General features: G+C 42.3%; 40 protein-coding genes and 3 tRNA genes (1 of these 43 running past the window's edge). 15 read left to right on the top strand and 28 right to left on the bottom strand.

What is annotated here, in order from left to right; all coding sequences use genetic code 11:
- Positions 1–3,902: the 3' portion of an Rne/Rng family ribonuclease gene (locus AC2FA3_RS04315; RefSeq protein ID WP_490508481.1), read on the top strand. The gene continues 502 nt to the left of window position 1, outside the view; only the last 3,902 of its 4,404 coding nucleotides appear in the window; the start codon falls outside the window, past its left edge; its stop codon occupies positions 3,900–3,902.
- A 151-nt stretch (positions 3,903–4,053) separates the two neighbouring features.
- Here the strand turns inward: AC2FA3_RS04315 and AC2FA3_RS04310 are convergent, their stop codons facing one another.
- On the bottom strand, positions 4,054–4,977 hold the full coding sequence (locus AC2FA3_RS04310) for a DUF808 domain-containing protein (protein WP_490508480.1): 924 nt from the start codon (positions 4,975–4,977) through the stop codon (positions 4,054–4,056).
- A gap of 437 nt (positions 4,978–5,414) precedes the next feature.
- Between AC2FA3_RS04310 and AC2FA3_RS04305 the strand changes: the two genes are divergently transcribed.
- From AC2FA3_RS04305 to AC2FA3_RS04285, 5 genes are all read left to right on the top strand, one after another.
- Positions 5,415–6,275 carry a DsbC family protein gene (locus AC2FA3_RS04305; RefSeq protein ID WP_490508479.1) on the top strand — a complete coding sequence of 287 codons (861 nt, stop codon included), beginning with the start codon at positions 5,415–5,417 and terminating at the stop codon, positions 6,273–6,275.
- 225 nt (positions 6,276–6,500) lie between these two features.
- On the top strand, positions 6,501–7,865 hold the full coding sequence (locus AC2FA3_RS04300; protein WP_490508478.1) for a homoserine dehydrogenase: 1,365 nt from the start codon (positions 6,501–6,503) through the stop codon (positions 7,863–7,865).
- 139 nt (positions 7,866–8,004) lie between these two features.
- Positions 8,005–9,186 (top strand): thiolase family protein, encoded by a 1,182-nt coding sequence (locus tag AC2FA3_RS04295; RefSeq protein WP_490508477.1) that lies wholly within the window; start codon positions 8,005–8,007, stop codon positions 9,184–9,186.
- Positions 9,187–9,635: 449 nt separating this feature from the next.
- Positions 9,636–10,484: a DUF2382 domain-containing protein gene (locus tag AC2FA3_RS04290; RefSeq protein WP_201611771.1), complete on the top strand. Its 849-nt coding sequence runs from the start codon at positions 9,636–9,638 to the stop codon at positions 10,482–10,484.
- A 186-nt stretch (positions 10,485–10,670) separates the two neighbouring features.
- The gene (locus AC2FA3_RS04285; protein ID WP_490508476.1) at positions 10,671–11,435 is read left to right on the top strand and encodes a YsnF/AvaK domain-containing protein; all 765 of its coding nucleotides are present in this window, start codon (positions 10,671–10,673) and stop codon (positions 11,433–11,435) included.
- A gap of 131 nt (positions 11,436–11,566) precedes the next feature.
- Here AC2FA3_RS04285 and AC2FA3_RS04280 read toward each other — a convergent pair whose 3' ends face one another.
- Both AC2FA3_RS04280 and secA read right to left on the bottom strand, forming a co-directional pair.
- Positions 11,567–12,118, bottom strand: coding sequence for a hypothetical protein (locus tag AC2FA3_RS04280; protein ID WP_490508475.1), 552 nt, complete (start codon positions 12,116–12,118; stop codon positions 11,567–11,569).
- A 235-nt stretch (positions 12,119–12,353) separates the two neighbouring features.
- Positions 12,354–15,131, bottom strand: coding sequence for a preprotein translocase subunit SecA (gene secA, locus AC2FA3_RS04275; protein WP_490508474.1), 2,778 nt, complete (start codon positions 15,129–15,131; stop codon positions 12,354–12,356).
- A gap of 398 nt (positions 15,132–15,529) precedes the next feature.
- On the opposite strand from secA, the gene mutS reads away from it, so the two are divergent.
- Positions 15,530–18,610: a DNA mismatch repair protein MutS gene (gene mutS / locus AC2FA3_RS04270; RefSeq protein ID WP_490508473.1), complete on the top strand. Its 3,081-nt coding sequence runs from the start codon at positions 15,530–15,532 to the stop codon at positions 18,608–18,610.
- Between the two features lie 100 nt (positions 18,611–18,710).
- Entirely contained in the window at positions 18,711–19,034 is a 324-nt protein-coding gene (gene fdxA, locus AC2FA3_RS04265; protein ID WP_149492489.1) for a ferredoxin FdxA, read from the top strand.
- A gap of 152 nt (positions 19,035–19,186) precedes the next feature.
- Here fdxA and AC2FA3_RS04260 read toward each other — a convergent pair whose 3' ends face one another.
- The 22 genes from AC2FA3_RS04260 to AC2FA3_RS04155 form a co-directional block, all read right to left on the bottom strand.
- Entirely contained in the window at positions 19,187–20,599 is a 1,413-nt protein-coding gene (locus tag AC2FA3_RS04260; protein WP_490508472.1) for a sulfatase-like hydrolase/transferase, read from the bottom strand.
- Positions 20,600–20,735: 136 nt separating this feature from the next.
- The gene (locus tag AC2FA3_RS04255) at positions 20,736–21,263 is read right to left on the bottom strand and encodes a pilin (RefSeq protein ID WP_490508471.1); all 528 of its coding nucleotides are present in this window, start codon (positions 21,261–21,263) and stop codon (positions 20,736–20,738) included.
- 455 nt (positions 21,264–21,718) lie between these two features.
- On the bottom strand, positions 21,719–22,189 hold the full coding sequence (locus tag AC2FA3_RS04250) for a type IV pilin protein (RefSeq protein ID WP_490508632.1): 471 nt from the start codon (positions 22,187–22,189) through the stop codon (positions 21,719–21,721).
- Complete coding sequence (locus AC2FA3_RS04245) at positions 22,189–22,767, bottom strand: type IV pilin protein (RefSeq protein ID WP_490508470.1); 579 nt, start codon at positions 22,765–22,767, stop codon at positions 22,189–22,191. The genes AC2FA3_RS04250 and AC2FA3_RS04245 overlap by 1 nt, the downstream gene beginning before the upstream one ends.
- Before the next feature lie 14 nt (positions 22,768–22,781).
- Positions 22,782–26,942, bottom strand: coding sequence for a pilus assembly protein (locus AC2FA3_RS04240; protein WP_490508469.1), 4,161 nt, complete (start codon positions 26,940–26,942; stop codon positions 22,782–22,784).
- A gap of 85 nt (positions 26,943–27,027) precedes the next feature.
- Positions 27,028–27,966, bottom strand: a complete 939-nt coding sequence (locus AC2FA3_RS04235) for a hypothetical protein (RefSeq protein WP_490508468.1) — start codon at positions 27,964–27,966, stop codon at positions 27,028–27,030.
- A gap of 23 nt (positions 27,967–27,989) precedes the next feature.
- Complete coding sequence (locus AC2FA3_RS04230; protein ID WP_490508467.1) at positions 27,990–29,030, bottom strand: prepilin-type N-terminal cleavage/methylation domain-containing protein; 1,041 nt, start codon at positions 29,028–29,030, stop codon at positions 27,990–27,992.
- Positions 29,030–29,602, bottom strand: coding sequence for a type IV pilus modification protein PilV (gene pilV, locus AC2FA3_RS04225; RefSeq protein WP_490508466.1), 573 nt, complete (start codon positions 29,600–29,602; stop codon positions 29,030–29,032). Before pilV ends, AC2FA3_RS04230 begins: the two co-directional genes overlap by 1 nt.
- Positions 29,599–30,087, bottom strand: coding sequence for a pilus assembly FimT family protein (locus tag AC2FA3_RS04220; RefSeq protein WP_490508465.1), 489 nt, complete (start codon positions 30,085–30,087; stop codon positions 29,599–29,601). The genes pilV and AC2FA3_RS04220 overlap by 4 nt, the downstream gene beginning before the upstream one ends.
- Positions 30,088–30,441: 354 nt before the next feature.
- A complete protein-coding gene (locus tag AC2FA3_RS04215) occupies positions 30,442–31,245 on the bottom strand; it encodes a ComF family protein (RefSeq protein WP_490508464.1) in 804 nt (267 codons plus the stop codon).
- A 27-nt stretch (positions 31,246–31,272) separates the two neighbouring features.
- On the bottom strand, positions 31,273–32,724 hold the full coding sequence (locus tag AC2FA3_RS04210; RefSeq protein ID WP_490508463.1) for a phospholipase A: 1,452 nt from the start codon (positions 32,722–32,724) through the stop codon (positions 31,273–31,275).
- Between the two features lie 394 nt (positions 32,725–33,118).
- On the bottom strand, positions 33,119–35,281 hold the full coding sequence (locus AC2FA3_RS04205) for a cytochrome c biogenesis protein CcdA (RefSeq protein ID WP_490508462.1): 2,163 nt from the start codon (positions 35,279–35,281) through the stop codon (positions 33,119–33,121).
- A 63-nt stretch (positions 35,282–35,344) separates the two neighbouring features.
- The gene (locus tag AC2FA3_RS04200; RefSeq protein WP_490508461.1) at positions 35,345–35,905 is read right to left on the bottom strand and encodes a protein-disulfide reductase DsbD domain-containing protein; all 561 of its coding nucleotides are present in this window, start codon (positions 35,903–35,905) and stop codon (positions 35,345–35,347) included.
- Between the two features lie 263 nt (positions 35,906–36,168).
- Complete coding sequence (gene gspG, locus AC2FA3_RS04195; RefSeq protein WP_490508460.1) at positions 36,169–36,708, bottom strand: type II secretion system major pseudopilin GspG; 540 nt, start codon at positions 36,706–36,708, stop codon at positions 36,169–36,171.
- A gap of 411 nt (positions 36,709–37,119) precedes the next feature.
- Positions 37,120–38,322: a type II secretion system inner membrane protein GspF gene (gspF, locus tag AC2FA3_RS04190; RefSeq protein WP_490508459.1), complete on the bottom strand. Its 1,203-nt coding sequence runs from the start codon at positions 38,320–38,322 to the stop codon at positions 37,120–37,122.
- A gap of 81 nt (positions 38,323–38,403) precedes the next feature.
- Positions 38,404–39,522 (bottom strand): hypothetical protein, encoded by a 1,119-nt coding sequence (locus tag AC2FA3_RS04185; RefSeq protein ID WP_490508458.1) that lies wholly within the window; start codon positions 39,520–39,522, stop codon positions 38,404–38,406.
- Positions 39,523–39,811: 289 nt separating this feature from the next.
- On the bottom strand, positions 39,812–40,747 hold the full coding sequence (locus AC2FA3_RS04180) for an AraC family transcriptional regulator (RefSeq protein ID WP_490508457.1): 936 nt from the start codon (positions 40,745–40,747) through the stop codon (positions 39,812–39,814).
- A gap of 449 nt (positions 40,748–41,196) precedes the next feature.
- Positions 41,197–41,272: transfer RNA gene (locus tag AC2FA3_RS04175), tRNA-His, on the bottom strand.
- Between the two features lie 39 nt (positions 41,273–41,311).
- Positions 41,312–41,388: transfer RNA gene (locus tag AC2FA3_RS04170), tRNA-Arg, on the bottom strand.
- A gap of 93 nt (positions 41,389–41,481) precedes the next feature.
- A tRNA-Pro gene (locus AC2FA3_RS04165) sits at positions 41,482–41,558 on the bottom strand.
- A gap of 247 nt (positions 41,559–41,805) precedes the next feature.
- Positions 41,806–43,398 carry an McrC family protein gene (locus AC2FA3_RS04160; RefSeq protein WP_490508456.1) on the bottom strand — a complete coding sequence of 531 codons (1,593 nt, stop codon included), beginning with the start codon at positions 43,396–43,398 and terminating at the stop codon, positions 41,806–41,808.
- A 14-nt stretch (positions 43,399–43,412) separates the two neighbouring features.
- On the bottom strand, positions 43,413–44,873 hold the full coding sequence (locus AC2FA3_RS04155; protein WP_490508455.1) for an McrB family protein: 1,461 nt from the start codon (positions 44,871–44,873) through the stop codon (positions 43,413–43,415).
- A 447-nt stretch (positions 44,874–45,320) separates the two neighbouring features.
- Here AC2FA3_RS04155 and AC2FA3_RS04150 point away from each other — a divergent pair, with 447 nt between their 5' ends.
- A complete protein-coding gene (locus tag AC2FA3_RS04150; protein WP_490508454.1) occupies positions 45,321–46,061 on the top strand; it encodes a DUF4442 domain-containing protein in 741 nt (246 codons plus the stop codon).
- Between the two features lie 74 nt (positions 46,062–46,135).
- Positions 46,136–46,624 (top strand): RidA family protein, encoded by a 489-nt coding sequence (locus tag AC2FA3_RS04145; RefSeq protein WP_490508453.1) that lies wholly within the window; start codon positions 46,136–46,138, stop codon positions 46,622–46,624.
- A 90-nt stretch (positions 46,625–46,714) separates the two neighbouring features.
- On the opposite strand, the gene gspE is transcribed toward AC2FA3_RS04145, so the two are convergent.
- Positions 46,715–48,271 (bottom strand): type II secretion system ATPase GspE, encoded by a 1,557-nt coding sequence (gene gspE / locus AC2FA3_RS04140; RefSeq protein WP_490508452.1) that lies wholly within the window; start codon positions 48,269–48,271, stop codon positions 46,715–46,717.
- A 404-nt stretch (positions 48,272–48,675) separates the two neighbouring features.
- Here gspE and AC2FA3_RS04135 point away from each other — a divergent pair, with 404 nt between their 5' ends.
- Together AC2FA3_RS04135 and AC2FA3_RS04130 are read left to right on the top strand one after the other, a co-directional pair.
- Positions 48,676–49,515 carry a thiazole synthase gene (locus AC2FA3_RS04135; RefSeq protein ID WP_490508451.1) on the top strand — a complete coding sequence of 280 codons (840 nt, stop codon included), beginning with the start codon at positions 48,676–48,678 and terminating at the stop codon, positions 49,513–49,515.
- A gap of 304 nt (positions 49,516–49,819) precedes the next feature.
- A complete protein-coding gene (locus tag AC2FA3_RS04130) occupies positions 49,820–51,259 on the top strand; it encodes a WS/DGAT/MGAT family O-acyltransferase (protein ID WP_490508450.1) in 1,440 nt (479 codons plus the stop codon).
- Positions 51,260–51,328: 69 nt separating this feature from the next.
- Here the strand turns inward: AC2FA3_RS04130 and AC2FA3_RS04125 are convergent, their stop codons facing one another.
- Together AC2FA3_RS04125 and dxs are read right to left on the bottom strand one after the other, a co-directional pair.
- A complete protein-coding gene (locus AC2FA3_RS04125) occupies positions 51,329–52,156 on the bottom strand; it encodes an inositol monophosphatase family protein (RefSeq protein ID WP_201545586.1) in 828 nt (275 codons plus the stop codon).
- Positions 52,157–52,454: 298 nt separating this feature from the next.
- Positions 52,455–54,491: a 1-deoxy-D-xylulose-5-phosphate synthase gene (gene dxs, locus AC2FA3_RS04120; RefSeq protein WP_490508449.1), complete on the bottom strand. Its 2,037-nt coding sequence runs from the start codon at positions 54,489–54,491 to the stop codon at positions 52,455–52,457.
- A gap of 559 nt (positions 54,492–55,050) precedes the next feature.
- Between dxs and ribA the strand changes: the two genes are divergently transcribed.
- The 3 genes from ribA (at position 55,051) to AC2FA3_RS04105 (ending at position 57,558) form a co-directional block, all read left to right on the top strand.
- Positions 55,051–55,758: a GTP cyclohydrolase II gene (gene ribA / locus AC2FA3_RS04115; protein ID WP_490508448.1), complete on the top strand. Its 708-nt coding sequence runs from the start codon at positions 55,051–55,053 to the stop codon at positions 55,756–55,758.
- A gap of 18 nt (positions 55,759–55,776) precedes the next feature.
- A complete protein-coding gene (hemF, locus tag AC2FA3_RS04110) occupies positions 55,777–56,802 on the top strand; it encodes an oxygen-dependent coproporphyrinogen oxidase (protein WP_490508447.1) in 1,026 nt (341 codons plus the stop codon).
- Between the two features lie 285 nt (positions 56,803–57,087).
- Entirely contained in the window at positions 57,088–57,558 is a 471-nt protein-coding gene (locus AC2FA3_RS04105; RefSeq protein WP_490508446.1) for a c-type cytochrome, read from the top strand.
- Positions 57,559–57,671: the final 113 nt, after the last annotated feature.

The raw sequence follows: 57,671 nt of genomic DNA, 5'->3' as shown, positions 1-57,671 counted from the left end.
CTGGTATTGGTAAAACCCAAGAAGACTTACAACACGATTTAAATCACTTGCTTAATATCTGGCAAGCTATCCAAGAACAAAACCAAAAATACCCGTCACCGCGCTTGGTGCATCAAGAAGCAGGCGTCGTGACGCGTGCCGTGCGTGATTATCTACGTGATGATATTGCTGAGATTTGGATTGATAACGAAAACGCTTATATCGAAGCGGCCGGTTTTATCGATGCAGTCATGCCAAAACAAGCTGAAAAACTGCGCAAATATACCGATTACGAGCCGATGTTTTCTCGCTTCAATATTGAAAAACAAATCGAAACGGCTTATCAGCGTGAAGTACGTCTGCCATCAGGTGGCTCAATCGTTATTGACCAAACTGAAGCACTAGTTTCTATCGATATCAACTCAGCCAAGTCGACCAAAGGCTCAGACGTTGCTGAAACCGCTTATCATACCAACTTAGAAGCCGCCGATGAGATTGCTCGTCAGCTACGTTTGCGTGATATGGGCGGCTTGATAGTCATTGATTTCATTGATATGAATGACAACAAGCATCAAAAAGAAGTTGAAAAGCGCTTAGTCGATGCAACCAAATATGACCGTGCGCGCGTCCAATTCGGTGATATTTCTAAATTTGGTTTGATGGAAATGAGCCGTCAGCGTCTGCGTCCATCATTAGAAGAATCGACTGGCTATATCTGCCCGCGCTGTCACGGTAACGGCATGATCCGTGACTTACGTTCATTGTCGCTATCAATTATGCGTCAGATTGAACAGATCGCCCTAAAAGAACGTCAAGGTGAAGTACAGGCAGAAGTACCAACGGATATCGCTGCTTTCTTATTAAATGAAAAGCGTGATGCCTTGGTCTACCTTGAGCAAGACAGTGGTACGCGTATCACTATCTTGCCGCACGCGCATCTAGAATCGCCAAACTTTAAGCTTCACTTTAACCGTGACGGCTTTGCACCTTCAAGTTATGAGCGTATTACGGATACAGCCCAAGAACATAGCGATTTGGGTTATGAGGTTGACTGGCAAACCGCTGAAAAAGAGCGTCCTGAGCAGCAGCCGACGCGCCAGCCACGTCAAATAGCCGATAACAGCAGTCAAGCGACTACGAGCGCCAATGAGCAGCAAATTGCGCCAAGCCAGCAGCAGAATACGACCAGTCATAGCAATGACCATCGTAGCAATGCCAATGCTAGCAATGTTTCATCAGCACGGGTGCCGCAGACACAGCCACAAACACAAGCGCCAACGCAAAGTGCACCGGCTGTTGTGGCTACAGCTGCGCCAGTAGCGACCCAAAACATGCCAGTTGCTGCCCAACCGCAAGCCGTCGCTTGGTTATCCAATTTATTTGCCCAAGCACCGCAGGCACAAACCTCTCATAGCGTCAGTAGTCGTGATGCTGCTGAAGCCATTGAAGCTCTGGTCAATACGGGCGCGCAAAGCTTAGGCTCGTTTGGTCAAGTGGATAACAGTGCGCTTAGTGCTAATAATCAAGCCTCAGCAGCGCCACAAGAGAGTAATCAGCAAGCCAATAATCAGCCGTCAAACGTTAACGCCAATCGCCAACAGACGGCTAACAATACTTCTAACGACGACAATGATGCTGAAGAAAGAAGAAGACGTAAGCCACGTAAATCAAGACCTTCTAAGACGCGCCAAAGAAAAGAGCTGTCAGATGAAACCAATGATAACGTCACTAGCGATGCGGATGCTATAGAAAGCAGCACAAATAGCGCTGATAATAAAGAATCGAATAGCCAACAATCTAAGAACCAAGATAAACGTCAGCAGGATAACAGACGCCCTAATGACCGTAATCGCAATAATCGTCAAGACAGCGGTCGTAATGATAATGAGAGCAACGAAAATAGCACAGGTAATGAACGTCATGAGCGCACCGACGCTGATGAGAAAAACGCCAATGCTGCAGACGAGCAAACTCGTGCTAAGCGTAAATCAAATAGCCAACGTCAATCACGTGGAAAACTTGAGCGCGGCGAAACGTTAAACGCTGATAATGCACAGCAAAATGGGCAGCAAAGCACTAAAGATGCTAGCAATGGCAATGCTAGAAACCAATCTAGCTCGCGCCGCAACCAAGACCCGAATGAAGTTGTTTTGCAGGTCAATGAAGCCGCAATGGAAGTTAAATCGCCAGAAGTTGTGCATTTATCTTTAGATGACAGTAAGTCTGTAACAGCCGCTCGCCAAACGCCTGACAAGCAAAGCGTTGAAAAAGCTAGCAATGACGCTAATACAGAGAAAGCAAGTCAAGAAGACAGCACGCCGGAAAATGCGGATAAGCACGAAGCTGTTGAGCAAAAGACCGACAGTCAGGCTGCTAAAAGCAGTAATGGATCGGTTGATAACCGTGAAAAAAGTAGTCAGCAAGTCAATAGAGCTGAAACTGTTAACAATGATGCAGCTCAGTTAGAAGAAGCAAAAATAGCAGAGCCAACAACAGCAGACCAAGCACAACCAAGTGCTACTGAAGCTAAGGTGCAAATGTCTGATGCTAAGTCTGTAGATGATAGTAAAATCGCCGCTAAAAAAGTTGATGCTAAAGAAGCAGGGGTAGATGAGCAGGTAACTTCTAACAGCAGTGATGTTCAAACTGACCGTCCAGCTGATAGCAAAAAGCTAGCGGAAATTCAAAAGCCAGTAGACACCACCGCTGAAAATGACGCAGCTATAGAGAAAACTCAGGAAACTGCTTCTGAGACTGACTCTGATGTTAATTCTAAGGCTGACGATGCCAGCAATAGCAAGCAACCAGCGTTCGAGCTTAATCATGAAGCTTTATTTGCTAAGCGCTATGTGACGGCCAATAAGTTTGGTCAAGCCAGCAATGACCCACGTGTGGTACGTCGTCAGCAGGCTCAAATACCGACAACTAAAACAGCTGTAGCTGAAATACCTCAGGTAAATGAGAAAAGCGCTGTAAACGTACCAGCTATCCGCGGTACAGTTGGTGAATTTATCCGTGCAACGCTACCCGAAGCGCAAGCGCGCTTAGCAGCAGAAGGCGTTATTAATTGCTTCAACGCGGCTATTGCCTTGCATGTAAAGCAAGCTCAAGCCGCTATCACTAATGAGGACGAGGTCAAAGTCGATAGCAGCAACGAGTCTAAAGTCGAGAATGGCGAAACTGCCAATCAAAATTTTGACTTTAGCAACTATGGTTATCAGCCTTTAGCAGCAGATTATATCGCCCGCTTTGAGACGATGACGCAAGCGGTCAGTCAGTTTGCCGCAGCGCAAGGTAAAACAGCCGTTGAACCACGTGCTATCAACAAAAGAGCAAGCAACGACCCACGCGGTCAGCATCCTGACTATCAGGAAGTAGCTGCAGTGACAACTTCTGAAGCGCCGGCAAATGATGCTTTAGCAGCTGACAGCGACGGTAATGCTCATATAGATGCTCATAACGTAGAAGCGAACGCTCTTACAAGTCAGGGGCAGACAGATGATGTCAGCGCCGATAGTGGGCAGTTGTTGAAGGTTGAGCACGCGCTAGAAGAAGAAAACGCGGCGCAATCTGATACTGATGCTGTGGAGGCGAAAGACCTTAAAACAGCAGATGCTGAGGTCAAAGAGGCTGATACTGAAATCACCGTTTCTGATGTCGAGCAAGTCGAAACCGAGCAAGCATCCGCGTCAACTGAACCAGCGACAAAAGAAGAGATTCATGCGGCGAAGTCAAAAACAACTATCGCCAGTTATAAAAACATGATTGAAAATGTGGCTGAGCAGCTGTTGCCACAAAAAGGCATGTTTAATTTAACCACGCCAAAAGTGCCTAAGGCACGTACGCGTAAGCCTAAGACTGAGCATAAAAAGCCAACGCAAGCTGAAAAACCAGAATCTGACGATACTGATAGCGAAAGCTAATAGCCTGTTATCAATAGTCTTTTATAAAATGTAAAAGCCCCAAAGTTGTCATCAACTTTGGGGCTTTTTTATATCTTATCTAACAGTAATTATTATAAATATGAATCTTTAATACTCAAAATTCTTGGTAAATCAGATTTGAGAAACCATATTAATGCGCTGAAGGCTCGCCTTTATGGCGTATTTTATTGATAACCGTAAATAAAGCAACGATAGCAGCACCAATGATAAAGCCAATAACACCATTTAATAGCGCCGTCGTAAAGCTCTCAAACACGCCAGTCAAATGAGCAATGTCCTCAACTTCATGGTGTAAAAAATTAATGCCGTGCACTAAGATACCACCACCAACTAAGAACATTGCCAAAGTACCAGCGATCGATAAAAACTTCATCAATTTAGGCGCTGCCGCAAATAAAACCTTACCAACTTTTTGAGTAAACTTGCCGTCTTTCTCCATCATATGTAGGCCCACGTCGTCGATTTTAACGATACCGGCGACTAGACCATAAATACCAACGGTAATGCCAATAGCTAAAATAGACAGCACCAAGCTGCGCTGTAACAGAGTAGCCGTTGCCGTTGCTCCTAGCGCAATAACGATAATCTCTGCCGATAAAATAAAATCAGTACGTACCGCGCCTTTGATTTTTTCTTTTTCAAAAGCTACCAAATCAACCGTTTCATCAGCATTAGCCTGCCGACGAGCTTCTTGCTCCTCGTCATCTGGCAAAGCATGCGGCCAAAATCGATGAATCACTTTTTCAGCGCCTTCATAAACCAAAAACAAGCCACCGCACATCAGCAAAAAGGTAATCAAAGGCGGATAAATGGCACTGATAAGGATTGCCGCTGGTACCAAAATAAGCTTATTAATAAAAGAGCCTTTGGCGACCGCCCAAACCACTGGCAGCTCACGATTTGCTTTGACGCCGGTGACTTGCTCCGCGTTCAATGCCAAATCATCACCCAACACCCCCGCGGTTTTTTTGGCGGCGATTTTAGTCATGACCGAGACGTCATCGAGTATCACACTGATATCATCAAGTAGGGTTAATAAGCTGGCACCTGCCATATGGGCTCCTTAGAAAATTAGAAAGAAAATTAGAAAATTTTTTTAGTAAATAAATCGCGGTATAGCTTATAAAAAAACACACTTATAAGCAGTAGCCTACCTAGACATAAAGTGAGATGAAATAGTACAAATGTATTTTATATCTGCTTTTTAATAGCTGTCTGTAAATGACAAATTTAGCGTTAATAAATTTGGCAATACCAATAAAATGCTAATAAATAGCCTTTAGTGGTTATTTCTAAAAATATGTTAATATGAAAGCTATAACTACTTATCTTTTTTTATCAATAAATTATACTTCACTATTGAAATATATCGCTCTGATAACAAAATCTAGTGAATATACGATAAGCGTTCACACACTCTTTACTGCACGTTACTGTCCTCTTTTTTATATCTATATCTTGCTTAGGCATGACTGCCTAAAGGAAACACCTATGTTTTTACCTTCTTTTTCTAACACTACCCCTACTCGCGATACATTTTCTCGCAAGCCTTTATCGCGCATGATGATGGGTGCGTTGCTGGTGGTGGTTGCGGCGGGCTGCTCTAATAATGCGGCTGATGCAACCAGTAATACAGGCATTGTGAATAGCGCCGAAGCCAAAGTTAGCACCGCGCAAGCGTCAGCCGATAGTGATTCAGCGGTGGTCAAAGCCTTACAAGCAAATCTAAAAGCATCAGGAATTGAAGAAAACATCCTTTCAGCCGTGCCAACAGATATGGACGATATTTACTGGGTGACGGCGTCGGGCTTACCGTCTTTCTTTACCGATAAATCTGGTAAGCACATTATCCAAGGGCAAATCATCGCTGTTGGTGCAGAAGCGCCGGTTGATATCAGTGGTGCCTTGGTTGCCAAAACCGCGCAAGATGCTCTAAAAGAAGTCGACAAAAAAGACATGATTATTTATCCTGCTAAAGGCGTGACCAAGTCTGTCGTTTATTCCTTTACCGATGCCGATTGTCCTTATTGTACTAAGCTCCATGAGGAGATTGATGACATCAATGCGCGCGGTATTGAAGTGCGTTATTTAGCATGGCCGCGCAGCGAAGGCAGTATTCCAAAAATGGAAGCCATCTGGTGTAGCGAGGATCGCAATGCGGCGATGGATCAGGCGAAAAGAGGTGCCAATGTCCAAGCACCGAGCTGTAATAGCCCTGTAAAATCACAAATCGAGCTTGGTATGGCACTGGGTGTGCGCGGTACACCCGCTATCTTTACTGAGTCTGGACAGCAAATCGGCGGTTATTTACCAGCCGATCAATTGGCGCAAGCCGCGATTGATGCCAGCTAGTTATCTGCCCTGATATTATTGACTTTAGCGACAGTGAGTTCGGGTAGACGTCACAAGCGCTTGTCGGTATGATACGATAAAGCGCTAGGCAACATTAGCCGTATATTTTTAGACCGTTCTTCTTTATATGAGCTCTCTTTATATCAACGCTTTTATATAAGCGTTTTTATGTAAGAGCCTGCATAGAAGCATTTTTATCCAACTCTATAATCTCTTGAGGATACTGTGAGCAAATCCATCAAACTAGCGATACTTGGTCTCGGCACCGTCGGAACAGGTGTGATCAATCTAATCAATGATAATCTAGATGAGTTAAAACGCCGTAGCGGACGCGATATTGTGATTACCGAAGTCGGTACCCGTCGTCAGCGCGATGATATCGACCCGAACATTATTCAAAACAGTGACTTGATGGCGGCGGCTGCCAGTGACAATGTCGATATTGTCATCGAAGTGATTGGTGGTACGACGTTGGCTAAAGATGTGATTATGCATGCCATTAAAAACGGCAAACATGTGGTCACCGCCAATAAAGCCCTGCTCGCTGAACACGGCAATGAGATTTTCGCCTTCGCTGAAGCCCATAATGTCCATGTCGCTTATGAAGCGGCGGTGGCAGGCGGTATCCCGATTATTAAAGTCATGCGTGAAGGCCTTGCTGCCAATAAGATTGAGTGGTTAGCCGGTATCATTAACGGCACTGGCAACTTTATCATGACTGAAATGCGTGATAAAGGTCGTCCATTTGCCGATGTACTAAGTGAAGCACAGGAACTTGGTTATGCCGAAGCTGATCCGACTTTTGATGTTGAAGGCATTGATGCCGCTCATAAATTGGCCCTACTCGCCTCTATTGCCTTTGGTATTCCGCTACAGTTTGATAAAGTTTACTGTGAAGGTATTACGGCTATTACTTTGCAAGACGTCAACTATGCTGAAGAGCTTGGCTATCGCATCAAGCATTTAGGCTTTGCTGTACGCCGTGAGGTTGATAACTCAGGTGACGCTAGTACTGCTGGTATTGAGCTGCGCGTCCATCCAACACTTATCCCGCAAAATGCCTTACTTGCCAACGTTAATGGCGTAAAAAACGCGGTCTTGGTCAACTCTCATCCGCTTGGACAAACGCTTTATTGCGGCGATGGTGCCGGTGCCGGTGCAACCGCGTCTGCAGTGATGGCCGATGTGATGGATTTGGTTCGTGTACTTAGTAATAAAGACAGCAACGATCAAAGCAGCAGTAATCAAAATAACCACGGTCACCATGTGCCGCATCTCGCCTTTATTCCAGAGCAATTATCAGACACGCCTATCTTGCGCGCCGAGCAAATGATTACCGGTTATTATCTACGCGTGCATGCTCATGACAATCCTGGAGTATTGGCGGATATCACGCGCATTTTGAGTGATGCGGGTATCAATATCGATGCAATTTTACAAAAGCCTGCCCATAAACTTGGTCAAGTACCGGTGATTATCTTGACGCTGCCTGTGGTTGAGAGTCAGATGAATATTGCCATTGAAAAAATCGAAAAGCTCGATACCATTACGGATAAAGTTGTTCGTATCCGCTTAGATGAGCTGGCTTAACTTGTCCAGTAATTAAGATAGATGACTCATTAAGCCAGACCGCTATTAATCCATAGGCGAATGGCTTGAGCTTAAATGTTTTATTTTAATGATTAAAAATAGCACTTTCGTTTCAAATACCTAAAAAGGAAGAATAACAATGTCAAATGATGCAATTGTAATTTTAAACGGCGCACGTACACCAATGGGCGGTTTCCAAGGCGCACTTAAAGACATGAGCGCCACAGAATTGGGCGCTGCTGCTATTAAAGCCGCTGTTGAGCGTTCAGGCGTGAGCGTTGATAACATTGATGAAGTCATCATGGGATGTATTTTGACCGCCGGTCTTGGTCAAGGCCCTGCCCGTCAGGCGATGCGTAAAGCAGGTCTAAACGATGCTACTGGTGCCGTTACCATTAATAAGCTTTGTGGTTCAGGTCTAAAAGCAGTTATGCAAGCGCACGATGGCATTAAAGCGGGCAGCTTTAAAGTGGCAGTTGCAGGTGGTATGGAATCAATGACCAATGCTCCTTATATCATGCCAGGGTCGCGCGGCGGCTACCGCATGGGACATAAAGAAGTTAAAGACCATATGTTCTTAGACGGTCTAGAAGATGCCGAAACTGGCAAACTAATGGGCCAATTTGCACAAGAAATGGCCGATGAAAAAGGCTATACCCGTGAGCAAATGGATGATTTTGCTATTGAATCGCTTAACCGTGCGTTGACAGCCATTAAAGACGGCCATTTTAAAGATGAAGTCACGCCAGTAACTTTCAAGACCCGTAAAGGCGAGCAAACCGTTGATACCGATGAGCAGCCTGCCCTTGCCAATGCGGAGCGTATTCCTACCCTACGTCCAGCTTTCGCCAAAGACGGTACGATTACCGCGGCAAACGCCAGCTCAATCTCAGACGGCGCTGCAGCGGTTGTAATGATGAAAGAGTCACAGGCAAAAGCGGAAGGCTTAGATTACCAAGCACGTATCGTAGCCGCTGCTTCTAACTCGCGTCACCCAAGTGAGTTTACCATTGCTCCAATTGGCGCAATTGAAAAAGTATTGGACAAGGCAGGCTGGTCGGTTGCTGATGTTGACCTTTGGGAAATCAACGAAGCGTTTGCGATGGTGACGATGGCTGCGATGGACGAGCTAAATATCGACCATGCTAAAGTTAACGTTGAAGGCGGCGCTTGTGCCCTTGGTCATCCAGTCGGCTGCTCTGGTGCGCGTATTTTAGTGACGCTTATCAACTCGCTAAAACGTACTGGTGGCAAGAAAGGCGTTGCAACCCTATGTATCGGTGGCGGTGAAGCGGTTGCCGTGGCGATTGAACTGGCTTAATTGTAGACTATTAAGATAATTTAGCCTTTAGAATCGAGTATATAATTTAAAAGTTTGACTCTCCTTCTTAAAATTTTAAAAACCGCATTGCTAGTCGCTATGCGGTTTTTTTACGCTCAAAATCTACAAATACTGCGAAGTTGTTCATTACGGTAAGAAAGCCTTAACTTAAATTTATATAGCGGTGGTGACTTTTACAGCCTATTACACGTAATTACCTCAAGCGCACACTTTGCTACCTTGCTTATATATCTCATTGAAAATCGTGCTGTTACGATAATAACAAGTTGATGGAGAGGCTGAGTATTTAAGCAGGACCTCAGACATAGCCTTTTAAGAAGACAACTTATCAGTTTTTTAGTAATGCAAATTTTTATCGCGTTACCATTTAAAAAAATAATTATTAATTTACTCACTATAAAATTTACTCATATAAAAGGAAGATAACAATGAGCCAACTAATTCGTTTAAAAGACATCCAAGCTACTCACCATGACCTGATTGGTGATGACTATTATGATCCAACGGGCAAAACCGCTTACGGCGTTAATGAAGAAAAAATCGGTAAAATTGAAGGTGCCCTAGTAGAAGATACTACTGGTCGTATCCGTTATTTAATTGTTGATGCAGGCGGTTGGTTCAGCTCAAAAGAAGTATTGGTACCAGCAGGTTTGGCACGTATTGTTGGTGATGACGTATTCTTTGACAGCCTAACCCAAGCACAAGTAGAAGCGATGGAAGTATATGATCATGACTATCAATATAGTTATAAAGATCAGTATCAAAAAGACCGTCAGACGTTTGTTGCTGATAGCATTCCAGAAACAGAGCGTATGGAAATTGCAGACCATGCTTATAACGCGCCAAATACGTTAGAGCTACTAGAAGAGCGCTTAACGGTCAATAAAGATCGCATCGTCGCTGGTTTGGTTAAAGTTGGTAAGCACGTAGTTACCGAAGAGCGTAACGTAGATGTCGAGCTAGAAGAAGAGCATGCTAATATTCAACGTACCAATGTAGATCGTCCAACAGATCGCCGTATCGGTGATATAGATGGCAATCAAACGATTGAAGTTGAGCTAGAAGCAGAACGTGCACGGGTTAACAAGGAAACCTATGTAGCGGAAGAAGTAAACGTTGGTAAAACAACAGAGCGTCATACTGAAACGATTGCTGAAACCATTCAACGTGAAGAGCTAGATATTGATGGCGATGGTAATGTGGTTGACCGTGATGGTAATCTTTTTGACCGCGATAATATCACTGCCGAAGATGTACGCCGCGCTCGTGGTATGTAATAAGCGATTCTTTCATATAGTTCCATTATCTTTGATAAGTAATTTTTAATAAGCTTTTTATAAGATGAATGGATACCATGTGACAGTGATTAGCAGCTGGGTTATATACTCAGTGAATAAGACCAGAGCTCGTCTCTGGTCTTTTTTTATACCTATGTATTTATATATACCATAAGGAACATAACCATGAATGCCGATGACTATAATATTAACAGTCAGCAAACTAAACAACAGCAAATGGAACCGGAAACAGCGCAGAAAATAACGACTGCTGCCTCTATAAACAAAATAGCCAATCACAGTGGAGAGAATAAATTACCTGCACCTGATTTAGCAGCTTCTAATTTACCTACTTCTCAGGCTAGTCAGCAGCAAGTGCTAACGGGCAATCAACAAGATGACTTATCGAATAACTTCGCAAATAATTCAGCAAGTAATTTATCAGATAGTCAAATAAATACGGGCAATGGTGGCTATTTGGAGCTATTAGAAGAACGCCCTGTGATTAATAAAGAGCGCTTAGACGTTGGCAAGGTAACGGTGACCAAGCATGTTCGTACTAAAATCATTGATGTACCTATCGAATTGGTAGAAGAATATATTACTATACGCACTGATTATCAGGATGCCGAAAGTCAGGATTTGTTATCCGGTAATTATGATGATAAAGATATATTGCGTCATGTTGAACCATCTTTAGATAGTAGAGCCGTGGTTACCATCAATGGCAAACAGATTGAAATTGGTGATGCACCGATTGAGATTATATTATCACGTCAAGTGGCGACGATTACTAAAGACACTCATGTGATTCAAGAAGTTGAGATTAATAAAACTACTCATACTCATACCGATAGCATCCAAGTGCAACTTAAACACGAAGAGCTAGACGTTAACGAAGAAGGTTTTTTGGCACACGAACAGCAAAGTAATGCGGCTTATAAAAAATAGAACTTACGCAAATAAAGCCCTTTTTCCAAAATCTTAAAAATTAAAACAAAAAAAGCAACGCGAATGTTGCTTTTTTTAACTCTGATTTTATCTAAGTTTAATCAGAGAAAACCTAGCTTATAAATCTACTTTTATACGGCTTCTTCTACAGTTTCAGCTTCTTCAGCCTTCTTACATTCATACGTATTGACATTGGCTGCATCTGCACCAGCCGTACGCATCACGCCTGTCTCACGCTCTTTGTGAGCCACGCGCCATTGAACAAAACCTTCACCACCATCAATAGCCGTTTTTACTTCAAATACTTCAGGGTTAGTCGCATCGTTGGTTTTCGTTAAGGTCGCTGTTCCTTGAGCGGTCGTAATAATGACCTGGTTATCAGTATCTTTATAGGTCGCTTCAACAGCGAGCGCAGGTGAACATGAATAATTTATTTGGTTAACATCGGTATTCACAGAAGCAATCGTATCATCTTCTACGTCGCTAGCAGGCGCATCTACCACCACATCGCTTGGCTCAGCAGGCTCAGCAGACATTGGTACCGACTGCTCTTCACTGATACTGTCTTCTAAACTCGGCTCTGTTTCTTGCTTTTGTTGGCAGGCACTAATAGTCATAGCACCAGCTAACAAACCCGTTAGGACAACCGAGGTACGCAAATTTTTCAACAATTCTACCTTCATCACACTCTCCCAAAATAAATATGTTAAACACTATAACGCGCCCGTAAATTCACGCCTATGTTGAATTTGTAATGAATCGCTAAAAAGACATCCAAATTTTTATCATCGTAATTTTTATACTGATATCAATTATTCGATATGCGTGCTAATTCCGCATCAATATCTATAAAAAAAGTCCCTATCTATATAGATAGGGACTTTTTATCATAACTTAACAATGGTTGATTATCAATATTTAGATTTTACCATGACATTGTTTGTACTTGAGTGCTGAACCACAAGGACATGGCGCATTACGACTGATATTCATACCAGCGTATGGGTCTGGCTCATTTGTATTAATGCCATTACCCACCATAGCACCTGCTGCTACACTGCCAACGACATTACGACTTTGGGCAGCAGCTCTTTCAACACCGCCATCCATGTTATCGATATCGCTATGCTCAAACTGCATTTGCATATGCGCCGCATTTTCACGCTGCTGAGCCTCTAACGCTTCTAGCTCTTCTTTAGTTGGGATATGGACACGTGATAGATCTTGTACGGTCTCAGATTTAATAGCGCCTAGCATCATCTGAAACAGCTCAAATGATTCACGCTTATATTCTTGCTCAGGGTTTTTTTGCGCATAACCACGCAGATGAATGCCTTTACGCAGCTGATCCATTTGCGTTAAATGCTCTTTCCAGTGCTTATCTAAGCTTTGTAGCATAAAATGACGCTCAAGCTGAGCGGCGTCTTTTTCGCCCATTTGCTCACGGCGACTGTGATAACGTTCGATAGCCGTTTGGATGATTTTGGCACGTAAGCCTTCTTCATCTAGACGGCGATCTTCATCGAGCCAATCATTAATTGGCATTGCAATCTTAAATTCATTCTCAAGCTCATCCTCTAGACCATCGATATTCCACTGATCATCGATAGAGCCTGGCGGAATAAACTGATTAATCATAGCGTTATAGACTTCTTGATGCATCACTTCGATGGCTTCTAACAAATCCATCTCTGCTAATAAATCATCACGCTGACCATAGATAACTTTACGTTGATCATTAGCCACATCATCATATTTCAACAGGTTTTTACGCGCATCAAAATCGCGACTTTCGACTTTACCTTGGGCATTTTCAATCGATTTAGAGACCATTTTATGTTCAATGGCTTCATCTTCTTTGAGACCCATGGCACGCATCATATTCACAACGCGGTCACCGGCAAAGATACGCATCAAATCATCTTCAAGCGATAAGAAAAAACGCGACATACCAGGGTCACCTTGACGACCGGCACGACCACGTAACTGGTTATCAATACGGCGCGATTCATGACGCTCAGAACCAATGATATGCAGACCGCCCGCAGCGACGACTTGATCATGCTTAATTTGCCATTCTGCTTTTAGACGTGCCATCTCTTCAGGGCTGACCGAATCAATATCCTCAATAAATGATTGCCAGTTACCACCAAGGATAATGTCGGTACCACGACCTGCCATATTGGTAGCAATCGTAACCGCCTTTGGACTACCCGCCTGCGCGATAATTTCTGCTTCACGCTCATGTTGCTTGGCGTTTAGGACGTTATGCTTAACGCCTTCTTGATCCAGCAGATAAGACAATTCTTCACTGGCTTCAATCGTCGCCGTACCAACCAAGACTGGTGCGCCTTTGGCTTGAATCTCTTGAATCTCGCGGATGATACCTTTATATTTTCCTAACTTGGTTAAGAAAATTTGGTCATCCATATCGACACGCGCAATTGGCTCATGCGTTGGAATGACAATGACATCTAAGTCATAAGTTGATTTAAACTCTGCTGCTTCAGTATCAGCGGTACCTGTCATACCAGATAGTTTGTCGTACAGACGGAAGAAGTTCTGGAATGTCGTCGTTGCAAGCGTTTGGTTTTCTGCTTGAATCTCGACGTTTTCTTTGGCTTCAACGGCTTGATGTAAACCTTCTGACCAACGGCGACCCGGCATAGTACGACCGGTATTTTCATCAACGATAACTACTTCGCCATCATCAACAATATAATGAATGTTTTTCACAAACACATGGTGGGCACGAATCGCTGCTTGTACGTGAGCCAATAATGGCAAACGGCTTGGGCTATATAAACTTTCGTTTTCGCCAAGCTCACCAACTTCAATTAAGAAGCGCTCGATTTTCTCGTAGCCTTTTTCGCTAATCTCGATTTGACGGTTTTTCTCATCAATCCAAAAATCTTCTTCTTCGTTATTCTTATTGGCTTCTTCGTCTTTTGAACGAATAAGCACCGGAATAATGGTGTTAATCAGCGCATACATACGCGATGAATCTTCGGCTTGACCCGAAATAATCAGCGGCGTACGCGCTTCATCGATTAAAATAGAGTCAATTTCATCAATGATACAGAAATTTAGCGGACGCTGTTTTTTCTCAGCTAAGCTAAAGACCATGTTATCGCGCAGATAATCAAAGCCGTATTCGTTATTCGTACCGTAAGTGATATCGGCTTGATAAGCGTCAATTTTTTCTTGTGGCGGTTGCTGCGAGTAAATCACCCCAACTGTCATGCCCAAAAAGCCAAATAATGGACGGTTTAACTCAGCATCACGCGCCGCCAAATAATCGTTGACCGTCACCAAATGCACGCCTTTGCCACTGATGGCATTGAGGTACATCGCCAAGGTGCCCATCAAGGTTTTACCCTCACCGGTCTTCATCTCAGCGATTTTGCCTTCGTGCAAGGTGATACCACCGATGAGCTGCACATCATAGTGACGCATGCCATTGACGCGTAGTGACGCTTCGCGGCAGACGGCAAACGCTTCTGGTAATAAGGCGTCTAAGCTTTCACCGTTTTGGTGTCTTTCTTTAAATTCTGCAGTTTTTTGTTGTAATTGCTCATCAGACAGGGCTTGTATCGTAGCCTCGTGTGCGTTAATTTTGCTGACCACTTTGCGCATGCGCTTGAGTTCACGCTCATTTTTGGTGCCAACGACACTGCCTATAATCTTTGATAACATAATTTTTTGACCTATGGAGATATTCGATAATTAGTGCGTATGACAGCGCTTTGCTAGCTGCTTATTCATTATTTGGCTGATTACGATTTAATTTAAGGCAGTCCAATAAACGATTGCCTAATAAATTTCTAATAAAATATTGCCTAATGAAGTATTGCCCAATTAAGTGTGACGTCATTATATATGGTTATGACGGCGATGGATACAAGGGCAGTAAGTAGATATTTGCCGACGTAAAAAGATAGCTGAACGTGTTAAAATAGGGTCTATAGCCTTAATTTAATAGCTGTTTCGCGCCATCAATTAACGCGAATATACGACAGTTCTTATCTGTTAATTATTCTAATAAAAATCATTTTCCCCAAGCAATCCCATTTAAGCATCATAAGAGACCCTGCATGACCGTTAAGCCGTCCGCTCAAAACCTTCATTCAACTGAACCGTTAGTCATAGGCGATGCCGTTTATCACTTGGCAGATCATACGCCGATGATGGTGCAATATCTAACCATGAAAGCCAACTATCCACAAGCGCTACTGCTGTACCGGATGGGTGATTTTTATGAGCTATTTTTTGATGATGCCAAACGTGCGGCGCAGATACTCGATATCACGCTCACTCGCCGTGGTACGGATAAAGCCGGCAATACCATTGCGATGGCAGGTGTTCCTTTTCATGCGGCTGATAGTTATATGGCACGGCTGATTGCTGCTGGGCAGACAGTAGTCGTTTGTGAGCAAATAGACGAATCAACTACCGACGCTAGTAATACGTCCAATGCTCCTATTATGGGCGATAAACAAAAAAAAGATAAAAGTAAATCGGCAGCTGGCAGCATCATGCGCCGTGAAGTGGTTAAAACCCTGACCGCAGGGACAATTACCGATGACGCGCTGATTGCGCCCAATCATACCCCGACTGTGGTCGCCATTGATATCGAGATACCTAAACCGAACAGCAAACAACCTTTGCAAGCCGCCATTAGCCAAATGGATTTAGCTGCTGGAACGTTAACCACGCAAATGCTTAGCGCAAATCATGATGACATTGAAGGGCTACAAACCCAAATGCTCACGGTGTTGGCACGCTTTGCCCCAAGCGAATGTATCATTAGCGAGGCGCTTGGTGACAATATTGGCAGTTTAGACAATGCCAGCAATATTGGCGAATCGTGGCTGCTATGGCTGAGGCAAAATCTAGACTGTCCGATTATCGAAGTTTCGGCCAATGACTTTCACCGTGAGCATGCCAGCGCAACCCTTTGCCAACAGTTTGGCGTGCAACGTCTTGATGGACTAGGTATTAGTGATGCTCCTTTAAGTCAATCTAGCTGCGCGGCGCTGATACATTATGCGCGGCAAACCCAGCAGCGCCATGTACCACAAGTCAATCAGCTTATTGTTGAATATAATGCCGATTATTTAATCATTGATGCTAATAGTCAGCAGAATCTTGAGCTATTTACACCCGTTAGTAGCAATGGTACGTCATTAATGTCGGTGCTCAATCACTGTCAAACGCCGATGGGTCGACGCTTACTCGTGCAGCAGATGAAACGCCCGCTGCGTCAGCATGAGCGTATTAATTTGCGCTTAGATGCGATAACCAGTCTGTTGCAGACAGATAATCAACCTGGCGAAAACAAACAGCTTAAGCAAAATTTAGAAAGTAGCTCATTAGTCAGTAGCTTACGCGAGACTTTGAATACTATCGGTGATATCGAACGTATTAGTAGCCGTATCGGACTGATGAGCGCTAAGCCACGTGATTTGCGTAAACTTGCTGATGGCATTGCCAATAGTAGTCAATTAACTACTCTACTGGCCAATGCTGGTATTAAGCACGAGCAAGCAGGATTGCTACCAATGCTGATGCAGCAATTACCTGCGCAGTTACCTGCCGTAAAGTCCGTCGCCGAGTTAATTGAGCGCGCTATTATTGCTGAGCCGCCTGCTCATATTCGCGATGGTGGTATGCTTGCTAGTGGTTACGACGAAGAACTCGATCGCTTAACTCATTTGCATGACAATATCCAAGTAACCTTGGATGAGATGGTAGAGCGCGCGCGTTTAGAGAGCCAATTACCCAGCCTAAAGGTCGGCTTTAATAAAGTCAGCGGCTTTTATTTTGAATTACCTAAAATGCAGGCAAAAAACGCACCGGCGCATTTTATCCGGCGGCAAACACTTAAAAGCAGTGAGCGTTTTATTACTGACGAGCTAAAAGAAGTGGAAACCGAGTATCTAAGCGCGCAGTCATTAGCACTAACTCGTGAAAAGCAGCTGTATCATGAACTATTGACAATATTAAGCAGTCATTTAGCCGAACTTCAACAGCTAAGTGCTGCTATCGCGCAGATAGATGTACTTAGCTGTTGGGCTCAGCTTGCCTTGATTTATAACTGGCAACGTCCAGTGATGAGTAATGACTCAAAAAATGATAGTAGCTTAGAAAGTAGGAGCTCAAAGAATGACAGCATAACGAGTATTGATATTAGACAAGGTCGTCATGTAGTTGTCGAAGCGGCGTTAAATCCAAATAATACTAACACGCAAAGCAAAACAACCAAACATAGCAGCCATTTCGTTGCTAATGATTGTATATTAGGCAGTCCTGCAAACCCTGCACGCCTGTTAATGATTACCGGTCCTAATATGGGCGGTAAATCAACCTATATGCGCCAAACCGCACTAATTGTTTTACTTGCCCATTGTGGCAGCTTTGTGCCAGCAGCTAACGCTCATATCGGTGATATCGATCGCATTTTTACTCGTATCGGCTCAGCGGATGATTTGGCAGGTGGTAAATCAACCTTCATGGTAGAAATGATTGAAACCGCTAACATTCTTAATCAAGCAACCAATAAATCTCTCGTATTAATGGATGAAGTCGGACGCGGTACGGCTACCACTGATGGTTTAGCAATCGCCCATGCTTGTGTTAATCGATTGGTCGAGATTGGCTGCCTGACATTATTTGCCACCCATTACTTTGAGCTGACAAAATTGGCGCAAAACAGTATTACTAATCGCGAAAATAATCATAGCAGTATTCGCAACGTCCATGTCGCTGCCAGCGAAGTCGATGGTCAGTTGCTACTACTGCACCAAATCAAGGATGGTGCTGCAAGCTCTAGCTTTGGATTGCATGTGGCAAAGATGGCTGGTATTCCTACTCAGGTATTAAATGATGCTAAGCGTTATTTGATAGACAACCTAAAAGCGGAAAACGAAAAACTCATTGATGACAAAAATGAATTAGCTAAGTCGTTAAACGATAAACAGCAGCAAAATCATGGGAGTAAGGTAGAAAGACTAAGTATCAGTGAGAATGCACAAGCTCCATACATAAGCAATATTTCACAACAAAATCATTTGTTTAGCTTACAAGATGAACTAAATGCAATTAATCCTGATAACCTGACACCAAAGCAAGCGCATGACCTACTTTATCATCTAAAAGAAATCATTAGTCATTAAAGGGAATTGTCAATTAGTACTAAAAGCGCTAAAATGTGCCTTATTTTCCAACTATTCTAGTTAGCCCTTCAAGCTAGACCAATAACAGGTAGACAGTACTATGACCTTTGTCGTTACAGAGAACTGCATTCTTTGCAAATACACCGACTGTGTGGAAGTCTGTCCTGTGGACTGCTTTTATGAAGGACCGAATTTCCTCGTCATCGACCCTGATGAATGCATCGACTGCGCGCTATGTGAGCCTGAATGTCCTGCCAATGCGATCTTCTCAGAAGATGAAGTACCAAAAGGGCAAGAGGTATTTACTCAGCTAAACGAAGAGCTGGCGCAAAAATGGCCAAATATCACTGAGATGAAAGGTCAATTGCCCGAAGCTGAAAAGTGGGATGGTGTGGAAGGCAAGATTCAGTATTTAGAGAAGTAACTTCTAAAGTTGAGTGGCCGAAGTAGACTGGGCACATTGCCCAGTTTTTTATTGCCGTACGCTTATGTCAATATTAATGTCTTATATAACATTCTACGGAACATTCATTGAACTATTTATAAGTTACTAATGTATTAAGATCATTCTACATGCTATTTAATTTTATAATGCACCCAAGGTACAACTTTATATTCATACTCACCAAATCTGGTATTACCACTAATAATAGGCGGCTGATGATCGCCAATTAAAACCACTTCAACGCCGCGCATTTCAGGCTGATTATTCAATCTTGCCAGTCCTTCAAAGAACTGAGCTTGCAGCATCATATTTCTACAGGCTTCATTATTAGCAATATTATAATGCTCGCAATCTAAACGCTGGCTATAAATATCATTTTTTGCATAAGGTGTATGAGCAGTAAGCGTCATCCAATGGAAAAACAAATGTTTATCCTCTTTAAAGTAATCTTTAATGCGAGGAAAGACCTCATCATCACAAATCCCATTAAATGCCTTGCATTTTTTTGCAGTTAAGAAGTTTTCGGAGAATAAAAACTCTTTGAATCCTGCTTTTTTGTACCAACTAAACCTATCATATAATTTCCCGTTTGCACCATGAAAGGCTGTTGTCTGATAGCCTTTATCGGCTAAAACCTTTGGCAGACAAACCGGGAAACCCGCATCAGCAACCAATCTTAAGCCATAGCCTTTGATGTCTTGATTGCATAGCTCCTTTATCTCAGCTTGGATAGTCGCATCAGGAGCTTGGTATTTACCCGTTTCATAATATTCAAACAAAGTCTGTTGTTGTGCTATAGGCTCGAGGATTTTACTTTGCACCTCTGTTTTAGAGGACACACCTAGAGATTCTACTAGGATAAATAGTATTTTTTGATTATAGGGTTTCTGTATTTTTGAGAGTGCACGTTCGTACTGGGTGGGTGCAAAAGACGCTTCTACCTGATTAGCTTTTACAAAATCCATATTATTAAGAGATAAGAGCCACTTGGTTTGACTTGCTGCAACATAACTATAGCTGTTATCCGAGCTAGAATTTTCACTTAATACATTTTTGTAGCGAATATCATGATCAGAAACAAAAAAACTCATTACCAAAAGAGCGAGACCCACTAATAAAGCATGAAAGCTGTCACTGTATTTTGAACCGATATTAATTAAAAATGGTAATAAAAAAGTGTAAACAATCATAACTATGATAAACGATAAATAATGTGCCGGGCCATTGAGTAAAAAAGGTGCTAAATATAAGGCCCCTTCGATATCCATAAAAGGGAACATTTGAAAAACAAACATTGCAAGATCAGGAATGACGGTAAAGACTAGAGCAATAAAACCTATCGCCTTACACAGTTTATTATCCAATAAAATAAGTAGCACAGGAACTATATAGTCCACATTAAGAAATGGCCTTGATGTTTCAGTGATGACGCTAAGCACAAGAAATGTTATGTTCGGAATTAGCAAAATGAGGAATACCGATATCAGTTTACTTGTCATTATCGCAGGAATGCTATAGTGTTTATTCCATATAGACGCTGACATATATAAAATCCTTTATACTTAATCTTTACGTTTATATAGTGGCTCATAAATCAAATAGATCCGGCTACTGATAAGATAAAAAAAGCTAAACATAATGTTTAGCTTTTTATTTTAACTAGTATGATGGGTTTATTAATTAACCACGGCACGTCGCTGGTAAATATTTTGCAGGCATAGCATTGGTGGAAGCAGGACCACACTTCCAAGTATTAACAGTTTGCCCTAGGTTATTACCTGTACCAGTTCCTTTCATTGCTGCAGGTGTAGCACCACCAGTCATTGGTGTTAATGTAAAGCTTTTGCCCTCTGCCCCTCCTAACCCTGAGCCAGTAGTGGTTGTTACCGTAATAACACCGTTCGCATCTGTAGCTACAGTTTCAGTATATTTAGTCGATGGATTTGCGTCAGCTTTATTTGGTCCGCTTGCAATGGCAGCTTTGCCGACTTCACAACCAAATGCATTGACACCTGGTAAGGCCCCTCCAGATTGGTAGGCTTCTGATACTGCAGTACGACAGGTCGAGGCTGCCAACAATGGCTCAGCAATCTTAGCACGGATGCTATAGTCCTGATAAGCAGGAAGAGCAATCGCTGCCAATATACCGATAATGGCAATAACGATCATTAATTCGATTAAGGTAAAACCTTTTTGAGCAGTGTTCATATGAACTCCTTTTGGGGATAAGGTGATGACAGCTTGATTTTTACGCCATCTAGCGTCATCAAATAACTGTCTTCAATTATAAATATTATTAATGTCAGTTGAGATAAATAATTTTAACCTTCTGACTGTCTTACTATTATTGATGCAGATAATGTGCCAACTTTTTATGAATTTTTACTTAGATATATTTTTATAGCTCATCTTTAACTCTTTTCAAAAGCTATCGCTAGAGGAGCGCACTTGCTTGCGTTGTATTCTATAGTTTATAGAATGCTAATACCATTTGTAACGCCTACATACTCATATTCGTAGTGATGATTTTTTCTTGACAGATTGTGTTGCTGTTTCATTGCTAAAAATTGTCACTTTAGGTAACTTGCACGCTTATAATGTAAACTCAGCTGACACTTTTTGTCAGTTTTACCAAATAATGAAACCCATCCATACAGGAATTCTTAATTCCACTCATCACTTGTACCACATTTTTTATCTACACCAATGACTCGGCACTTCACACCTTGATAGTTAAGAGTAAGATTACCATCAGCAGCCATTTGTCCAGCTACTGGTGTGGCGGTAATTTGCCATTTGGACGTAAGAGGACCTAGCGGAGGTAGTGGATCTGGTGGTGGTGAAACTGGTGCAACTATTGTTTCGACAGTAACGTTGTAAAGCGCAGTACCTTGCTGAGGATAATTACCAGTAAGCCCTGTTCTTAGCGCGTTGCTATATCTACCTTGTGCCAGCTTACGACTTTCAATCTCTGAGGCGATATTTTGCATTTCAGTCATCATATCAGTACGTTTGGTTTTAATAACATAGCTCTGATAGCTGGGATAGGCGATAGCGGCAAGTATACCGATGATAGCGACCACGATCATCATCTCGATCAGTGTAAAGCCTCTATTATTATCTAATAGGTGCATCACCAGTCCTCCGAATAGGTACCACAATCATTAGAAGCCACTGTAATACTACTGTCATTATTCTTGGTCTTACACTGTAGACCAGAACTACCGAGTAGTACTTTATGGCCTGTGCTATAGTTACTACTAGGTTCAGCTATCATCTTCCATGAACGACCTGTTACATTATCGACATTTGCGTTACTTACTAGGCTTTTAGTAGTATCTGTCCCATCTACTAAACTTACTTTATAACGATAATTGGTAGCATCACTACCTTTTGGGATATAAATTATCATATTGTCTTTATCATACCCATAAACAACATCGCCGCTACTGTTTATACTTTTCTTTGGGACAAAGTTTTTATAAGTGAGCGCAGAAGCTCGCCAGCGACTAAGCTCTATTTCTAGCTGTTTCATCTGGGACTGAGCTTCTAACTCTGCATTACGTACCACGTATTGACGATAAGAGGGGATTGCGATTGCTGCTAATATCGCAATAATCACGATCACTATCATCAATTCAATCAAAGTGAAACCTTGATCATAAGTCGTCCGATTCAGATTATAGCTTTTGAAGCAATACTTACTATGCATAGTGGTATCCTGTCCTAATCGGGAGATTTTTGATACCAGCGCTGAGGGTTAAGCATATATCCGCTCATGTTGCCAAATATTCCCGCTGTTCCCATACCATCTGTATCTTTCGGTGTGCCGCTACCATTTATGGTATGAGGTAAAATGTTAGGCTTTGTATCATCAAAGGCTCTATTACCATATCCACTACGATTTTTGTCCACAGTTTGTTCAGAGAATGTTTGGTTACCTACCAGTACTTGGATATTGGTAGCATCTTTACTAGCAGCACCCAATGCTAACTCTTGTATACCTTTACCCGCTCTAACGAATCCACCTATACCATTTTTAGATGTTTCTGCCTCACATATACCCCATGGTAGACAGTAAAGTTGACGTTCTGATCCACCAACTACTTGAGCCGAACACGTATTAACGGTAGTGTCATACTGCATCTCGGGACTATATGCTGTCATATAGTAGATGCCGCCCAGTGCTAAGCCTGTTCCCACACTCTTGACATGCTTGATATTTGAATAGCCATCAAAATAGGTTAATGGGTAACTCCATCCCTGAAAAACACCACTTTTCATAGCTGCTATCACACCAGATTTAGTCTTAGCTACCGCTGGAGTAGTACCAGTAGGTGTGGTGACTTTATCAAAAGGCAATGAAGCTAATTTATCTAATGTCAACTCACTTGTTGACAAGGTAATGGTGTCACCATATAGATTTTGATCAGAGATATCTCTATCTATAATACCAAAAATCCGGTTGGCTTCTGTTAGATCGTTACGCTGACGTGATAATGGACTGCTACGATCACCTGAAGCAATATTCACTACCGCTATTCGCTTTCCATTGGTATCAGCAGACTTGAAGAAGCTCACCGAAGGCTGAGCATAAAATCGATACTGTAAACCCTTATTGAGTAATGTCTTCGATTTAGCATCGCTAGTAGTATCTCCGCTAGCATTGAGCACTCTAACAACTCGACGCACAAAGTTATTAAGCCCTGCAGTTGAGCCAAGAGTTTGACCATTCTGCAGATCTATGCGGTAGACTTGCCCGCCTAAATCGCCAAAGTATAGATGATCGATTAGTCCATCATTATCACGGTCTAAGGTCGTAATTTCACTCACGATACTATGTTTCATAGATGATACATTGACGTTTTTGGTACCCGCAGTTGATCCTGACACTGAGGCTATAAGAGCTCCTGTACTGGCATCTACGATATAGACGGCATTGCCTTTTGCTTGAGCGATGTTGCTACAGCCATTAATGTTATTAGGGGTTGAGTTCAGTTTAAAAGTAGGGTCTTCATAGCATGTATCGTAACCGCCGCCAAAGATAATCACATCTTTCGTGGCTTTAGAACCAGTACCAATTTTAATTTTTCCAACGACAGGTTTAACCATTACCATGCCCATACGACTATAACCATCCGTTTTATCATCAAGGGTAAATAATTTTTTTGGCGCACTTGTAGTACTTACGTCTAATCCGTATAAACCCAAGCCTCCTTTACCTAATCCACCATATATTTTCATATCTGTTGCAACGACTTTACCGCTATTATCAGTATTGAACGTATACTTATACTTGCCAGCTGACGTCCATGGTGCATCCACACCAAATACCGGTGCCTGTACATCTGTGTCTGTATTTACAGCATTATTTTTGAGGGCTTTTAGTTTATTTTTTATGAATGTTTTGGGAATAAATGCCAGTGCTTCTTCGCCTGTTTCAGACTTAGCTAGATGCAGTGCTCCTTCCATAGAGCCAAACATTACGTAGTCATTACGGTCACTGTCATTGGTAGAGATTTGACCAGCATCAGCATCTATGATGTCATCATTGTTAGAGTCTTTTTCAGGTGAGTTTATTTTACCGCCATAGCTCACAAGAGTAGGGGCTGAATGTAATACCCCGCCCAATACTTTGACCTCACCATTAGGAGAAGTTATAAGCTTTGCAAGCTCAGTTTCTTGATTAGCGGCTGCGGTTATTCTATCAATCAAACTCTGATTAATATTGATGTCATAACCCAAAAAGCTTAAGAGGTATAACTTCTCTTTAGCGCTATAATCAGCATCTAAATCAACGAACCCTACTAATGCACCAGCGGTCACAGCCACCTTCTTCAGGCCAGCGCCACTCTCGACATAGACGGCTCGAGTAGAGTTATTAGCTGCACTAGGGGATTTGAGACGCGCATAAAAACCACCAGCGATAATACGGTCATTAGCGTTGACCGTGTTACCGTCTTTGTCAACGATTTGAGAGTTTCTAGTGCTCCATAAATCGCGGGCATTCGGGTTTAAGTCTGTAGGAAATTTTTTTCCTGTAGTATCTTTACCGTCTGCATCTCTGCCATCTTTATTCTTCTTAGTTTGGTCGATATTGACATATAACCGTGTGTCCGTATTACTTCCTGTTGCTGACTTACCGTATAGCGTGCCTTGGTTGACTTCATATTTCTTTAGGTTGCCGGGCCATACCAGTAGATTGCTTCCTACTTTTGGTTCTAGCATTGGCAGATAGGCATAAGGCTGGATATTTTGTGCGCTAAGTGGATCCTGAGGAATAGTAATCGTACCAGAAGGAATACTGGCCAAGTCGTTATCGAGCTTAGTAACAAAAGACAATACGCTATTTACAATATCTTTTGAATCCTTTGCATAATAGAATCCACCTTCACCGAAACCACCGACACCAGTGAAGCCAGTAAATCCCGTCTTATCGTCTTTCGCTTCCATACCTAGGTTGCAAGAGTTACGTGCATCTTGACTGGTCAAAAGATCGCAACGGTAATATTTTTTTTCGTAAGCCGTACCATCAGACAAGGTTGACTGAATTGATTTGTAGTTATTGACATTATCAAAGACATTAAAATCGCTACCGAAACCTACCATAGCAGTTTTGATACCTTTGTTATTTAAGGCTTTGGCGTAGTCTCCAATACAATCCCAACCAGCAGAGCTATTGTTACTAGCATTCGTCATAGAGGAATTACAAGTAAAGCTAGTAGAATCGAGCGATTGCTTCATTGCTGTTTGCGTATTATTCGACGCATTATTAGGAGAGCCATCTGTTAGAAGATATACTCCTGTCCCTGCGCATTGTGAACTCTTTGGCTTAATATAACTGCTTGAATCACGAATAATACCATCATTAGTTATGTTTAAAAAACCGCTATAGTCATTGCCAACATTTGAAGTAGAATTACCTAGGACATAGGCTCCTGCTTCTGTATAAGCTTTAGCTGTAGGAGTACCACCGAGAGGGTCTAAGCCAGCAACATATTTTCGCAAATCTTTTTTATGAGCGTCAGTAAGAGGCTTAGCCGCTACCCCTACTTTTCCAAAATAAGAGCTCGTGCTAGATAAGTTTTTATTATATCCAAACGATCCTGTCCCAACACTGATACTATTATCCATTTTTGGGTTACGTAACAGCTTAAACACCGCTACTTTGAGCGCGCTTAATCTATCTAAACGCTTATTGTTTTCAATATCTTTTGCTGCTATCTCTGCGGCGGTACGAGTATCTTGAGCAGTTTTATCTATACAATAAGTAATTTCATAACTTTGACCATCATCCGGACGTGATTCTCTAATGAAATTCTCGTTAAACCCTGAAGGATAAGCCCCTCTATCTAATGCGTTTTGTACTGTTGTCTTATTATCATTACTATAATAACAAGGTTTATCGTCTTTACCTTTTAGATTAGGAGTTTGATAGTCATATTTGGTTACTACAGATTCAATGACTGTATAGTATCTCGTTTCAGTTTTGGTACAGAAACCAAAAAAATATCTTACACATATCTCTTCACTTTTTGGTACTTCTTTATCTTCCCTTATAATATATTCTTTTTTTATGTAGTCGATACTGCCATAATCATCCCACAAACTATCAATACGAGTACTTCCTTGTGTGAAATTACCCATACTGCCTGATTTGTCTAGCATCAGCATGACCGTTGGCTGAGTCTCACCGACAGGTGGCTGATAGATTGAGAGATCACCTATTGTGCTGTAGCTCGCGGTACCAGCTCCACTATAACTTACTGCTGCCTCTGTAGTCGTAGCTAACACACTGATTGCGGATAAGGCAAAAGTTAGCGCAGAGACTTTAAATAGCGCCCGAGGAGTATACTGCTGTACTGGTACTAATGGGAAAATTTTCATATCGTACTCCTTGGAATGCATATATTGATACGAGACAACATCGTACTTATTTGAGTTAATCTTTTGAAGCTAATTTACAAGTCGTTTATTCCGGTGCGCCCGCTGCAGTCACGTTTAGCATTTTTTGACAAGCTGCACTAAACTTATTACTAGCACTGCCCTTGCCATAGTCTAGGCACTTTTCGGATGTAAGTAAGTTCTCTAACTTGATATCTTCTACCAACGTTTTTGCGGGCACACCTAAGTTGGCCAAACATTGGGTTAATGTATCGTCATAGTACTTTATGATATCGTTATCATCTTCATCTTTGGCAGCATAGCCGTAGTCAGAAGCGTTCTGATTGGGTTTTTTCAAACATTTTAAGATTTCACTTTCTTTTGCTTGTGTCATACCAGGTAAAAACGAGGTGCTGAATATGCGAAAGTTCGGTGAGCTACTGGTGACCTTTGCAGTGGTTATAGAGCGCTCTGGTGGAACATATTCAAAAGGCTCTGCCGTCATCATATCACTACTTGGTCTAGTAATAGCTATTTGAGTCATGACGTTGTTACGCGCGCTACTAAAATCTTCAGCATTAGTTATTCGGCAAAACCCACCTGAACTTGAAGCACCTGTCGTTAGTTTACTCCCACCGCTAGGGTCGATAACCGTGGCTTCACTCATTCTAAAAAAATATTTAGCACGCGGACGATAGCAAAAAACAATTTGATCGCCACGATTTTCTTCTGCACCCACATTCATAAAATAACCAAGCATACCTGCCGAACTCAAAGCAATACTCTTTTGAGCCTTAGCCTTACTATCGGTCATATCGATGTTAATAACTTGCTCTATGCTTTTGTTGGTATTATCTGCTGTGTTAAGAAGTAAAGTCTCTGCTTGTTCACTCGTTGCAAGTTTCAAATCTGTAGTGCTGTTTCTTACGGCAATGGCGCCTGCTAATGTGATTAAGATCAAGAATAATAAAACTACAATCAAGGCTACACCTTGCTGACTAGTAGGCATAGATGAGAGTTTTTTCATAGTATTCCACCTTATCAAGAAGATTATTGTCTGGCATTTCGCAAAGCAATTTCATTTTGCACAACGAAGCGTAAGAACTTTTTTTCTACATCTGTTGCATCAGTTTTAAGTTTAATATCATTACCCAACACCGAAAACTCATTAGTTAGCTCCGATGTTTGAACTATACTGTCAGAACGTATTATTCCACCAATTCTGACTGATATAACATCTGGTTTATCTATGGATTCAGTATATTGCTTGACAGTATAGTAACGAATATCGTCAGCCTTTTTTGTTCCTAATAGAACATCAAAATAGTCCATATGTGGAATAATGACTTCGCCTTTATCCCCAAAGTCTTTTATAATATTCTTGGCTGTAAATACAGTAGAGGGCTTATCTACTTTTCCTTGCTTTGCATAACTATCCATATCTTCTGTAATATACTTTCCAGCATCGCAATACAAAGAGAGCTGATTAGGTTTTGAGGCATCTTGAGCATTTAGGTAATAACGCTCTATGACAATTTGACCGTCAATAATTTTGTTAACTTTATTAAGCTTAACTTCTCTTGGCCCTAATGCCAGTCTGCCTTCACAATCAAACATATCTTGAGGGGCTCTGAACTGAATAGTTAGTTGTCCGCTTGATGTGTCTGTCGCTGTCATTGCCGACCATTGATTACCTGTACCCGTAGCTGTCACATCACCTGTATTAGTTAATAATGCGAGAGGGACGTCTTCGTCTCCGCTTAATTTTATATCTTTTAAATTACCTACTTGCGTTAAAACTATTCCTGCTCCTTCATTGGTATCATTAATAGTTTCAGCTAGACCTAAGTTTGCAAGTCGAATATGATCTTCTAGCATAGGTATGCCAAAAATATTAGAATCAATAATACTTGACCCTGCTTCTTGTAAGGTTACAGATTTAACATTAGCAATATAAACTTGTATAACCGCTGCTGATATCAATAGCCCCAGAACTAATGAAATCATTAACTCTATCAAAGTAAAACCTTGCTGCTTTTTAGAAAGTGTTTTAGCAGATTTTTTAGTTAAATAGCGATACGAAGTGAACATCAATAAGCCTCCATAATAAAACACGATGAAGATGGCTTATAACTTCCATTAGCATCAGTGCATGAATACTTTTCATCACTCATAGTAGGTTTGGTTCGATTCCATCCAGCAATAATACACTGTCGTTCATTGACGCCACTTGTATCTGGACATACCTCTATATTTAATGCAATTTCTTTTGTACAAGCAGAGTCTAAAATTAATCCGACGTTATGGGTAACTATTTCTTCTGTGCTACAGTTATCAGTATTACAATCTGGTGCTGCGGCGCTATAAGCACTGACATCCCCACAATAGTCGCTGATAACGTATTCACTCTCAGCTTTTTTATTATCCTTATAGATATTATTTACTTGCGATCTATAAGCTGAACTGCTGTCAGGTAAAATACGCATACTCTCTGATAAGGTCTTTATTAGAGATATTGACTGAGTACGCATAAGACTTTCATCAGTCGCTTTTATCGCTGACATTTGCATCGCACTAAACCCGAGAACAGCGACCGCTAATAATAGTATCGCTACCATTACTTCAATCAAACCTACACCGCGCTGATAAATTAAGCCTTTCATGGACAAGTACCTCCTAGCTTACTACTGATGTTACCCAGCTTACTGACGCCAATCTGACTAGGCGCGGCAGCGAGATTGCTATCACAAATAGTATACGTCACTGCATTGGCACGTTTGCTTGGTTCAAAGGTGATGGCAGTAGGTAAAACAGGCTTAATAGTGCTATTAGCGCTATAATTATAGCTTGCGATAATGTCCGCACCTTGTGCAATATTGATCACCCCTTCATTAGTGCTATTATTATTGTAAGTGAGGGTCAAAGATTGCCGACGAATGATACTTTCGATTTTTGCTTCTCTTAAAGCATTTTTAAGGCTAGCCGTCGTCGACTTGACGCGCTGATTAGCAAGTTGGGTACTTATACTAGGTGCAGCAATACTGACAACAATAGCAAGCACAGCGATCGTCACCATAAGCTCAATCAGCGTAAAACCCGCGCTAGTCAGGCGTAATTTCTGTGGTAGATTGTTCGCAGATGCGTTCACATCAAATCCCTATTTATAACTGCCAGCGTTTCTAACTAAAGCTAGATTCACATTAGCAATGAGCATCTAATATTTAAATGAGCTGTTACTGAATATTTTTGATATATTCATCAATGAACATGCAATTTTTGTTCCAATAGATACTATAGTCAGGTGGTAGGAATGCTTGTGAGGAATAATTTTTTAAATTCATAAGCTTTAAGGCATTGCTTTAGATTTTTTGCACTTATATCAAATGATATTACCTAAAATAGGCAGATAAAATGTGTCAATAATATAACGTTAAGGCAACACATTAGCAACATAATAGTTATTATAAATTGATAGAAAAAGTTTTTCTAATAAAAATGGATTTTATGACTGACTACCATGCGCTAACGCATAAGCTGAGAGATAATAATGATGAGAGTTTTGAGAGTTAGGTATTGCTAGGCTTGTATGTTGCATAATTAGAGCACGACCTAACGCTTGTAAGCTAGCGCCTGTAGTCGCGACATCATCAAACAATATTAAGCGTTTAACCGGAGGCTTTTCGATTAAAGCAAAGGCATTTTCTAAATTACTTAAACGTTCGGCACGCGTCAGTCCTTGCTGGCTAACAGTATTATCAATACGTTCTACGCCTTGCCAAAGTGGAATGTGCCAATGCTTAGACAGTTGCGCGGCTAAAATACTGACGGGGTCAAAGCCACGCTTAATAAGCCGTTGATTGGTCGTCGGCATAGCAATAATGACGCTGTTATCGTGATGGCAGCCTTGAGGACGTGGTAATTGACGTAATACATGCAGTAATAACGGCAGCTTCGTCATATCTTCGTGATGCTTAAAAGCACGGATTGCTTGCCGTATTGGATAGTCGTAATAAGTCGCTGCTTGAATAGACAGACTAGTGCCCGCAGCAATATCAACTTCGAAAAGTTTGGGTAGCCACGCGATACTGTTATGACAATCGGAGCAAAGCAAGCCGCTATTAAAACGGTTATTAACTTGCTGGCGCAGTTTCGTAAAAAATGAATGATTATTTGGCGGACTTGCTGAGGGATGATTTTTTAAGAATTGTGATTGCGGCGTACTGCGATAAATACGGCATAACTGGCAGCGTATGTCTCCATACTCTGCCAGCCATAGTCCACTTTGATAAGGCGCTAAATGGCGCATCGAACGATGCCTATCAGCGCACTTATATTAGAAACCTTTCCAATCATTAAGAATGATACCAAAACCGATAGAGGTATTTTCATGGTTATAATCAACAATAGACTCGCCATAACCCTGAAATAGCTGTATATAGCCATTAATATTTTTAGCCAATGGATACGTGTAGTCAATTTGCGCCGCACCCTTATTGGTGCTTGGATTATAACGCAAAGTGCCACTCAGACTCTGTTGCGCTGGTAGGTCATATAAGAATTTAATATCACCATAACCCATGTAGTCTTCGATATCTGGATTATCTTCACTATCAGAGCTTTCGTTATTAATGCGAGCCCATAGGCGTGGTATGACAGAAAGCTTGCCCCATTCAGCACCTGCCATTAGATAAGCACGGTTCCACGAGCGCGATAATGGATCATCTTGTCCGTTAGAGTGGTGAATAGCACCCGCCCCTAACATGCGCAGACGACCGCCAAAAGGCAAATCAGCCGCCACTGGCTGGGTCAAAAATATCTCTGGCTGATAGTCGGTCGCTCGAAATGGACGCGAGTTATCTTCGTTATAGACTTGCCAATGCGACTCTTGAGTATAACCGAACCACAAATCTGCACTGGTATCGAACAAATCTTCCATTACTTTGGTCTTTAAAGACAACTGGAACTTTAGCTCAGTATTACGCGTATCGTTAGAGGTGCGAGGATACACTTCTTGAGAGGGCGTGCTTGGACCTAAATTGGGATCAAAGGTATAAAAGATCGGCAATACATAAGTCGGTCGGTACGGTCTAACCGTCCACGTGCCCCGCTCGCTATTTTTATCCAAATCATAAGCCAAGCTTAGCGGGGTAAACTTTTCGATATCGGCTTGTGTGACGCCGATGTTTTCTAATACTTCCGCTTCCCTCTGCGTCAATCCAACCGTATCCAAAGTTTCTGTATCTGTTGGTTCACTATTCGCGGTGCCATTCATCGTTTCATTAGCATTGGTAGCTATAGTGTTATTTTCGTCTACAAGCACCACTTGCGGATTACCTGAAAAGGTACTTTGCAGGGTTTTTGCCAAATCAACCGGTTGCTTAGTGGCAATGTAGCTCGGCGTCTGACCTTGCTCAGCCACTTTATCAAAACAGGCTAACCGCGCACCACTGGTTTGCACTTGAGTACATTCATAAAACAGTCTTGCTTGTTCGGCGACAAATTCCTTACTAATAACTTTTTCGCTTTGAGCCGCTGCATTTGGGTTGACGACGCGCTTATTCACCTTTTTTGAGGATTTATCGGTCTCATATTCAAATGCGATGTCTTCTACTGGCAGTTCCTCATAAACTTCATTACCATTGGCCGCATGTCCTTGTAGCGTAAAACAAGTAAGCGCCGTACCAACGGCTATGGTTAAATAGCGCTTAGGTAGCTGAATATGGCTAGGTTTGCATACTTTAATAAGCGCTAAAGAGCGACGCTGTGAGGTAATATGAGAAAACATAAGTGTCCTTTATCTAACTGACATCATCGTCAGCAGAGTATATGAGATAAGTAATATAACCATTAGCGTGATTGCTAAAATAGAATAAGAACTGAGACAAGAGCCATAAATTTAGTCGTAAAAGGTAGCGATTACACGCAGTAATGCTCCTTTAGCAATGTTGCTTTATTGTAATGAAAATATAGGCACTATACTAGCGTTATCGCTGTCTAATACCAATGTAAATAACAATATAAATCGCAAAGTAAATAGAAACAAATAACGCTAAACCAAGGATTTAGCGCCTACATTAAAGAATCTATTTAATAAAATTGGAAAAGCCAACATCCTATTATCAAAGGACGTTGGCTTTTTAGTGTGTAGGAATGACGTGAAATTTATCTAAATTTAATGATTAATTCAATGCTATTAAGGTTTGCTCAAACTCTGCGCGCCCAATTTCACCCACTTGTTGATTGACCAATTGACCGTCTTGATAATATAGCAATGCTGGCGGCCCAAATAATTTATAGCGCGCTAAGATTGCTTTAGAATCGGCGGTCGTTTCTGTGATATCAAGTCTGACCAGTTGCCAATCTTGCATCTGCGCTGGACGATTATGAAATAAGTTTTTATCCATAATCCGGCACTCAATACACCATTCGGCAGTGACGTCGACCAGCACTTTAGGGTTGGCGGCGATAACGGCATCTAACTCAGTCAGCGTAGTAACAGTCTTATCTGTGCTATTGCTTATCGCTGGTTGACCAGTAGCGGTCTGCATCATTGGAGCAGCGCTTAATGACGCTAGCGGATGTAAGCTATCATCGTTACCCAATGCAGCACCGACGATTAAACACGTCGCCCAAATACCAGCAATCAATCCTAGCGCTTGGGTCAGCATACGACCTTTACCCAACCAGCTCCACGCCCACATCGCCACAACCATAAACCATAATGCCCACACCATCAGCATCACAGGTGAGATAAAGACGCGCTCAATTAATAACAAGGCCACGGCAAAAAGCAGCAAAGCAAAACCTTGCTTAACCCAGTTCATCCACTCGCCAGCTTTGGGCATGATTTTACCTTGGGTAGCACCGATTAAGATAAGCGGCGCTGATAAACCAAAACCCAGCATAAATAATGCGGCAAACCCAAGTAGCGGGCTACCAATCGTCGATACTGCAAGCAGCGCACCAAATAATGGTGCAGAAACGCAAGGTGATACCACGAGCGCGGATAAAAACCCAGCGATTAAACTGCCGCCCGTACTACCAAGCTTGCTATCGCCTGCTTGGCTTAAGCCTTGCATCTTACTACTAATAAATCTTGGCAGACGAATGCTAAACAAACCTAGCATGTATAAAGCCAATAGCACAAAGACAATAGCAAAACTAATCAAGATAATCGGATTTTGCAGCCAACCGATAATGCCTAACGATTCACCAAATACCGCAATGACTGCACCTAAAATACCATAAGCTGTCGCGACACCGATGGCATAACTGCTGGTGAGAATAACGCCGCGTTTCACGGTTGGGTTTTCCTCACGCGCAACGATATTGGCGACAATCGGTAGCATCGGTAACACGCATGGCGTCAATGCCAAGCCTAACCCTGCCAAAAATAATAACACCAATGCTAACCACGGATGAGAAGCCAAGCCAAAAGGATCACTATTAATCGCATTATTGCCAATCACTGTATTACTATCTGTTGCAGCAGCATTATTTATGATAGCGTCATTGTTTGCTGCTTCACTTGTGACATTACCACCTATAACTTCTTCGTCTGCGCCAGAGATGGTATTGCTAGCACCAAGCTCTGCATCTAAAGCCGCATCATCTAACAAGGCATAATCAATCACCTCATCGTCTGGCAAGGTTTGCACTGCGGCAACATTATTAGAATCATCGGCATTTGCAGATAGAGGTTTGTCATTCGCAGGATTATTTTGCGCAGCGGAAATACTGGCGCTATTACCTGTAGACTGTTGCGGCATGGCCGCGATATTTACCGTGGTTTTTATTTTCTCCGGTGGATAGCACAAACCCGCTTTGGCGCAGCCTTGCCAACCAATCGTGACAGCAGCATTATCTATAGCTTTGCCGTTACTACTGCTCAAAACGGTGCTGGCAACCATACTGGCTTGGTCAAAAACCAATACTTGTCCAAAGGTTGGATCGTCGATTGAGACAGGCTTTTGGCTAAAGGTAAAAGGCGCGGCTGTCACGCCAGCAGGCAGCGTCAGCTTAATTTGGTCTTTATAAACATAATGCTCAGGGGTAATATCAAAGTTAATCGCTAAGCGTGTACCATTGTTGGAAGCCTTGGTACTGCTGCTGACCTGAAAGGCTTGGTGAACTGGCAAAAATTTCGGCTGGGCAGTACTTTTATTACCAAATAAATCACCCAATCCTGCCGCTTGCGATGCCACTGGCGCAACCACTAGTCCAGTAGCGGTTAATCCCGTCAACAGTGAACTAGCGCTTAAAGCAAATGCCAATAGATAAGATTTTTTTGAAGATTTATTTTCCGTTAATGACGGAGATTTTTCTGCGGTCTTAATGGACATGAAACGCTACCTATTATTACCAAAATTCAAATTGACCCATGCACTGTCTGTCTACGTGATTACTTATTTACGTAGCGTAGCAATATTTACCGTGATTTTTATTTTCTCTGGTGGATAACACAGACCCGCTTTGGCACAGCCTTGCCAGCCAATGACAACCGGTACATTTTTGGCGCCTTTGCCATTATTGCTGGTCAGCGTGGTGGTAGCGATTATATTTTTTTGGGTAAAGACTGGAACTTTACCAAAGGTTGGGTCATTAATAGCAACTGGCGACTGGCTGAAACTAAATGGCGTGGCACTGATGCCCTTAGGAAAGCTTACCGTAAGCTTATCTTTATAAACGTAATGACCGGGCGTGATATCAAACGTAATCGATAGCTGCGTGCCTTTAGAGGTCGCTTTGGAAATACTATCCACTTGAAAGGCTTTATCGACTGGCAAAAACTTTGATTGCGCTGCATTATTGTTACTAAACAACTCACCTAGTCCTGCTGCTTGCGCGCTCATTGACATCATTGATAATCCTGTCATCAACGAAGTGCTCATAAGCGCCATTGCCAATACATGAGGTTTTTTAGCAAGGCGTTTATTGATAATTGACGTGGCTGTTTTTATGAACATAAATACCTACCTTTGATGACTGGTTTTAAAGACTGTTTTTAAAGTACGGGTAAAGACTGCTTTCAACGAATAATTACTAAAAATTTGAACTTATATGGTGAGCGTTTATATATGGCACTACTTATTTTATGTTTTAATAAAAAATATCAACCAATAAAGCCTTATTGGTTGATATTTAGAAATTATAAACGGTACTTTAGTCAATAAAGTGTCATTATTAGAAAATAACAGACTACTCATCCCTAACCACTTTAAGGCCAAACTTATAGCTGGGCATAAAGGTCAGCGTCTTGCCCTTCACCGCCCTGCTGTCCATCTGCACCCAACGAAAACAAATCATAAGGTCGACCTTCGCTACCTGGCGCGACATATTGCAATTCGTTTTCCCAACCATCGGTCGGATAACCACCTTTGATATAACCGCCATCAGGATAGTTTTTGGCTTCTGCTGGCGGTGTGGTTAGCGCTTCTAAACCTTGCGCCGTAGTTGGATAACGCGAATTATCCACTTTATACATATCAAGAGCATTAGATACGGTCGCAAGGGCGGTTTCAGTGGTTTTGACGCGAGCTTTATCACTTTGTCCAACCACTTTCGGCACCACCAAACCTGCAAGAATGGCCAAAATCACAATCACAACCATAATTTCAATAAGGGTAAATCCAGACTGGCTTTTACGCAATGGCTGACTGGCTCTGGTAGAAGCTGGCTTATTGTAGCTAATACTTTCTGACTGAAATTGGTCGTCAGTCTTAGCGTTTTTTGGCATGGTATTTACTTGAATGGTGTCAATTATAGTCATCGCTTTGTCATCGCTTTTGGTATCAGGTGATATAAATAGTGAATGTGGTGTTCAGAGCGCTTTCATCGGTTGGCGATAGATTAATGAACACTAAACCGTTTATCACTATAAACCATGCTTTTATTTTTATCCAGCACTGCAATGGATTGTTATCGAGGGCTATTTTTATTGAACTAGGCAGCGGATAATTTGATAAGCACGAAGTATATTTATAAATACAGATTATTTAGACGTGGCTTTTGACTAATGCTTACTATAGCGTGCCCATTGGTTTAGCTCTAGTAAAAACATGCCGCTGTCAACAATCTACAACAGTAAGCAAAGCTTAAGAAAGTTAATGGAAGTTTTAGCAAGATAGAGGTAATGAGGTTTGATTTAGATGGAGAAAATTCAAGAAGGTTTAGATATTTACTAACCTGCCAAATCATTCATATTCACAATTGGTAGCATCACCGCCATCACAATAATCATCACTACCACACCCATGAGTACTAGCATCAATGGCTCAAGTAAGGATAGTAAAGTACTGATAAAGTTGGTCGCTTCCGCTTCTTGCATATTAGCCGCGCGGCTGAGCATATTTTCAAGCTCGCCTGAATTTTCACCACTTTTAATCATCTGTACCATCATTGGCGGAAAGTAGGCGGACTTTTCTAATTGACTTGATAAGCTTGAGCCTTCTGTCACCCTATCGGCTGCGGTGATAATGCTTTTTTGAATATGTAAGTTGGTCGTGACCGCAGCGCCTATATGTAAGGCCTCAATTAATGGCACACCTGAACGTACCAATATCGCCAATGTACTGGCAAAGCGTGCCGCATTAAGCCCTTTTGATAAGCGCGCCAATATTGGTAATCTGAGAACAATACTATCTATGGCTAATTTACCCGCTTGGGTTTGCCCAAAGCGATAAAACAAAAACGCTGCCCCTGCCAATACCAATAGTATCAGCCACCACCATTGGGTAATGATGTTTGATAAGCTCAGGACAATTTGGGTAATCAGAGGTAGCGCTTGCTCAGATTGCTCAAAGACTTTGACAATTTTGGGTACCACAAAGCTCATCAGCCCCATGATGACTCCAATTGCCATGACCATCAGTACAATCGGATAGACCATCGCTCCTTGGATTTTCTTTTGTAGGGCAAAACGGTTTTCGGTGTAATCAGCCAACTGATTGAGGATTAAATCTAAGTGACCTGACTTCTCGCCTGCCGCAATGGTGGCAATATATAGCGGTGGAAAACTGGCCGCTTGTTGCAGAGCGCGCGCCAAGCTCAAACCTTCTAGCACATGCGAGCGTACGGCAAGCATAAGTGATTTAATGTGAGTTTTTGGCGATTGTTTGGCGACGGCGGCAAGCGTTTCCTCTAAAGGAATACCGGCGGCAAGCAATACTGATAATTGACGGGTCAGCAATGCCAATTCATAAGCAGAGGGTTTTTTATAGCGGTTTTTACTTTGGCTTTGTCGGTCATTGACGGCGGTGACTTCAACGGGTGTCCATTGTTTATCACGCAGCTGCTGGCGTACTTGCCGCGCAGAATCGCCTTCAAGTAAGCCTTTTTGGACACTGCCATGGTCGTCTAACGCTTTATAATGATAAGCGGGCATAGCAGCGAATATCCTAAGGTGGTCAATTAAAAATGAGTATAAATCAGGTTTTATAGAAAAAGTGTATTTAGAATTAACATCTTAGAAAAGCGGCGTAGAATCACTGCTATCCGGCATTAAGCCTTGTAATAGTAAAACATCTAAATGCTGTTGTTGTAGCTTTTTATCGAAATCATTGACCTCAGCAATCAGCATTCTCTCGATACGCTTGTCACTAGCAAATACGCTCAATCTTGCACAAATAACCGCCAATTGATAAATACGTTTTTTGCAATAACCATCCAAGCCTTGCAACAATCTCACCATATGTGGCGTCTCAAGACTGGCGTATTCATAATCGCTCACGACCTGCTGACCCAACGCGGTAACACCATAACTGATAGACAGATGGGCGCAAAAATAGCAGCTAAATAAATAGCCCACGACATGACCAATATAATAAGCACGGTCATAAGTAAAACTACTGACCCCAAAATGCCCCAATACATAACTGTTCAAACTGCCTTGATCTAAAATAGGCTTGTCATGCTTGAGCTTACCAACGGTAGCAAAGCGCAATGGATTGTGTCCATCTTGCGTCGTTAGTTGCCAACCGGCCGGCTGCTGAGCGGGCATATGACGCACAATATCTTCGATAATATCATCGACCACGTGCAGCTGCTGCCATAGCCGCTCTATTCCATCGGTATCCATAAGACCACGTTTATCAAGCTGCTGTGCCAGTAAATATTGCTGATATTCTGCAAACTGTGTTTTCAGTGTTTGCACGAGATAAGTAGGACGGGTCGCAGCAGACGCCAGATAGAGTTGGCGCGTGCGCTCATGCTGGGCGCGATAAAGTGCCACACGTTGGACGGCGACATTGGTATCGCTAGTAGCAGTATTCTGGGTTTGGTTGACGGGTATTTGATTAGCAGATATTTGATGCGTAGTATTTAGATGTGATTGCTCGCCACTTAATTCAGAATTTGACTCAACATTTGGCAAGGTAAATAATGCCAACAATGCTGCTTTATCAAGCGCAGCCGTTACTTGACTTTTTTGCTTATTTTTTACCGCCCGTTGGTTATTCTGAGCCTTAACTTTAACGTCTTTTTGATTAACGCCTTTTTCATTAACGCTGTTTTTATGGATAACAGACGTAGTAGCGCCTTTAGTGTCATTTAAGGTTCTGGTTGGTTTAGCGGTCGGTTCAGTCATAAAATACCATCAGCTGCAAAAAATCAATATCGCCCAAGACATATCAGCTATAACTATCGCATTGCTCTCATACCATGAGATTGAGATACAACACGCTAAGGATTATCGCATCAACATATTTATCTTGGGCAACTCATTATTCTATAGTACCTGAACCTTAGTACGTTGTCAGCTGTCCATCATCGAAATACTAAGCACCAAAATCAGTGATAAAGGGTGTGTTAAACAGCGTAAATATTTAATAAATAACCTGAGCGCTTTTTCAAGATGTACAGGAGTTAAGAGCTAACTAAGCGAGCGTTTGTTGCTGATATTGTTGGCGATAGGCTTTTGGCGACACACCATAGACACGCTTAAAGGCTTGGCTAAAGGTTGAGTCTGAAGCATATCCGACCAATTCACTGATACGGCTAATGCTATTTTGCTGCAATCGCAGATAACGGGCGGCTAAGCGTAAGCGGTAATCCAGTAAATAGGTCAATGGCGGTATGCCAACCACTTCTTTAAAACGCTGCGCAAAGCTTGAACGTGACATTCCTGCCACCTCAGCGAGCTTATGAATCGTCCAGCTTTGGTTTGGCGATTCGTGCATCGCTACTAGCGCTTTGGTTAAAAACGGATCTTTCATGGCTTTTAGCCAATTATCGGTGGCTTCAGGCAGACTTTCAATATACACCCGCAGACATTCAATCATCATAATACTTGCCCAATGATTGATGACCGCAGCCTTACCCATACGCTCGCGCTCAGCCTCTAGCGTCAGTAGCCTAATCTCAACATCAATGACTTCAAACCGACCATCAGAGTCATCGTTAATTTCAGGCAATATTGCTGGCAGCATCGATAATAGTGGCCGAATCATGGCCTTATCGTACTTACACTCGATCAGTATCAATGACGCTTCAGAATCACCGTCACCCTTCACATCCAGTGTATGCTCTTTACAGTTTATCAGTAACTCATCCAACGCCTGAGCCTCATCACCATGATAGTTTAGCGCATAACTCACATGCTGATGCGAGCTTGGAATCATAATCATGTCACCGGCTCGCGTTTCTCGTGGGCCATTGCCGACATCGATACAAAAACCACCAGACATGACTAAATAAAACAAAATCGTATCTTGTCTAGTGATTGAGTAAGACCAATTACCCACACCATTTAAACGATAATATTTCGTTTCGAATAAATGCACATTTTCTAGCAACACGCTCAGTGCGTCCATCCATTACTTCCTCAATAATCGGTAATCAATATAGTAAATTTTAAAAAATAGAAATAAAGCGCTTATCACTGCAAAATCTTTTAAAGTAATTCGGTAACAATTTTAATTTTTATTTGATAGGCTTTTAATTCTTGATAAAGTCGAAGCAAAGAAATAACTAAAAATATCGAGTAAATAATTTAATGTGACAGCTGAATTTAACAAGGGTTAACAAATAATAAAAAATTGGCGCGCACATCTATCATAAGAAAAAAAGCAAAAAAAGGCTAGCAGATGCTTAAGTCATTAAATGTCTCATAAGCTGATAACTTATAACAAGTAAAGCAGCATGATAATTTAATAGTTTTGATTTATATTAAACAGACAGGCACAAAAAAATGCCAATAAAGGCAATCAGAGTTATTTTAATATTTTTGAATTTAATGAGGAAGGTAATGCAGTATAAAATATGGGGCGACTGATGGGACTCGAACCCACGACAACCGAGATCACAACCCGGGGCTCTACCAACTGAGCTACAACCGCCATAACTATTGCCAAGAAAGGCAAGATTGACAGGCTAAATGGTGCGCCTGGCAGGATTCGAACCTGCGGCCACCTCCTTAGAAGGGAGATGCTCTATCCAACTGAGCTACAGGCGCTCTTAGAGGACTTTTATATATCTTGGCAAGTTTAGCATAGTAGAAACTAAACCATTATACATAAAAAAAAGCCTGTAAGGCTCTTTAAATAGATGGTCGGAGTGATAGGATTCGAACCTACGACCCTCTGGTCCCAAACCAGATGCGCTACCAAACTGCGCCACACTCCGAAATTCTCTATTATCACGATAGTTTGTTACTTAACTCGTTATCGGTAACACCGCTAACTTGTTAATGTTCCTTGCTATCGAGGTGCACATATTAATGTGTAAAGCCGGTTGTGTCAACACCTATTTTTGATTATTTTCAAAGAATCGTTAAATTCTTTTAAAAACCTTAAATCTTACTGCAAATAGTGCTGGTACAACGTTGATTTTTACTAACCATAATACATACTGTCGTTTTCGACAGCGCTCATTATACTACATTCAAATCTGGAAGCAAGCCGCCGTTTATATTTCCGCTCATAACATTAAAGGGAATGAGCCATAATCGAGCGGGATTTGACTGTATATTAGAGGTTTTACGACAGTCTGTACTATCACCTTTATCATAAGCTCGTTGTCTAAGCTCGATGGGTTGCCTGCTATTATCTTGTACCGGATAAACCAACCATACTTGCTCTGCGCGATAAGCCTGCGCATAACTGGTCAACTGATAGGCATCATTAGCGCTAATCGACCCTGCATGTGCTAGGTGCTTCCATTTCATATCAATCACATGGCTGTAATGACCTGAGTTATAATTACTTGCGCTATCACTCTCACTAACTGCTACATCTTCCGGATTTTGAACTTGACTTGGAATTAGCTGAGTATCATTGTCAGCAGCTACTTTATATATCAATAAATCAGGACGAATAGACAGACAAGCCTGCCCTTCTGCATCGTTTAGCCAGACACTTTGCGTTTGAAACATGGGTTTATAAGCCGAATTGGTCTGCTGAAACATTATCGCTATGCGTAGGCTTGCCCATTGCTCAAACGCTTGATTCATATCAATCAATAAACATAAATGTGGTTGAGAGACGTTTTGATTGGCTAATGTATGCGGATTAATTCCATTTCCAGTATGGGCAGCAGATTGCTGCAATAGCCAATAAGCCAAATCTAATAACTGCTGAGCCGCTTGTAATTGCTGCCGTGATAAAGGCTGCAGCGCTAACTGCCGCTTTGCTTGCTGATAAAAAGGCTCTAGTCGCTGCCGCTCATAACGACTCAGTGCCGGCACTTGTTGCCACTGTTGTAATGATGGCAGTAATGTCGATGCCGGAAATAGCGGAGTAAGTAAGACAAGCGCGCTTTTAATCAAGCGATTACCAAGCATGTCTTGGCTCAGCACACTGCTCTCACAGACGAACTTATGCGGCTGTATAATGTTACGGCGCAGCTGTTCTTTAATCAATAAGCGACCTTGTAGTGTTGCTTGGTTATGGATTTGCACCTGATAGTGCTTGGTCGGTTGATAATGCGCCAAGCGCTGTAAAAACTGCGCAACTAACCAGTCTGATAATGGCAGTACTTTAATTGGTAGCGCTGCTAATTGCGTACTAAACTGACCTAAGTTTTTTGTATTGGGAAGCTTATTTTTAGAATGATTGCTACTGGTTAAATCTGCCAGCATACCCTGCACCCATTGGCGCGTCTGATTGATGTCATTGGATTTAGATAACTCGGATGGCTGCTGATAATCAGTCGGCTTATTTGGTATCAGTTTGGGTAATATCTCAAGCGTCATCCCGCTAGGCAGCAAAATAACACCGATATAATGGCCAACCTTGAGCTGCCACTGTCCTTGCTGGCGTTTAATGCTAAAAACAGCATACTCTTGCGCCATTAACCAATGAAAATCCGTTACGTGCGCAAAATCACGCGCCGTCAAACGCTGGTGTTCAAACACCGTAATAATATTAGCATCAAGTGCAGTCGCATTGACGTTATTAGTGATATTAGCACTATTAATAGTGCTGCCTATCGCTTTGCCATCAGGCTGTAATACTCTACTTATCACAAGATAATACCTTGTTAATATAAACGTTGATAAACTAACGGCTTGGCAAATTCAGCAGTATTATTGATTAAATCTGCATTAATTTTATAACTGCCCGTACTCATAGACTGACTGAGAAATGAATGCTGGTCTGCAAATATTGGATTTGAACTATTGGGGCTAGCCGAGTTATTTGAATCATTATTGATGAGCGCTTGGCTATCTTGTATAAATTGAGCGCTTATCGGCTGCTGCTCATCTTGGAAGATATATTGCAAAATAGTGAGTTGTCCACTAGCCGCTTGTGCCAATTGCGGAATGATTTGTTCAGCGAGCACCGTTTGCAATTGCTTAAGATTGGCTACTGACCATAAAAATGCATGACCTAATTGCGCCTCTGCCCCTAGCGTTTGCATAATACGATTATTTAAACCAGTTAGTAATTTAGCCAAATTTATCGTTTCTGCTGAATTAATTATTTCTGAGTTAAGTGTTGCTGAATCAGCCGTCTCGGACTCTTGATTGAGACTAATAACAGGCAACAACTCAGGCTGCGGCGGACAGTCAACAAAGCGAAAACGTCGACGCAATGCCATATCAAGCGGCGTTAATGAGTGGTCTTGGGTGTTCATCGTGGCATAAATATCAACGTTGGCAGGGACGCTAAATGTCCGCCCTGAATACGCCAAATTAACCGTCATCGCGTTTGCCATACCGGCACGCTTGTCTGTCTCAATCAAACTTAATAGCTCGCCAAAGACGCGTGAAACGTTAGCCCGATTGATCTCATCAATTAGCATCGCATAACGCTGCTCAGGATCGTTGGCAGCGCGCTGGCATAATTTTAAGAATGCACCATCTTGAATGGCATAACTCATTTGAGATGAACTATTTGTTGTATGGCTGGACGCCGCCATCACAGGGCGAATACCTTCAACAAACTCCTCATAACCATAGGCTTGATGAAAGCTGACCATACTAAAACGCTGTTGGCGAAACTCTTGATTTTGGCTATTATTCTCACACTGTGCTTGTTGAAACTCGGCTAATTGCTGCGCTAAGTTACTTAACAAATCTATGCTTTCTGGAAGCAAATACCACGCGCCGCTATTATCTTTATCAAAATAGGCTTGGCTAGCTCGATTTTTATAACTCACCGTTTGTGAGCTAGCAGGCGTATGTATTTGTAGCACAGACCAAGCGGTATTGCTTAAGTTTTTATCACGCGAATTTTGCGCCGCTTTGCTAACAAAAAACTCATGACTAACGATTTCCGGCACCTTAACCAAGTCTTGTTTCTTTGATTTAAAATCTAAAAATATTAAACAAACTACCTCACGCCAGCTTAATTTATGCAGCAACTGCCCCAATAATTCCTTATCATTTACCCTTGGCAAGTAGTCAGTATACTGCTTAGCAATTTGTAGTAATCGATAGGTTTTACCCGTACCAGCAACGCCGGTATAAATGATATTGGTCGGTTTTTGAGGAGACATATCCGGCACAGCCTTATCCATTATAAAAAAATCATGGCAACGATACTTCAGCACTTCAGTCACGTAAAAGTCTTTCTATTATTGTAACGTAGCTCTTTTGCATTAAACGACCTAACATTCAGTGATGGTGTTTTTATTAAAACCACTTTCAGCGACATTACTGCTAATATTTATTGCGAGCATTTAAAGTCTCGTTACGTTAATCATATTTTATAAGCGCAGCAGTTCATGTTAATAATAGTAGCGATACGGCGCTTAATGTACCATAGTTAGAAATTTACTAAGTTAGAAATGCGCCAGCGTTAAAATAGCTGCTAGGATAAAGCTTATTATCTTACTCATTCAACGCTCATTTCTAACCATCGGTTAATTAATCCAGTTGGCTAGCCTAATGGAGCAGCTTCATTAATTAATATGATTAAACCACTTCGAATTGAGGAATGTTGTATGTCAGGATTATTAAAAAAACTCCCTACCAAGCTGACCAATAAAAGAGCAGTCAAAGTAGCTGACAACACAAGATTGCCAGTCGAAAAACCAAATACTACCTTAAAACCCATCAGTAACCAATTTACCAAGCTGCTATCAGTCACTAAGTATTTACCTGCGGGGGCGCGCGCCAGCATCTTATCGAAAGCCTTTGGTAAAGTGGTGCCGTACGTGGGCACAACGGGCATCTATTATGAGAACGTCGACGCCAATCAAGTGGTGGTCAGCTTAAATAACACCAAAGCGGTGCAAAATCATATTGGCTCCGTCCATGCCGTGGCCATCACTTTACTTGCCGAAACGGCAACAGGGTTTATTTTGGGTTTAAACCTACCGTCTGACCGCGTATTATTGATTAAGTCTTACTCAGTGAATTTTTATCGTCCGATTAAAAAAGGTCAAATTGCCGCTGTGGCGTCATTATCGGATGAGCAACGCTTGGATATTTTAAATACGCCAAAAGGTGAGATGGTGATTCCTTGCGTGATTCATGACCGCGAGTCTGATAGTGAGCGTGACCCTATCGTCGTTGAAATGCTATGGGCTTGGGTGCCAAAATCAGAGTTAGAAGCACGCCGTCAAGGTAAAGCCGCTAAAGAACTAGAAAATAAGCAAAATGACAATGAAAAAACTGAAGATGAGCAACCTGAAAATGAAGAAAGCGGCCTAGCATCTACGCAAGAGCTAGAAAGTAATTAATTTTAATTTGTTAAAGAAGCAAATAGCTACCAAAAAATGGATTTAAAAAACACTACTATAATAAGGAGACAAGCATGTCTAGATATACCAATAAATTGCCTACTCAATTATCTAAAGCCTTGCTGATTAGCGCCTGCTCATTAGGCTTTGCGGTTACTGCCAATGCAGCACCAACGACCAATAACGCAACCATTACTAAATCTAGCCCAGTATTTCTCGGTGATGGCGGCAATTATCCATTTTCAGAAGCGGTACGTGTCGGCGATACGTTATATATGTCTGGTCAGATTGGCTTTAAAGATGGCAAACTGGTCAAAGGCGGCGTAAAAGCGGAAGCCAAACAAGCGCTCGATAACATCAATGAAACCTTATTAAAGTACGGCTACCAAAAGTCAGACATCGTCAAATGTATGGCGATGCTGACCGATATGGATGACTTTGATGACTTTAATAAAGTCTATAAAGCAGAATTGGCTAAGCCTTATCCTGTACGCTCAGCCTTTGGTGTCTCAGAGCTAGCAGCAGGCGCAAGCGTTGAAGTTGAATGTATCGCCGCGAAATAGCAGCGCTATTACAAATGAACCAAACTGACTTTTTTATTATGCGGTTATTGAGCCAATTGTCCTGACTTTTGACTCAATAACCGTTTTGCTTTATACAATAATAGCATCATCGGTTAGGGCGCTTTCTTTGGTTACCCGCAGCACCTCTTCTAACGTTGTCCGACCCTCTATCACTTTTCGTAAACCATCAGCCCGTATCGATGGGGTCTGCTGACGGGCGTATTCTTCTAGCTCGTACTCGGCAGTATTGCTATGAATCATACGGCGCAAGGTATCGTCAATCGGAACTACTTCATAAATTGCCGTTCGCCCTTTAAAGCCTGAATTATTACATTTATCACAGCCAACGGGTTTGGGTAAGTTAATCGTCTGTGCTGTTAAATTTTCAGTAGCCGTATTTATAGCAATTGACGCTATACCAATTTCAGTAAATAATTTAGCCTGTTCATTATCAGCAGCCTGCCAGCCATGACAGTGTGTACATAACGTCCGTACCAAGCGCTGAGCGACGACACCAATCAGCGATGATGATAATAAGAAAGGCTCTACGCCCATATCTTGCAAACGCGTCACTGCACCAATGGCAGTATTGGTATGCAGTGTCGATAATACCAAATGTCCTGTCAATGACGCTTGTACGGCAATTTCAGCGGTTTCTAAATCGCGAATCTCACCTACCATCACCACGTCTGGATCTTGTCGCAACATGGCGCGTAAACTTTTAGCAAAGGTCATATCGACTTTATTATTAACCTGCGTTTGCCCAATACCATCAAGCTGAAACTCAATAGGATCTTCCGCAGTTAAGATATTACGAGTTTGGTCATTTAAATCGGTCAATGCTGAATATAGTGTGGTAGTTTTACCCGAACCCGTCGGTCCAGTTACCAAAATAATGCCATGCGGGCGATGGATTAAGCGCTTAAGCTCGCTATAGTCATTATCAGAAAGTCCAAGATACGTCATATTAAGACGACCAGCTTGTTTATCTAGCAATCGCATCACTACCCGCTCGCCAAAGCTTGATGGCAACGTCGATACGCGCACATCAACCTCACGCCCTGCCAGTCTTAGGCTAATACGACCGTCTTGTGGCACGCGCTTTTCAGCGATATCTAGCTTAGCCATTACCTTGATACGGGAAATCAGTAACGGCGCTAATTGGCGTTTTGGTGTTATGATTTCTTTGAGCTCACCATCAACCCGAAAGCGTACCACTAAGCGCTTCTCAAAAGTCTCAATATGAATATCCGAGGCATTTAGACGTATGGCTTCGGACAACAGCGCATTGATCAGACGAATAATAGGCGCGTCATCCTGTTGGTCCATCAAATCTTCCGTTTCAGGAACGCTATCTGCCAAGCTATCAAGGTCAGGATGGTCTTCAAGCCCAGCAGCGATATGCTGCGACTCACCCGTATTGCCAGCATAAGCAGCATTCATGCGCTTTTCGAAATCGTCGGCGCTGATACTTTCGTAATTTGGTACGCCGCGCACGCCTTGCTGCTGTAAAAACCGCACCGCTTCATTAATTGCGGACAATGGCGTGGCTTTGGTCAACACCAGTGTAGGCGGCAACTCGGGATCAATAGCAAGAATGGCCAAAATTTGATGACGTTTTGCAAAACTGTACGGCAGCTGCAGCATAAAGATGACCTAGTGAGTGACAGATTTAAAAAAGAACTTATAAAATAACTTTGAAAGTGGCTTTGAAAACAGCCTTGAAAACACAATCTAATACATGCTAAAAAGTACTGCTGACTTTACTCTTTCAAGCTACCTGCTCAAATCGTTAAACTGGGTAAAGATTGTCAGTAAGCGCGCATGAGTTTGTTATAATAACATTTTGTTTTACGCAAGTAGCAAGGCTTTGATGTGATTTATGACTTTGCTGTTTAGGCAGTTATAATATTAGCATTTAGCATCGCAGGCATTTAGCCCCATAACGCCTATTTATGTTTTGCCTCTGCTACTATTTGATAAAAATTCTTATTGCCCACAGTAATAACCTTGTTAGTCACCTTTGTTCGCCCGCTATTAGGATTATCCTTATGTCACAAGCTGCAAACTCTACTACCAACACTCAGTTATTTTCACAAGACACTTTAGCACAAGATACTTTTACGGTTGGCAGTCGTACATTTTCTTCTCGATTGTTGGTCGGTACTGGGAAATATAAAGATATGGCTGAAACGGGTGCTGCTATTGGCGCGTCCGAAGCTGAGATTGTCACCGTTGCTATTCGCCGTACTAACATTGGTCAAAATAGTAATGAGCCGAATTTATTAGATGTCATTTCACCGGATAAATATACCATCTTACCCAATACCGCAGGCTGTTTTGATGCCGAAACCGCGATTCGCACGTGTAAGCTTGCTCGCGAGCTATTAGGCGGGCATAATCTGGTTAAGCTAGAAGTGTTAGGCGATGAAAAGACTCTTTATCCAAATGTGATGGAAACTTTAAAAGCGGCAAAGGTGCTAATCGATGATGGCTTCGAAGTTATGGTTTATACTTCAGATGACCCTATTGTCGCTCAAGAGCTTGAAAGCATGGGCTGCGTGGCGATTATGCCATTAGGTAGCTTGATTGGCTCTGGCCTTGGTTTGCTCAATCGCCATACGCTTAGCCTCATTATCGAAAACGCCAATGTACCAGTATTGGTTGATGCGGGTGTCGGTACGGCTTCTGATGCAGCGATTGCTATGGAGCTTGGCTGTGATGGTGTGCTGATGAATTCAGCCATTGCCAATTCACAAAACCCCGTGCTGATGGCGCAGGCCATGAAACATGCCATTTGGGCAGGTCGGCAAGCGTTCTTAGCAGGTCGTATGCCGATGCGTAAAATGGCAACTGCCAGCTCGCCGCAGACTGGATACTTTTTTCAGTAGTTTTTAGCTTATATTTTTCAGATTGAATTTTGCAGATCGGGGTTTTTAGCTTAAGCTTTTAAACTTAGGCATATAAGTTGCTTTATTTTATAAGCTTAAACCGCTAAAAGTATGTGGGTTATCACATGATTAAATAATAAAACTTCCGTGACCTATACTTTTTATATTAAAATATTTTTATAACTACTTTCAAATTTTTAATATTATTTTCGCTAGATTATTTAGCTTTTCTACACTTTATCTTTGTCTAACTGCATACTTATTTTATCGCCATTTTTCATTCATCGTCATAAAAGGATTTATTATGCGACTTCTCACAGCAGTCGACCAGTTGTTCTTACTTCTTGAGTCGCGTAAACAACCCATGCATGTTGGGGGTCTCTTCTTATTCGAATTGCCAGAAAATGCGGATAACAGTTTTGTTTGTCAGTTAGTCAAACAGATGCAACACTCTGATGTGCCGCCGACCTTCCCTTTTAACCAAGTGCTTGAGCATTTGATATTTTGGAAAAAAGACAAGTACTTTGATGTTGAGCATCACTTACATCATGTGGCACTACCAAAGCCCGCCCGTGTACGCGAGCTTTTGATGTATGTATCAAGAGAGCATGGCCGTCTCTTAGACCGGGCGATGCCTCTATGGGAATGTCACGTCATTGAAGGTATTGAACCAGAAAGCGAAGGTGCTCCTGAGCGCTTTGCCCTATATTTTAAAATCCACCATTCTTTGGTTGATGGCATCGCGGCTATGCGCATCGTCAAAAAATCCTTATCTCAATCGCCGACCGAACCGGTCACACTACCAATTTGGTCGTTAATGGCACGTCATCGTAACCAAGTCGATGCAATTTTGCCTAAAGAGCGCTCAGCACGGCGAATTATCAAAGAGCAAATATCGACCATTAAACCGGTATTTACAGAATTGCTCGATAACTTAAAAAATTATGGCGATGACAGTTATGTCAGTACCTTTGCCGCACCGATGAGCGTACTCAATAAACGTATTTCAGCATCAAGGCGCATCGCTGCGCAATCCTATGAGATACAGCGCTTTAACGATATCGCTGAGCGCTTAAATATCAGTAAAAACGATGTGGTACTTGCCGTTTGTGCTGGTGCTCTTCGTCGTTATCTACTATCGATAGATTCCCTACCAAGTAAGCCATTGATTGCTTTTGTGCCGATGTCATTGCGTACCGATAATAGCGTGGGGGGCAACCAGTTGTCATTTGTACTGGCCAATTTGGGTACGCATTTAGACGATCCTCTCAGCCGAATTGAGCTCATTCATCGCAGTATGAATAATGGTAAACGCCGCTTCCGCCGTATGAATCAAGCGCAGGTTATCAACTATAGTGTCATCTCCTATGCATGGGAAGGCATCAATTTGGCAACTGGTCTGTTTCCTAAAAAGCAGGCATTTAACCTGATTATCTCGAATGTTCCGGGTTCGGAAAAACCGTTATATTGGAACGGCGCGCGGCTACAGTCTTTATATCCAGCGTCTATAGCATTTAATGGCCAAGCGATGAATATCACCCTTGCCAGTTATTTGGACAAGATTGAATTTGGGATTACTGCTTGTAGTAAAGCTTTGCCGCATGTGCAAGATATGCTCGTACTCATAGAAGAAGAGCTGCAGCTGTTAGAGCGCACCAGTAAAGAGCTTGAATTCCAAGGCATTACGGTTGAAGATAAAAGTGGCGAAAAAGGCAATAACAAAACAAAAAAGCTGGCTCCATAACGGAACCAGCTTTTTATTTTCAGTATTAACGTTTTACTATTGATAAGTCAGAGCATTAAACAGTAAAAACTATACCGCATCACCCCACGTTGGGACGACCACTTGCATCAATGGTTTCAAGAGCTTTATATTACAAGCAAAGATAGAGCCAGAGGTCATCGAGTTGTGCGCGCCTGTATGGTCAACGACCACACCGCGTGCTTCGGTCACGATAAGCTCACCGGCAGCAATATCCCACGGCTTAATAGACATCTCAAAATAACCGTCAAAACGACCAGCCGCTACATAACATAAATCAAGCGCAGCTGAACCTAAACGGCGAATTTGACCGCCCTCTTCAGAGATTTTTTGTAGGCTTTCAAAATGCTGTTTGGCATAAGATATAACTTCGCCATTGCGTTTACGCTCAAGCGGATGACCGGTAGTAAATAGACCGCCATCAATTGTTTTGCGCTCGCTCACATTGATACGGCGTTGGTTTAAACGCGCGCCTTTACCACGGCTGGCAGAAAACATCTCATCACGCACAGGGTCATAAATAACACCGTGTTGAGTAACACCTTTATGCTGTACAGCGATAGATACGCAAAACTGCGGTACGCCATGAACGAAGTTTTTGGTGCCATCTAGTGGATCAATAATCCAGCACCAGTCAGCATCTTCACCGCGGCCTTCTTGCATACCAAACTCTTCACCTAAGAATGAATGATTTGGATAGCTGGCTTTTAGCGTCTCAATCGTCAGCTCTTCACTGAAACGATCAATGCGCGTCACTAAACCATCAAGCCCTTTTGACTCGATATCTAGCTCGATTTTGTGGCGGTTTTGATGCGCATATAAAATCTCTTTACCGACTTTTTCAGCAGCACGCGCTGCGATGACGACCATGGGTTCCATAAATAACCTATTTGCTTGATGAATGAATACTACTTAAGAGATGTAACTTATAAAATGTACGAAAAATAAAACTTGCATCAAAACTCACGCTTAACTTACTTGATTAACAAGTGTCGTGATTACTTATAGTAAAAAACCATAGCCGCCTAGCAAACCAAATATAGGGTTGCCAGCAGTGGTACCGCTCAAGTTGTCAAATAATTCGCACCTACGGCAAGTAGGCGAGGTTTAAGCAAGGAACAGACGTACTTTATTTTTCAATCCGCTATTTTAGCAATTTTTTATGAATGATAGGGTTTTATTTTAGCAATTGCTGGAGCTGACTGACGACCCCTGCAACGTCCAGACCACAGTCAGCCATTTGCTCTACTTGCGAACCATGGGCGACAAAACGATCAGGAATACCAATATTACAGATAGCTGGGCGGCTATGCTTAAAGGCTGTCGATTCGTTAAGTAAATACTCATTTACCGCACTGCCCGCGCCGCCCATAATCGTATGCTCTTCTAAAGTGGCGATATGGGTGATGCCTTGCTCGATTAAGGTTTCGAGCAAATGGGTATCTAACGGTTTTACCCAGCGCATATTAACCACATGTATCTGACAGTCTGACTTTATATTATCGTTAATCAGGCTTTCTGCCGCTTGCTGAGCCGTATCAACCATAGTACCAAAGGCTAATAACGCCAATTTGTTAGGGGCATTATTTTGACCTAATACTGATTCTACCACCGCTTTACCAATAGGATAAACTTGTATGGGCTGAGTAATAGTCGCACCAACACCAACACCGCGTGGATAGCGCACTGCTGTACAGCCTTGATATTCATAGCAAGTATTCAGCAAGTGATAGCATTCGTTTTCATCTTTTGGCGCGGCAATCAACATACTCGGCACGCAGCGTAAAAAGGCAAAATCGAATACGCCTGCATGAGTGGCGCCATCTTCACCGACCAAACCGGCGCGATCAATAGCAAACATCACATCAAGATTTTGTAGAGCGACATCATGAATGAGCTGATCGTAGCCACGCTGCAAAAAGGTTGAATAAATTGCTACGATAGGCTTGACGCCTTGGGTTGCCATCCCGCCTGCTAAAGTTACCGCGTGTTGCTCAGCAATTGCGACATCAAAAAATCGCTTGGGAAATTGACGCGCAAACTCAATCATCCCCGAGCCTTCTTCCATGGCTGGGGTAATCGCAAGCAGCTTATCGTCAGCGGCGGCTTTATCGCATAAAAACTGCCCAAAGACTTGCGAGTATTTTAATAGCGGTTTGCTAGCTGTTACCGCTTTCTTCTCACTATCTTCAGCAGGCAATCTACTAATAGCGTGATAGCCAACTGGATCTAATTCTGCAGGAGCAAAACCTTTGCCTTTAGTGGTATAAATATGGACTAACACTGGGCCTTTTAATTGCTTGGCAAGCGACAGCACGCGTAATAGCTCAGGGATATTGTGCCCATCAAACGGGCCAAAATAGGTAAAGCCAATCGCCTTAAATATATTGTCTTCTAGCTGCGGGACATCGCGCAGCTCATTATGGCGTTTACGACGGTCATAGGCTTGCATATCAGGGCGCTGGCATAATATTGGCTCGCCTACATCAGAGATATCAACCTGATACCCTGACTCCCACAAGGTCGCTAAATGCCGCGAAAAACCACCGATAGAGCAAGATATTGACATATCATTGTCATTCAAAATCACGAGTAAATCAGCATCTTGTTGTACAGCATCGTTCATCGCTTCAAAAGCCATGCCACCGGTCATCGCCCCATCGCCAATAATACAAGCAACCGTTTGTGCAACACCTTGATAACGAAGCGCTAAGCTCATACCCAAAGCTGCTGAGATGGACGTCGATGAATGACCAACCCCAAAAGTATCGTAGACCGACTCAGCGCGTTCTGGAAAAGCGGTTAAACCGTCTTTTGAGCGAATGGTGCCAAGCTTATCACGGCGACCAGTCAGTACTTTATGAGCATAGGCTTGATGACCTACGTCCCAAACAATCTGATCTTGCGGCGCATCCAACAGATAATGCAGCGCAATGGTCAACTCAATCACGCCTAAATTGGCCCCGAAATGACCGCCACTTTGACCCGCTGAATAGAGCAGGAAAAGCCGTAGCTCATCCGCCAATGTAATTAGCTGACTTGCGCTAAACGCCTTCAAGTCAATCGGTGCGTCTACCGTATCAAGTAGTGGCGTATGCGGACGCTCACGCGGAATTGCTGCATATGTTTTTTGCAGGTTTGATAGCGGTGCAGCAGAATCAATGGCTGACGCAGATAATGACTTAGACTGTGGGGAATGAGTTGACTGCTGCATAAAACGTACGATACCTACCAATCTGCTGACAAGATGCGACCTTAGACAGTGGCTATCACTAGCAATAATCTAAGTGGCGTTAATAATAGTGCTGACATCATAAACGGATAAATGCCATCGACTATATGTTTATTAGTACAGCCTTTAACACAACTGTGAATAACGAAAAATGCGCTATTTAATATAAGGCGCTAGCTTTAATCTTATAACGCTAAAGGCAGTTATAAAGATGGTGACCAATGCTGTTATAAATCCTGATGCTTAATGACAATGTTTGATAATGATGTTTAATGATTTTGCATGCATAGCGAACATTAGTGACGACATAGTAATGTAAGGACAAAGACTTGTCACTGTATCCGTCAAAATAGTATGGCATAATAGCATTTATTTTTAATTGTCGCTTTAATCATCGTGCGCCGTCTGTGAACTTTGTGTGTATTTCCACTAAACAGCATTCTGCTGCTATTTTAATCAAGCACTATGCAATACTTTAGCTATTATTATAAAGCTTTAACAGACCACTAGCGTTACGATGATCAGCTTATGCAGGACATTAATGTCATATCAATTTATCACTAGTGCCAAACTACCTACTCGTCACGGCGAGTTTGATATTCATATCTTTGAAAATGCAGACGGTCAAGAGCATGTGATGCTTACTGTCGGTCTTTCTGTGGTCAATCAAGGCACTGCCATCCCAGACACCGCCATTGATAATTTAAATCGCGCTGACACAGCATCAAATCAAAAAGATCAATCGTTAGCAGAGCGCCCTGTGCCACTAATACGTATCCATTCAGAATGTCTCACTGGCGACGCCTTTAGTTCATTAAAATGCGATTGTGGTCCACAGCTTAATACTGCCATGCAAGCGATACAAGAAACGGGCTGCGGAGCGATATTGTACCTGCGCCAAGAAGGTCGCGGGATTGGCCTGACCAATAAAATCCGTGCTTACGCCTTGCAAGATCAAGGTCATGATACCTTAGATGCCAATCTCATGTTAGGTTTACCGGCTGATGCGCGCGTTTATGATATGTGCGGACCGATGCTTGCTCATGTCGGCGTCGATAGCGTGCGCCTGATTACCAATAATCCCGATAAAGTCGCTTACTTAACCGAGCACGGTATCAATGTCGTCGAGCGCGTGCCGTTATTGGTTGGGGTTAACGACATGAATGCTGAGTATCTAGCGACCAAACGTGACCGGATGGGGCATCTGTTTGATAAAGACTTTAATACCACTTTACACCTTAATAAATAGTAAATAATTAGATATTTTATGACCATACCAAATATAGATAACCTTGATATAGATAACCATGACAATTCTTCAAAAACCAATACGGCAGTGACGCCCACCAATAACGACATCATGCGCGTGCGTGAGTTTTTGGTCGATTTGCAAGCGCGTATCTGCCAAGCCTTAGAGGCGCAAGAGCGCGCCGGCAGTAGCAAGGAGGATAAGCCAGCAACTTTCGTTCCTGACGATTGGGAACGCCCTGAAGGCGGCGGCGGTCGCTCGTGCGTGCTCGCAGATGGTGAAGTTATTGAAAAAGCGGGTGTGATGTTTAGTCATATTCATGTGCATAACCTACCCGCTTCCGCAACCGCGCGCCATCCTAATATTGCCGGTCGTAAAGCACAAGCAATGGGTGTTTCACTGGTCGTGCATCCTAAAAACCCTAACGTTCCAACCAGCCATGCCAACGTGCGTTTATTCATTGCCGAAGCTGAAGGCGAAGACCCCATTTGGTGGTTTGGTGGCGGTTTTGATTTAACGCCGTTTTATCCCGTGCTTGCTGATTGCGTGCATTGGCATCAGGTCTGCCATGACCTCTGCGATCCTTTTGGTGACAATATCTATCCTGATTTTAAACAGTGGTGTGATGAATACTTCCATTTACGCCATCGTGATGAGCAGCGCGGTATCGGTGGCTTATTTTATGATGACGTCAATTTTGAGAGTCGTGGTTGGGATTTTGAAACTTGCTTTAAATTTATGCAAGCGGTCGGTAATGGCTATCTTGAGGGTATATTGCCCATCTTTGAGCAGCGTAAAAATGCACCCTACACCGAAGCACAGCGCGAGTTTCAGCTCTATCGCCGTGGACGTTATGTCGAATATAACCTTGTTTATGACCGCGGTACGTTATTTGGGCTACAAAGTAATGGACGTATCGAATCTATCCTAGTCAGCATGCCACCGCTTGCCAGCTGGCATTATCGCTTTGAGCCTGTTGAAGGGTCACCTGAGTTTGAATTGACCGATTTTTATCTAAAACCGCGTGATTGGTTGACTTTGTAGTCATCATTGGCATAATAAACTACAGACGGTGTTAATTTCTGCATTATTCATAGCCATTTTTAATCTATATTAGCTATAAAATAACAAGGGTCAGCGATAGATGCTGACCCTTGTTATTTAAGCAACAGCTATATGGATTACAAACTACCTATTAAGCAGATATAGTCGTCTTTAATACTTAAAACAACAACATAACATTTATATTCATAGTAGCAATTTAATAGGTGGCGAGCATGCAGATGCTACGGCACCTTTTTATTAGCCACGTATAAAGGAGCAATACAGATGGCACAGGTTTCTAATAATAAATCATTCAAGTCTATCGTCGGCATCACCTTGATGGCAGCGGCCTTAGGCCTAACAGCCTGTAGCACGCCAGTCGACCCTGACGTCAAAGCGCGTCAAGACAGCATGAAAAGCTGGGGCGATGCAATGGGTATCATGGGCGATATGGCTGAAGCACCAGACACATTTGATGCCGAAGTATTTAAAGAACAAGCGGCATTTTTAGCAAAAGATTCTGCCAGTCCTTGGAGTCATTTTGAAAATAAAGAAGCGATGGGTAATGCCACTGAAGCCGTTTGGAGCAACGTTGACGGTTTCCGCGCAGAAGCAGATGACTTCCAAAAAGCCACAGCTGAGTTAAATACCATGGCACAAACAGCGACCAGTGTCGATCAAGTCCTGCCAGCGCTTGGACAAGTTGGTGATAGCTGTAAATCATGTCATACTGATTTTAAAGTGAAAAAAGACTAACTAGTTTTGCCTACAGACACAAAAAAGCCGCTATATTGAACTGACCCCCTAAACTTAGACAGTTTAAGTTTGCATCAAGGACTGAGCTTTGTACTTAACAGGGCTCAGTCCTT

This window comes from Janibacter sp. CoH_79_TC_3 (genome assembly GCF_058197955.1).
Note: the sequence above shows the minus strand (reverse complement) of the source record. Positions and strands in the feature narration are given on the sequence as shown.

Excerpts from the sequence above, each read along its gene's own strand:
- AC2FA3_RS04125 (WP_201545586.1), bottom strand. The coding sequence starts at position 52,156 with ATGGAACCCATGGTCGTCATCGCAGCGCGTGCTGCTGAAAAAGTCGGT.
- AC2FA3_RS04255 (WP_490508471.1), bottom strand. The coding sequence starts at position 21,263 with ATGAACACTGCTCAAAAAGGTTTTACCTTAATCGAATTAATGATCGTT.
- AC2FA3_RS04235 (WP_490508468.1), bottom strand. The coding sequence starts at position 27,966 with ATGAAAAAACTCTCATCTATGCCTACTAGTCAGCAAGGTGTAGCCTTG.
- fdxA (WP_149492489.1), top strand. The coding sequence starts at position 18,711 with ATGACCTTTGTCGTTACAGAGAACTGCATTCTTTGCAAATACACCGAC.
- hemF (WP_490508447.1), top strand. The coding sequence starts at position 55,777 with ATGACCATACCAAATATAGATAACCTTGATATAGATAACCATGACAAT.
- mutS (WP_490508473.1), top strand. The coding sequence starts at position 15,530 with ATGACCGTTAAGCCGTCCGCTCAAAACCTTCATTCAACTGAACCGTTA.
- AC2FA3_RS04145 (WP_490508453.1), top strand. The coding sequence starts at position 46,136 with ATGTCTAGATATACCAATAAATTGCCTACTCAATTATCTAAAGCCTTG.
- AC2FA3_RS04260 (WP_490508472.1), bottom strand. The coding sequence starts at position 20,599 with ATGTCAGCGTCTATATGGAATAAACACTATAGCATTCCTGCGATAATG.
- AC2FA3_RS04180 (WP_490508457.1), bottom strand. The coding sequence starts at position 40,747 with ATGGACGCACTGAGCGTGTTGCTAGAAAATGTGCATTTATTCGAAACG.
- AC2FA3_RS04130 (WP_490508450.1), top strand. The coding sequence starts at position 49,820 with ATGCGACTTCTCACAGCAGTCGACCAGTTGTTCTTACTTCTTGAGTCG.
- AC2FA3_RS04230 (WP_490508467.1), bottom strand. The coding sequence starts at position 29,030 with ATGTTCACTTCGTATCGCTATTTAACTAAAAAATCTGCTAAAACACTT.
- AC2FA3_RS04210 (WP_490508463.1), bottom strand. The coding sequence starts at position 32,724 with ATGTTTTCTCATATTACCTCACAGCGTCGCTCTTTAGCGCTTATTAAA.
- ribA (WP_490508448.1), top strand. The coding sequence starts at position 55,051 with ATGTCATATCAATTTATCACTAGTGCCAAACTACCTACTCGTCACGGC.
- AC2FA3_RS04200 (WP_490508461.1), bottom strand. The coding sequence starts at position 35,905 with ATGTTCATAAAAACAGCCACGTCAATTATCAATAAACGCCTTGCTAAA.
- AC2FA3_RS04285 (WP_490508476.1), top strand. The coding sequence starts at position 10,671 with ATGAATGCCGATGACTATAATATTAACAGTCAGCAAACTAAACAACAG.
- AC2FA3_RS04305 (WP_490508479.1), top strand. The coding sequence starts at position 5,415 with ATGTTTTTACCTTCTTTTTCTAACACTACCCCTACTCGCGATACATTT.
- dxs (WP_490508449.1), bottom strand. The coding sequence starts at position 54,491 with ATGCAGCAGTCAACTCATTCCCCACAGTCTAAGTCATTATCTGCGTCA.
- AC2FA3_RS04290 (WP_201611771.1), top strand. The coding sequence starts at position 9,636 with ATGAGCCAACTAATTCGTTTAAAAGACATCCAAGCTACTCACCATGAC.
- AC2FA3_RS04205 (WP_490508462.1), bottom strand. The coding sequence starts at position 35,281 with ATGTCCATTAAGACCGCAGAAAAATCTCCGTCATTAACGGAAAATAAA.
- AC2FA3_RS04215 (WP_490508464.1), bottom strand. The coding sequence starts at position 31,245 with ATGCGCCATTTAGCGCCTTATCAAAGTGGACTATGGCTGGCAGAGTAT.
- AC2FA3_RS04135 (WP_490508451.1), top strand. The coding sequence starts at position 48,676 with ATGTCACAAGCTGCAAACTCTACTACCAACACTCAGTTATTTTCACAA.
- AC2FA3_RS04185 (WP_490508458.1), bottom strand. The coding sequence starts at position 39,522 with ATGACTGAACCGACCGCTAAACCAACCAGAACCTTAAATGACACTAAA.
- AC2FA3_RS04310 (WP_490508480.1), bottom strand. The coding sequence starts at position 4,977 with ATGGCAGGTGCCAGCTTATTAACCCTACTTGATGATATCAGTGTGATA.
- AC2FA3_RS04250 (WP_490508632.1), bottom strand. The coding sequence starts at position 22,189 with ATGCACCTATTAGATAATAATAGAGGCTTTACACTGATCGAGATGATG.
- AC2FA3_RS04245 (WP_490508470.1), bottom strand. The coding sequence starts at position 22,767 with ATGCATAGTAAGTATTGCTTCAAAAGCTATAATCTGAATCGGACGACT.
- gspE (WP_490508452.1), bottom strand. The coding sequence starts at position 48,271 with ATGCTGCAGCTGCCGTACAGTTTTGCAAAACGTCATCAAATTTTGGCC.
- AC2FA3_RS04280 (WP_490508475.1), bottom strand. The coding sequence starts at position 12,118 with ATGAAGGTAGAATTGTTGAAAAATTTGCGTACCTCGGTTGTCCTAACG.
- AC2FA3_RS04150 (WP_490508454.1), top strand. The coding sequence starts at position 45,321 with ATGTCAGGATTATTAAAAAAACTCCCTACCAAGCTGACCAATAAAAGA.
- AC2FA3_RS04295 (WP_490508477.1), top strand. The coding sequence starts at position 8,005 with ATGTCAAATGATGCAATTGTAATTTTAAACGGCGCACGTACACCAATG.
- AC2FA3_RS04105 (WP_490508446.1), top strand. The coding sequence starts at position 57,088 with ATGGCACAGGTTTCTAATAATAAATCATTCAAGTCTATCGTCGGCATC.
- AC2FA3_RS04240 (WP_490508469.1), bottom strand. The coding sequence starts at position 26,942 with ATGAAAATTTTCCCATTAGTACCAGTACAGCAGTATACTCCTCGGGCG.
- AC2FA3_RS04155 (WP_490508455.1), bottom strand. The coding sequence starts at position 44,873 with ATGTCTCCTCAAAAACCGACCAATATCATTTATACCGGCGTTGCTGGT.
- pilV (WP_490508466.1), bottom strand. The coding sequence starts at position 29,602 with ATGAAAGGCTTAATTTATCAGCGCGGTGTAGGTTTGATTGAAGTAATG.
- secA (WP_490508474.1), bottom strand. The coding sequence starts at position 15,131 with ATGTTATCAAAGATTATAGGCAGTGTCGTTGGCACCAAAAATGAGCGT.
- gspG (WP_490508460.1), bottom strand. The coding sequence starts at position 36,708 with ATGACTATAATTGACACCATTCAAGTAAATACCATGCCAAAAAACGCT.
- gspF (WP_490508459.1), bottom strand. The coding sequence starts at position 38,322 with ATGCCCGCTTATCATTATAAAGCGTTAGACGACCATGGCAGTGTCCAA.